Annotated in this window: 51 protein-coding genes (1 of these 51 running past the window's edge); 36 read left to right on the plus strand and 15 right to left on the minus strand. The window is 50.8% G+C overall.

Annotation, left to right across the window (positions count from 1 at the left end):
• The 9 genes from IQ268_RS22850 to IQ268_RS22885 form a co-directional block, all read left to right on the plus strand.
• The coding region (locus tag IQ268_RS22850; protein ID WP_228035646.1) for a hypothetical protein at positions 1-203 on the plus strand (203 nt) is incomplete at its 5' end.
• Positions 204-297: 94 nt separating this feature from the next.
• Positions 298-558: a hypothetical protein gene (locus tag IQ268_RS22855; RefSeq protein WP_193884077.1), complete on the plus strand. Its 261-nt coding sequence runs from the start codon at positions 298-300 to the stop codon at positions 556-558.
• A gap of 35 nt (positions 559-593) precedes the next feature.
• Positions 594-869, plus strand: a complete 276-nt coding sequence (locus tag IQ268_RS22860) for a BrnT family toxin (RefSeq protein ID WP_193884079.1) — start codon at positions 594-596, stop codon at positions 867-869.
• Positions 853-1,140 carry a hypothetical protein gene (locus IQ268_RS22865; protein WP_193884081.1) on the plus strand — a complete coding sequence of 96 codons (288 nt, stop codon included), beginning with the start codon at positions 853-855 and terminating at the stop codon, positions 1,138-1,140. The genes IQ268_RS22860 and IQ268_RS22865 overlap by 17 nt, the downstream gene beginning before the upstream one ends.
• 115 nt (positions 1,141-1,255) lie before the next feature.
• Positions 1,256-1,378 carry a hypothetical protein gene (locus IQ268_RS33045; RefSeq protein WP_255527251.1) on the plus strand — a complete coding sequence of 41 codons (123 nt, stop codon included), beginning with the start codon at positions 1,256-1,258 and terminating at the stop codon, positions 1,376-1,378.
• 103 nt (positions 1,379-1,481) lie between these two features.
• The gene (locus tag IQ268_RS22870; RefSeq protein WP_193884082.1) at positions 1,482-2,330 is read left to right on the plus strand and encodes an AraC family transcriptional regulator; all 849 of its coding nucleotides are present in this window, start codon (positions 1,482-1,484) and stop codon (positions 2,328-2,330) included.
• 68 nt (positions 2,331-2,398) lie between these two features.
• Complete coding sequence (locus IQ268_RS22875) at positions 2,399-3,292, plus strand: SDR family NAD(P)-dependent oxidoreductase (protein WP_193884083.1); 894 nt, start codon at positions 2,399-2,401, stop codon at positions 3,290-3,292.
• Positions 3,293-3,427: 135 nt separating this feature from the next.
• A complete protein-coding gene (locus tag IQ268_RS22880; protein WP_193884084.1) occupies positions 3,428-4,471 on the plus strand; it encodes an aldo/keto reductase in 1,044 nt (347 codons plus the stop codon).
• A gap of 194 nt (positions 4,472-4,665) precedes the next feature.
• Positions 4,666-5,265, plus strand: a complete 600-nt coding sequence (locus tag IQ268_RS22885; protein ID WP_193884085.1) for a class I SAM-dependent methyltransferase — start codon at positions 4,666-4,668, stop codon at positions 5,263-5,265.
• Between the two features lie 170 nt (positions 5,266-5,435).
• On the opposite strand, the gene IQ268_RS22890 is transcribed toward IQ268_RS22885, so the two are convergent.
• Both IQ268_RS22890 and IQ268_RS22895 read right to left on the minus strand, forming a co-directional pair.
• Entirely contained in the window at positions 5,436-6,947 is a 1,512-nt protein-coding gene (locus tag IQ268_RS22890) for an amidohydrolase family protein (RefSeq protein ID WP_339383507.1), read from the minus strand.
• A gap of 192 nt (positions 6,948-7,139) precedes the next feature.
• Positions 7,140-10,292, minus strand: a complete 3,153-nt coding sequence (locus tag IQ268_RS22895) for an MFS transporter (protein ID WP_193884088.1) — start codon at positions 10,290-10,292, stop codon at positions 7,140-7,142.
• Positions 10,293-10,826: 534 nt separating this feature from the next.
• On the opposite strand from IQ268_RS22895, the gene IQ268_RS22900 reads away from it, so the two are divergent.
• From IQ268_RS22900 to IQ268_RS22920, 5 genes are all read left to right on the plus strand, one after another.
• Positions 10,827-11,771: a DUF5996 family protein gene (locus IQ268_RS22900; RefSeq protein ID WP_193884090.1), complete on the plus strand. Its 945-nt coding sequence runs from the start codon at positions 10,827-10,829 to the stop codon at positions 11,769-11,771.
• Positions 11,772-12,126: 355 nt separating this feature from the next.
• Entirely contained in the window at positions 12,127-12,897 is a 771-nt protein-coding gene (locus IQ268_RS22905; RefSeq protein WP_193884092.1) for a lipase family protein, read from the plus strand.
• Between the two features lie 169 nt (positions 12,898-13,066).
• Entirely contained in the window at positions 13,067-13,912 is an 846-nt protein-coding gene (locus IQ268_RS22910) for an ABC transporter permease (protein ID WP_193884151.1), read from the plus strand.
• A 1-nt stretch (position 13,913) separates the two neighbouring features.
• The gene (locus tag IQ268_RS22915; protein ID WP_193884094.1) at positions 13,914-15,281 is read left to right on the plus strand and encodes a cytosine deaminase; all 1,368 of its coding nucleotides are present in this window, start codon (positions 13,914-13,916) and stop codon (positions 15,279-15,281) included.
• Positions 15,282-15,569: 288 nt separating this feature from the next.
• Positions 15,570-16,310, plus strand: coding sequence for a tetratricopeptide repeat protein (locus tag IQ268_RS22920; protein WP_193884096.1), 741 nt, complete (start codon positions 15,570-15,572; stop codon positions 16,308-16,310).
• Positions 16,311-16,910: 600 nt separating this feature from the next.
• Here IQ268_RS22920 and IQ268_RS22925 read toward each other — a convergent pair.
• A complete protein-coding gene (locus IQ268_RS22925; RefSeq protein WP_193884097.1) occupies positions 16,911-17,192 on the minus strand; it encodes a hypothetical protein in 282 nt (93 codons plus the stop codon).
• Positions 17,193-17,461: 269 nt separating this feature from the next.
• Here IQ268_RS22925 and hpxO point away from each other — a divergent pair, with 269 nt between their 5' ends.
• The 8 genes from hpxO to IQ268_RS22965 all read left to right on the plus strand — a co-directional run bounded on the left by hpxO (position 17,462) and on the right by IQ268_RS22965 (position 26,073).
• Entirely contained in the window at positions 17,462-18,622 is a 1,161-nt protein-coding gene (gene hpxO / locus IQ268_RS22930) for an FAD-dependent urate hydroxylase HpxO (protein WP_193884098.1), read from the plus strand.
• 44 nt (positions 18,623-18,666) lie between these two features.
• Positions 18,667-20,097 (plus strand): uracil-xanthine permease family protein, encoded by a 1,431-nt coding sequence (locus IQ268_RS22935; protein WP_193884099.1) that lies wholly within the window; start codon positions 18,667-18,669, stop codon positions 20,095-20,097.
• A gap of 18 nt (positions 20,098-20,115) precedes the next feature.
• Complete coding sequence (gene uraH / locus IQ268_RS22940) at positions 20,116-20,478, plus strand: hydroxyisourate hydrolase (protein WP_193884100.1); 363 nt, start codon at positions 20,116-20,118, stop codon at positions 20,476-20,478.
• Positions 20,479-20,607: 129 nt separating this feature from the next.
• On the plus strand, positions 20,608-22,443 hold the full coding sequence (locus IQ268_RS22945; RefSeq protein ID WP_339383510.1) for an iron uptake porin: 1,836 nt from the start codon (positions 20,608-20,610) through the stop codon (positions 22,441-22,443).
• A gap of 237 nt (positions 22,444-22,680) precedes the next feature.
• On the plus strand, positions 22,681-23,184 hold the full coding sequence (uraD, locus tag IQ268_RS22950) for a 2-oxo-4-hydroxy-4-carboxy-5-ureidoimidazoline decarboxylase (protein ID WP_193884101.1): 504 nt from the start codon (positions 22,681-22,683) through the stop codon (positions 23,182-23,184).
• Between the two features lie 414 nt (positions 23,185-23,598).
• A complete protein-coding gene (locus IQ268_RS22955; RefSeq protein WP_193884102.1) occupies positions 23,599-24,273 on the plus strand; it encodes an amino acid ABC transporter permease in 675 nt (224 codons plus the stop codon).
• Between the two features lie 30 nt (positions 24,274-24,303).
• On the plus strand, positions 24,304-24,957 hold the full coding sequence (locus IQ268_RS22960; RefSeq protein WP_193884103.1) for an amino acid ABC transporter permease: 654 nt from the start codon (positions 24,304-24,306) through the stop codon (positions 24,955-24,957).
• 189 nt (positions 24,958-25,146) lie between these two features.
• Complete coding sequence (locus IQ268_RS22965; RefSeq protein ID WP_193884105.1) at positions 25,147-26,073, plus strand: transporter substrate-binding domain-containing protein; 927 nt, start codon at positions 25,147-25,149, stop codon at positions 26,071-26,073.
• A gap of 120 nt (positions 26,074-26,193) precedes the next feature.
• Here the strand turns inward: IQ268_RS22965 and ribH are convergent, their stop codons facing one another.
• On the minus strand, positions 26,194-26,781 hold the full coding sequence (gene ribH, locus IQ268_RS22970; protein WP_193884107.1) for a 6,7-dimethyl-8-ribityllumazine synthase: 588 nt from the start codon (positions 26,779-26,781) through the stop codon (positions 26,194-26,196).
• A 33-nt stretch (positions 26,782-26,814) separates the two neighbouring features.
• Positions 26,815-27,006: a photosystem II reaction center protein PsbZ gene (gene psbZ / locus IQ268_RS22975; RefSeq protein ID WP_193884109.1), complete on the minus strand. Its 192-nt coding sequence runs from the start codon at positions 27,004-27,006 to the stop codon at positions 26,815-26,817.
• Between the two features lie 156 nt (positions 27,007-27,162).
• Here psbZ and IQ268_RS22980 point away from each other — a divergent pair, with 156 nt between their 5' ends.
• The 3 genes from IQ268_RS22980 to IQ268_RS22990 all read left to right on the plus strand — a co-directional run bounded on the left by IQ268_RS22980 (position 27,163) and on the right by IQ268_RS22990 (position 31,919).
• A complete protein-coding gene (locus tag IQ268_RS22980) occupies positions 27,163-29,898 on the plus strand; it encodes a CBS domain-containing protein (RefSeq protein WP_193884111.1) in 2,736 nt (911 codons plus the stop codon).
• A gap of 111 nt (positions 29,899-30,009) precedes the next feature.
• Positions 30,010-31,347, plus strand: coding sequence for a hypothetical protein (locus tag IQ268_RS22985; protein ID WP_193884113.1), 1,338 nt, complete (start codon positions 30,010-30,012; stop codon positions 31,345-31,347).
• Positions 31,348-31,505: 158 nt separating this feature from the next.
• Complete coding sequence (locus IQ268_RS22990; RefSeq protein WP_193884115.1) at positions 31,506-31,919, plus strand: hypothetical protein; 414 nt, start codon at positions 31,506-31,508, stop codon at positions 31,917-31,919.
• 7 nt (positions 31,920-31,926) lie between these two features.
• Here IQ268_RS22990 and IQ268_RS22995 read toward each other — a convergent pair whose 3' ends face one another.
• Entirely contained in the window at positions 31,927-32,442 is a 516-nt protein-coding gene (locus IQ268_RS22995; protein ID WP_193884116.1) for a GNAT family N-acetyltransferase, read from the minus strand.
• Between the two features lie 12 nt (positions 32,443-32,454).
• On the minus strand, positions 32,455-32,925 hold the full coding sequence (locus IQ268_RS23000) for a tetratricopeptide repeat protein (protein WP_193884118.1): 471 nt from the start codon (positions 32,923-32,925) through the stop codon (positions 32,455-32,457).
• 109 nt (positions 32,926-33,034) lie between these two features.
• Here IQ268_RS23000 and cobW point away from each other — a divergent pair, with 109 nt between their 5' ends.
• Complete coding sequence (cobW, locus tag IQ268_RS23005; protein WP_193884120.1) at positions 33,035-34,102, plus strand: cobalamin biosynthesis protein CobW; 1,068 nt, start codon at positions 33,035-33,037, stop codon at positions 34,100-34,102.
• A 67-nt stretch (positions 34,103-34,169) separates the two neighbouring features.
• A complete protein-coding gene (locus IQ268_RS23010) occupies positions 34,170-35,330 on the plus strand; it encodes a carbonate dehydratase (RefSeq protein ID WP_193884122.1) in 1,161 nt (386 codons plus the stop codon).
• A gap of 54 nt (positions 35,331-35,384) precedes the next feature.
• On the opposite strand, the gene IQ268_RS23015 is transcribed toward IQ268_RS23010, so the two are convergent.
• From IQ268_RS23015 to mfd, 3 genes are all read right to left on the minus strand, one after another.
• Entirely contained in the window at positions 35,385-35,684 is a 300-nt protein-coding gene (locus IQ268_RS23015) for a Mo-dependent nitrogenase C-terminal domain-containing protein (protein WP_193884124.1), read from the minus strand.
• A 146-nt stretch (positions 35,685-35,830) separates the two neighbouring features.
• A complete protein-coding gene (locus IQ268_RS23020; protein ID WP_193884155.1) occupies positions 35,831-36,469 on the minus strand; it encodes an S-layer homology domain-containing protein in 639 nt (212 codons plus the stop codon).
• A gap of 330 nt (positions 36,470-36,799) precedes the next feature.
• Positions 36,800-40,375 carry a transcription-repair coupling factor gene (gene mfd, locus IQ268_RS23025; protein ID WP_193884126.1) on the minus strand — a complete coding sequence of 1,192 codons (3,576 nt, stop codon included), beginning with the start codon at positions 40,373-40,375 and terminating at the stop codon, positions 36,800-36,802.
• A 382-nt stretch (positions 40,376-40,757) separates the two neighbouring features.
• Here mfd and IQ268_RS23030 point away from each other — a divergent pair, with 382 nt between their 5' ends.
• Positions 40,758-42,077 (plus strand): hemolysin family protein, encoded by a 1,320-nt coding sequence (locus IQ268_RS23030; RefSeq protein WP_193884128.1) that lies wholly within the window; start codon positions 40,758-40,760, stop codon positions 42,075-42,077.
• Positions 42,074-42,310, plus strand: coding sequence for a hypothetical protein (locus IQ268_RS23035; RefSeq protein ID WP_193884130.1), 237 nt, complete (start codon positions 42,074-42,076; stop codon positions 42,308-42,310). Before IQ268_RS23030 ends, IQ268_RS23035 begins: the two co-directional genes overlap by 4 nt.
• A gap of 113 nt (positions 42,311-42,423) precedes the next feature.
• Here IQ268_RS23035 and IQ268_RS23040 read toward each other — a convergent pair whose 3' ends face one another.
• Both IQ268_RS23040 and IQ268_RS23045 read right to left on the minus strand, forming a co-directional pair.
• A complete protein-coding gene (locus IQ268_RS23040) occupies positions 42,424-43,638 on the minus strand; it encodes a hypothetical protein (protein ID WP_193884132.1) in 1,215 nt (404 codons plus the stop codon).
• A gap of 128 nt (positions 43,639-43,766) precedes the next feature.
• Positions 43,767-44,876 carry an SPFH domain-containing protein gene (locus tag IQ268_RS23045; protein ID WP_193884134.1) on the minus strand — a complete coding sequence of 370 codons (1,110 nt, stop codon included), beginning with the start codon at positions 44,874-44,876 and terminating at the stop codon, positions 43,767-43,769.
• A 221-nt stretch (positions 44,877-45,097) separates the two neighbouring features.
• Between IQ268_RS23045 and IQ268_RS23050 the strand changes: the two genes are divergently transcribed.
• The 5 genes from IQ268_RS23050 (at position 45,098) to IQ268_RS23070 (ending at position 53,217) form a co-directional block, all read left to right on the plus strand.
• Complete coding sequence (locus IQ268_RS23050) at positions 45,098-45,265, plus strand: hypothetical protein (protein WP_193884136.1); 168 nt, start codon at positions 45,098-45,100, stop codon at positions 45,263-45,265.
• A 149-nt stretch (positions 45,266-45,414) separates the two neighbouring features.
• A complete protein-coding gene (gene uvrA / locus IQ268_RS23055) occupies positions 45,415-48,501 on the plus strand; it encodes an excinuclease ABC subunit UvrA (RefSeq protein ID WP_193884138.1) in 3,087 nt (1,028 codons plus the stop codon).
• 310 nt (positions 48,502-48,811) lie between these two features.
• A complete protein-coding gene (locus IQ268_RS23060) occupies positions 48,812-49,432 on the plus strand; it encodes a cysteine hydrolase family protein (RefSeq protein WP_193884140.1) in 621 nt (206 codons plus the stop codon).
• Between the two features lie 83 nt (positions 49,433-49,515).
• Positions 49,516-50,568, plus strand: coding sequence for an aliphatic sulfonate ABC transporter substrate-binding protein (locus tag IQ268_RS23065; protein WP_339383511.1), 1,053 nt, complete (start codon positions 49,516-49,518; stop codon positions 50,566-50,568).
• A gap of 423 nt (positions 50,569-50,991) precedes the next feature.
• The gene (locus tag IQ268_RS23070) at positions 50,992-53,217 is read left to right on the plus strand and encodes a PhoX family phosphatase (protein ID WP_228035647.1); all 2,226 of its coding nucleotides are present in this window, start codon (positions 50,992-50,994) and stop codon (positions 53,215-53,217) included.
• A 181-nt stretch (positions 53,218-53,398) separates the two neighbouring features.
• Here the strand turns inward: IQ268_RS23070 and IQ268_RS23075 are convergent, their stop codons facing one another.
• The 3 genes from IQ268_RS23075 to IQ268_RS23085 all read right to left on the minus strand — a co-directional run bounded on the left by IQ268_RS23075 (position 53,399) and on the right by IQ268_RS23085 (position 56,088).
• Positions 53,399-54,385 (minus strand): aldo/keto reductase, encoded by a 987-nt coding sequence (locus IQ268_RS23075; RefSeq protein WP_193884144.1) that lies wholly within the window; start codon positions 54,383-54,385, stop codon positions 53,399-53,401.
• A gap of 240 nt (positions 54,386-54,625) precedes the next feature.
• Positions 54,626-54,997, minus strand: a complete 372-nt coding sequence (locus tag IQ268_RS23080) for a MerR family transcriptional regulator (protein ID WP_193884146.1) — start codon at positions 54,995-54,997, stop codon at positions 54,626-54,628.
• A gap of 440 nt (positions 54,998-55,437) precedes the next feature.
• Positions 55,438-56,088, minus strand: a complete 651-nt coding sequence (locus IQ268_RS23085; RefSeq protein ID WP_193884147.1) for a TVP38/TMEM64 family protein — start codon at positions 56,086-56,088, stop codon at positions 55,438-55,440.
• Between the two features lie 394 nt (positions 56,089-56,482).
• On the opposite strand from IQ268_RS23085, the gene IQ268_RS23090 reads away from it, so the two are divergent.
• A complete protein-coding gene (locus IQ268_RS23090) occupies positions 56,483-57,391 on the plus strand; it encodes an EboA family metabolite traffic protein (RefSeq protein ID WP_193884148.1) in 909 nt (302 codons plus the stop codon).
• A gap of 23 nt (positions 57,392-57,414) precedes the next feature.
• Positions 57,415-57,671 carry the 5' end (the start) of a TatD family hydrolase gene (locus tag IQ268_RS23095; protein WP_193884149.1) on the plus strand. The gene runs 667 nt beyond the window's last position, so 257 of the gene's 924 nt are visible here — the first part of the coding sequence; the start codon lies at positions 57,415-57,417; its stop codon lies off the right edge, out of view.

Here is a 57,671-nt window from a genome sequence, read left to right on the forward strand (position 1 = left end):
CACAGGGTGGGGCGAGGCGATATGTTAGTAGACATCAAATGTCACCCAATGCATGGTCGTCTCCCACCCTGCGTCCCAGTGCTGAAGCTGAGTTTATATCCTCCGCTTCAGTCCTGTCCCCCCATAACGCCCATGCACCCGACCGCCAAGAGGTTATCTGTGAGCATTTGACCTTATCTGCGGCGGGTGATGGGCAACGTTAGCTGGCTTTGTTTGTAAGTTATGGCGGTAATTTTGCAGGTTACCTGTTGGACTCAATGATTATTTCGTCGTTCATGTATCAATTTGCTGGTGAAAATGTCTAAATACTGGCGCTATCCAGCAAGAGTTCTGGGTTGTTTACGGAACGGAGAAATTACAATCATTCCTTGTGCTGGTATTGGACTGGCAGATGGTAGAGATCAGGAAACACCTCCCGCTCAAATGATTCCGATCGATTTGAGAATGCTAAACAGCGAGTTTGATGTGTTGTTCGATCGCGCTTCAGGTTACTTTGTCAAAACCCTGCGTAAAGATAAATATTGCCCTGAGGCAGATTGGGAGCAAATTAGCTACTAGACTTTGCAAACTATGGTTGATAGCGAGTGGTTTGGATGGAATTTGAGTGGAACCCAGATAAAGCAAGGTCAAACTACGAAAAGCACAATGTTTCTTTCGAGGAAGCTGCTACTGTGTTTGGCGATTCGCTGTCCGTCACTTTTCCCGATCCAGATCATTCAATTGGAGAAAGTCGCTACGTTATCATTGGCTTATCGAGATTCGGTCAGCTCTTAATCGTTGCTCACACTGACCGAGGAGAGAAAATACGAATTATTAGTGCCCGTAAAGCTACTCGTCAGGAAAGGAGATTTTATGAACAAGAAAGCTGATAGCGAAATGGAAGATGAATTACGTCCTGAGTACGACTTCTCTCAACTCGAAGGGGGTGTAAGAGGTAAGTATGTTGAGCGTTATCGAGCAGGGACGAATCTAGTTCTTCTTGATCCTGATGTCGCTCAAGCGTTTCCGACTAAGGATGCTGTAAATGAAGCGTTACGGTTATTGATGCAGGTTGCTCAGCGCCAGCCAGCTAACAATCCCGTTGCACCCAACCGTTCAGAGATGGGTGGTCAAGTTCGAGAAGATGTTAGCGGTGGGTGAACAGGGTCGTTAGCTGGCTCCGCACCAAGGTCTTGCACTTGTCATTAAAGGCGATCGCTCATATCCAAAACGTCCCCGTAGCGATCGGGGTAGACCGTGTTTTGAGGCGATCGGTTTGGTAGCAACCGTTCCGGAAGGTAATGGTGGAAACAGGTTAGTGAAAGCGATCGATGAAACGCTTCAAGTTAAGAGGTTGGGGGCGATCGATGCAGCGGATTGCCCCATTCCCTTGTGTTAAGTTGAACATCATCTGCGATCGCTGATTTTAGTCGTTAGCTGGCTAAGTTATCGGTAGGAACGTGACCGAGATAATCTGTGGGACACAACATTAAATTGCTTTTATGGAAAACAAAGCAGCACAGATTTCTGTTCATGCATGGGAATCGGATGGGATTTTGCTAGAGCAATATGCTTATACATCAGGCTTTGTGGAGCCGCTTGCTAAACATTCTCATGAAGAATATCAGTTTGGTTTAAGTTTTGACTGCAACGGTGAATATTATTATCGCGGTAAGTACCATTCCATTCCAACTGGAAGCTTGAGTGTGATCCATTCCGGTGAAGTTCATGCACCCAGCGATCGCACTCATCTCACTGCACCTGCCCATTTTGAAATGATGCATATCAATCCAACATGGTTACAAACGGTTGCGGCTGAAATGGCTGAAAAGACTGTCAGTCTTCCCTTCTTCTCAGCAGCATTTCTCACTGATTCAATGTTGAATCAGTTGTTTTTAACATTGCAGACAGCGGCAAAGCAGAGGAATTCTAAGTTGGAGTACGATGTAGCCCTTTGGGATTTTCTCTCCTGTCTGATTAGTCGCTACGGCTCAAATAGCCCTTCTGTTCGTTATTTAAAGTCAAGCCGTACAGATGTCATGCTTGCTTGTGACTATCTTCAAGCTCACTATACCAGTGATATTTCTTTAGACACGTTGGCCGCGATCGCCGGATTAAGTCGATTTCATTTCTGCCGTGTCTTTCGCAAAGAAGTCGGCGTGTCTTCTAGTGTTTACCAAACTCAGCTCCGAATTGCTCAAGCAAAGAAGCTGTTGGCTCAGGGATACTCGATCACCGAGGTTGCCACCACAACAGGGTTCTACGATCAGAGTCATTTTGGCTGGCACTTCAAACGTCAAGTTGGGGTGTCACCAGGAGCGTATGTCAGCAAAACAGCAATATTTTCCTAGACCTGTCAAAAGTATCCGGCATAGTATTCTGTCATTTATCGATCTTTGAGGAAATCAGGTCAGAAATTATGTCAGAGATCAGCCGTCGTCAAATTCTCACAACTGGAGCGATCGGAATCACTGGATTTGCAACCGTAATGGCGGTTCAATCGGCTCAAGCAAATACCCAAACTCCACCTGAACCTCAAGCTAGCGTAAATACTGACGGTCGATTTACAGGTAAAGTGGTGCTGATTACTGGAGCCACCTCGGGGATTGGAGAAGCGACTGCGCGGGCATTTGCTGCCGAGGGAGCTACTGTTCACTTTTGCGGTCGGCGGGAAATGTTAGGGGAGCAGATTGCTCAAAGTATTTGTGATATAGGCGGAAAAGCGACGTATCAACGAGCCGATGTCCGAATTGAGGAGGATGTAAAAGCGTTTGTGGATGGCTGCGTAGAGCAGTATGGGCGCATCGATATTGCTTTTAACAATGCTGGAATTGAAAGTTCTCCTAGCACCATAGCCGATCGCTCTCTAAACGATTGGATGGATGTCATGACGACAAATGCAACTGGCGTTTTTTTATCAATGAAGTATGAGATTCCGCATATGTTGCGTCAGGGCAACGGTGTGATTGTCAACAACGCATCGGTTTCTAGTCATGTTGGTTTTGCGACTATTGCACCCTACAGTGCCAGCAAACATGCCGTTGTTTCACTGACAAAAGTTGCTGCGCTGGAATATGCAGACAAAAATATCCGTGTCAATGCGATCGCTCCGGGTGCAGTCGATACGCCCATGTTGCGCCGTGCTCTAGCAGCCTGGAATACAAACTTTGAAACCGTTTCACAGGATTATCCGATTAAGCGGATCGTTAGACCCGAAGAGATCGCTAGAAGCGTGATGTTCCTCTGTTCTGATGATGCAAGCTGCATTACAGGTATGGATTTAGACGCAACAGGCGGCTATCTCACAAAGTAGGTTAGCGGTAATTGAACATGGCAAGATTGTAGAAGCCCAAAACGTTTGAGCGATCAACATCAAGCAGATCAGTTTTTCTGGAGAGTCTATCCTCTAAACCCCTTACCCGATCGACTGGCACAGTAGAGAAAAATTATGCAATACACAACCCTTGGCAGAACTGGCTTAGTGATATCGCGGCTCTCTTTTGGGGCAATGACCTTTGGTGAAGGTCAGCTTGTTCCTGGAGTCACCAACAGCATTGATCAGTCGATGGCGGATCAAATGGTTGGTCGCGTCATGGATGCTGGAATTAACCTATTTGATACTGCCGATGCCTACACCAATGGACAATCGGAAGTTATGCTAGGCAAAGCCCTTGCAAATCGTCGAGATGAGGTGATCATCGCCACAAAAGCAGGCTTTCGATTGGGGAACGCCATTACCGATGCCGGGTCATCTTATCGTCACATCATGATGGCGGCAGAAGCCAGTCTGAAGCGACTCAACACTGACTATATCGATCTTTATCAGCTTCATATCCCTGATCCAATCACGCCTCTAGAAGAAACCTTACGCGCTTTAGATGATCTGGTGCGGCAGGGCAAAGTGCGCTACATCGGCTATTCCAATTTTCCGGCGTGGAAAGCGGCAAAAATGGTGGGCATTCAAAAACACCACAACTATGCTCAATTTATTGCGGCGCAAATGTATTACTCGTTGCTGGGTCGAGATTTGGAACATGAAGTCGTTCCGTTTGTCGAAGATGCAGGCATTGGGGTATTGGTATGGAGTCCTTTAGCGGGTGGCTTTTTGAGCGGCAAATATACCCGCAAAAACCCAACGCCAGCAGGAGCCAGATTGAACGAGTTCAAGCTGCCGCCAATCGATGTAGAGCAGGGCTATGACGTAGTGGATGCTATTACGCCAATTGCTCAAGCCCATGATGCATCTCCTGCTCAAGTGGCGATCGCCTGGATTCTCACCAAACCCTTTATTTCTTCTGTCATCGTTGGAGCCAATAAAATGCACCAGCTTGAAGACAACTTGAAAGCGGCAGATCTCACGCTCTCTACAGCCGAGATTGAGCAACTGGATATCCTCACTGTCCCACCCTCGCTTTACCCGGGTTGGATGCAAGGCTTGGGTTGGGATGCCAAAGTCAAAGCAGCCTTCGATACAGATTCCAAGAGTCAGTGAAAGAGCTAGGTGAAGCATAGGAGTGATAGGCAGTCCCCCCACAAGCAGCCCCCATAAAGCCTGGCGCAGCGGATTGTTCAAAATTACCAGTACGTTGCAGAAGATACTTACAACCGCCGACCAGGATCGTTGGGAGCTTGCGCGCGGCGTGATAGTGAGCGAGACTTGCAAGAGAAAAAGGATGGCGACACAAGATGAGACCGGAGGAAATTGCAAAAAGCTACGATCAAATCGCCGACGTTTGGAACAGCGACGCATTTCCTCGCACGGATGGAGTTAAGCAGCACGAACGAGCTATCGCTTTTGTGAAAGAAAAGCAATACGCCCTGGATATTGGTTGCGGGTGCAACGGCAGAATCATCGACCTTCTGAGGCGTTACGGATTCTCCGTCGAAGGAGTTGATATTTCAGGCCAGATGGTCGAACTAGCAAAGCAACGTCACCCTGACATTACTTTTCATCAGGCAGACATTTGCAGTTGGCCGTTCCCCAGACGATACAACTTCATTTCAGCATGGGACAGCATTTGGCATCTGCCTTTGCAGGAGCATGAAATGGTGTTGAAACGGATTTTGGAAGTCCTGATGCCCGGAGGAATTTGTATATTTACCACAGGCGGACTGGATGCGCCTACTGAAAAAGTAGACGGCGCAATGGGGCATCAGATGTATTACAGCGTGCTTGGCATTCCTAAAATGCTCGAAGTGTTATCGGAAGCAGGATGTATATGTAGGCACCTGGAGTACGATCAGTATCCAGAGCAACATCTTTATGTCATCGCACAAAAGGTTTGAGCCAATGAGCGTACAAACAATCAACAGGCTTTAAAAAATCTGAGCGTTAACTCGTCCTTTTCTGAAATAAAACAGGACACAATGGCATCAATGGTGCAAACCGTTGCAACGACTCCATTAGAGGCTATCACCACCTTTTGCACTAATGAATTTAGTTCAACAGGCCAGATTCACGCGGTACTGCCGCTGGGGTGATTGTCCCAGGTTACAATGTCTGGATCAACGGGCACGGTTCGGCAGCGATCGCAAATCCGACGATAGTAGGGCAACAGTTGAGAAACTGCCGCTTCCGAGGCTTCTAGCGATCGCAACAAAGATTGATGGGTCGAGAGAATTTCTGCAATTAAAGCGGATTCATTGATTTGGGTTAACTGTCCGTGTTGCATCACGGCAATCCCATCACTCACTACCAAATCAACCGCACATCCCGTTTCTGCATACACTAACTGCCGCAGAGGATGGTTGAGCGGGATAAAGGCAGGAGTTGATAGCCGATATCCAACAATATCAGCCAGGTATCCTGGTTCAATCCGACCGAGGCGATCGGCATACCCAAACGCCCGTGCGCCACCCTCTGTCCCCAGGCGAAACGCCTCTTCTGCCGATAGCCATTGTGCGGGTAGCGTTTGCGGAGACTTATTGAGTAGCGCAGTAGCCTGCACCACCGACAGCATATTAACGCTGTCTCTAGAGCCACATCCATCGCTGGCCAGAGCCACATTAACCCCTGCCTGTATGAAATGCCGTAGCGGCATCTGGCCGCTACCCAATTTCAAATTAGACAGCGGATTGTACACGGCACTGCTTCCCGCATTAGCCAGATGTTCAATATCGTTGGCTGTTGACCAAACACAGTGCTGTAAAGCCAAACGAGGCGATAGAATACCCAGTTCGGCTAAGTGAGCGACCATTGACCGCTGGTAAAGTAAGCCTGCTGTCACCGCTTGTAGCCGAGTTTCCAACACGTGCATCATCATCGGCAGGTTTTGCTGTTCTGCTAACTGATGCAATTGCAGCAAAAAGGTATCACTACAGCGCTGTGGAGCCGATGGCGCAACGATATAACCAACGCGATGCCGCTGCGGGTGATGCTGATGAGCTAGATGTTTAGCTAGATCCAGAAGGCGATCGCGATCGGGAGGGGGTTGGGTATCCAGCGGTTGACGGATCACTGCTGGCATCTCCTCATCAAAAAACGGCACCGAGCGATGAAACGGTAAATCAAACAGACTCACGCTTACCAACGCTCGTAATCCAATATCCTGATAGGCTCGAAACACCGCATCAATACAGTCCTGGGAAAACCAGGGAGCATGGTTGACATCATCAACAACAAAGGTAGTTCCAGTTCGCAATGCCTCGATCGCACCAATCATGGTGCGTAGATACACTTGCTCAGGAGTCAGCGGTTCTGCGCCAACCGGAGGTCGAACAAAATGCATCCATAGCTCCAGCGGCAGGTTATCATACCGTCCTTTATGAAAATGTTCGTGAGAATGAAAATGCCCGTTAATTAAGCCAGGAGCCAGCAGCAAGCCAGATGCGTCTATAACATGATCTGAATTTGAAGCAGTAGTTTGCCCGACTTCAACAATTTGATTGCCCTCAATTTTAATATCAGCAATTTGGGGCACAGCATCAGCGGACGACAAAACCAATCCATTTTTAATGAATAAACTCACGTCCACTCCTCATTTAACCCAAATTAACCCTGTAGCAGACTCAGGGTACGCATAGAACTAGATTGTGTCCGTTTGTTGTGTACCAAATTTCGGTAAATGAGAGAAAAAGATAGGGGCAGTGTTTCTCACTGCCCCTGTATTGATGTCAGATTATGAGCGTTTGAGCCATATCTTTGATGGCTTAAACCGCAATTAACTGAAGACGGTCAAGCCGCCTGCGGCAAGAACTCCAGCGATCGCAGCCGTTGCCACAGAAGTTAAAGCCGCACCAAACAGCCACCAAGCTGCTGTAGCCACCGTTTTTTGAGCCTCTCTAGCCTGCTCCTTAGCTTTACCTTGCAGCTCTTTGATACGTTTTTCGGCTTCTGCTTGCAGCCATTTTGCCCGACCCAGCACGCTATCTCGTGCCGCTTCAACTTGATCAATGATGCGGTCAGCCTGTGCTTCAGACATATCAGAACGAGAGCTGAGCAACGCAACCAGAGTATCTCGATCAAACTGGGAGAGGCGATCGCCCAAGGCATCAAACCCAGCTTCCGGGTCATCGAACAGCTTTCTTAGATCCCGTTTAATTCCCTCGTAGTTGAGTTCCTCCCGATCGAGTGAATTCAGATACTCTCGAACCTGAGCAAAAACACCATCCACCACCGATTGCAGCCGACGTTGCAGTTTTTGACCCTGTTCAATCAATTGGTTACCCACCGATTCAACTTGATCCACAATCCGGTTAGCTTCATCTTCAGAGATATCGTCTCGCTCTGACAGGAGCGCCACCAGCGTGGAGCGATCGAACTGGGAGAAGCGATCGCCGAGTTGCTCCAATCCTGCCCCCGGCTGTTTGAGCAACCGTTGCAAGTCACGACGAATCCCTTCTGGATTCAGCTCGTCTTTGTGCGTGTTCCGCAAATACTCGCTCAGGTTGGTTGGGAAATCGCGGACTTGCTTTGCGGTACGCTTTGCCAATTGTCGGGGCGCTCGTACAACGTTGCCAATGGTTTCTTGTACCTGATCGATCAACTGGTTGATCTGATCTTCATTCAAATCGTCCCGCTGGTTGAGCAACGCCACCAACGTATCTCGATCAACCTGAGAGAGGCGATCGCGTAAGGCCAACGCCCCGGTTCTGGGTTGATTGAGTAGGGTCGTCAGATCGTGGCGAATCCCCTCTGGATTAAGTTCGTCTAGATTGGTATTTCGCAAATAGTCGGCTATTTGGCTCATCACCTGGTCGTATTGCTCCTGCGCTTGACTGGCGACCTGTTGCGGCACCTGCAAAACCGTATCTCGAACGGACTCAACCTGATCGATCACCCGGTTGATCTGCTCCTCGTTCAGGTCTTGACGCTGGGATAACCACTGAACGAGCGTGTCGCGATCGAACTGAGACAGTCTCTCACGCAGCGCTAGCGCCCCTGCTTGTGGATCGTCCAGCAATGCTCGCAGTTCGCGCTGAATGCCTTCTGGCTGAAGGTCTTCCAGGTTCGTATGCCGCAGATACTCTTCCACTCGTTGCTGCAATCCGATAGCCTCTGCTTGCACCTGCTCCCATTCCTCCCGAGAGCGATTGAGAAACATATCGCGAGCGCTTTCAAGCTGGCTTAAAACTTGCTCTGCTTCATCCTGGCTCAGGTCTTGCCGTCCGGCCAGCAGCATTTGCATCAGCGTGTTGCGGTCAAACTGAAGTATTCGATTACCTAACACTTCATAGCTAACCTCTGAATCGGCTAAGACCCCGATAAAGTTTGGCTGAACGTCCTCTGAAGTCAACGTTTCTTTAGGCGCAGATTTCAGGTAATCTTCAACCCGATTGCGTAAGTCCTGCGATCGCTCCTGTTCTTCTGCGATCTGCACTTGATCAAGAACTTCACGACGAATCACTTCTAACTCATCGGCAATGTCGTTGATCTGTTGGGGAAGCGTTCCCTCTCGTTGGTTTAAGATATCTACAAAATAGGTTCGGTTTAAACGTTCTAGCTGCTGCCGCACTAATCCTGGATCGGCCTCTGGATCGTAAATGACCTCTCGAAAGCCCTGATCGAGACTATCCGGTTTCAAATACCACGATGGAGAATCGAGCAGGTAATGTTCAACATCGGTTTGCAGCCCCTGAACGCTTGAACGGGCACCATCGCTCACCGCATGGCTAACCTTGCCAGCTTGCTCCTTAGCTTGCTGAACCAGCGTATTCAACTGTTCAGTGATGTTTTGGGTGTTTGGATCGGCTGGATTGGTTTGTTGCAACACGGTAGAAACAAGGGTGTTAATACCCATCTGCAAGACCTGATCTCTCGTACTCGATCCTTGCGACTTCTGATTCTGCTGCGGTTGAAGGAGCTGCTGAAGGCGATCGCGCAATTGCTCCACGGATTGTCCGTTTTCTGGCATTGCCGATGCTAGCGTCTCGACCAATGCTGTTTGCACCTGATTCGGCGCTCCTTGACCGTTTTGCTGCGATCGAGAGCCAACAACTTGCTTCCATGCCGCTTCTAGCTGGTCGGTTATCTGCTCAATTTCCTGCTGGGATAGGTCAGTGCGACTGCTCACCAAGTTGAGCAGCGTTTCACGGTTCACTGTATTGAGCAGGTCACCCTCTGCAATGGATTCCAGATCGGCATTCTGCAACAGCTTAACGAACTGATTGCCTACTCCAGCGAGATTAAGCTGAGGGACTTGCACGTTGGACAAGTAATCTTCAACCGTTTCTCGCATTTGATCAGGGGCGATCGCCGAGCGCAACTGCTGGGTAACAGCCTCTATCGACGCTTCCACCGTATTAACCACCTGGCTATTAACAGCAGTGCCGCTCAATGCGGTGGCAACGGTAGAGGTTATGCCCTGTGCGCCAGCGCCAGCGGCATTGGTAACCGAACCGACCAGAGAACCCACTGCTTGAGAACCCGACCAGAGCAGCAGCAAGAAGTAAACTGACCAAATCACAATGCTGACGATGGCAGCAAGCCACGCATTATTAATCAGGGTTAGCTTCACCGCCAGAAAACAGGCAATAAACAGGGCGACATTCACGATGAAGACAGTCCACCCGCCGACGCGCAATTCAATGGTGCGGATTTTTTTACCCCAACCGTCTACATCCGTCTCTAAGGGATTGGTTCCCCCAGACAAACCGACTGCTACGGAAAAGTTAGTTAACAAGAACTGAAACGCAAACGCCATGACGACGCCAGCGATTAAAGCAATAAAAAACTGTGGGCCATACAGAAAGGCTAAGGCTGATTCGTGGGAAGTTGGAGCGATCGCCGTTTGAGCTAACAAACGAGCGTCAGAATGTGTCAATCTACTGAGATGGCCAGACCATCCCAGCATTGCTGTGAGTTGAAGCATCATATTGTCCTTTCCTAAACCTGAGATCGGCGATCGCGCAACAGAGCTTATCTACCGTCTGCTGCTTCGCATCGCCAGTACATCTATAAACAACGCCATCGGTTGAGACCAAGAAGAGCATTCGTTCAACTGGCTAGTTTCCACTTCAATTTAGTGGTTCCTTTCTGCCTCACCCTCCCCTAGAGAACAGGAGAGGACTCTGCCCAAAGAGTGAGTCTGTTGCTAAGCCAGTTGGTAAAGTAGACTACTTTTTTTGACGAGGAACGACGCATACCCCTCCCCCATCCCATGCCCTGAACCTCGTTGCGCCATCGCTCACCCGACTGATGCGATCGCAGTTTACCAATCAGTGCTTTGCAACCCTATACCCGGACGTTTAGTTGCAAGCTGGAGGTTGAAGTTGCTGAATCAAAGTATAAACCTTTCAGTGGAAATGAAAGGCTAAACCTCTATCGGTTTACCGTATTTATAATCCTGGATCATAAATCCAGGAATTGCACTGATTTCTGCACCAGTTTCTGCACAGAGGTTCACACTATGGTTGGTTCCGCGCCTCATTCGTTGACCAATATGATTTGGCCTCCATTGCCCATTGCCGCATGGCAAGACACTCGCGAAACGCTGCACCTGTGGACACAAGTGGTTGGCAAAATTCGGTTGGCATTAGCTCCCAAAATTAACCATTGGTGGCACTCGACCCTGTATGTTACAACCCGTGGGCTAACGACTTCGACGATTCACTATGGCACTGGTACCTTTCAAATTACCTTTGATTTTCTCAATCATCAACTTTTAATCGAAACCAGCGATGGTATCACCAGAACCATTGAACTCACACCTCGCTCCGTTGCCGATTTCTATCAAGCGGTAATGAGTACGTTGAAGGACATTGGAATCGATGTGCAGATTTGGACCATGCCGCAAGAGGTGACTGATCCCATCCCGTTTGAGCAAGATACTCAACATGTGGCTTACGACCCAGAGTCGGCTCAACGCTTCTGGCGAATTTTGGTGCAAGCCGATCGCCTCATGACGGTATTTCGCTCCCGTTATGCCGGAAAGTGTAGCCCGGTGCATTTCTTTTGGGGCAGCTTTGATTTGGCGGTAACTCGCTTCTCAGGGCGGCAGGCTCCAGACCATCCCGGTGGAGTGCCCAACATGGCAGATTGGGTAACGCGAGAAGCCTACTCGCATGAGGTGAGCAGTTGTGGCTTTTGGTTTGGAGGTGGCTCAATCGAAGCCCTGTTTTATGCCTATGCTTACCCGACTCCGGATGGATTTAAGGAGTATTCCATTCAACCTGAAACAGCCTTTTATAGCGCGGATATGCAAGAATTTGTCCTGCCCTATGAAGCCGTGCGGCAAGCTGATGATCCAGATACAGCCGTGCTGGAATTTCTCCAAACTACGTACGAAGCAGCCGCTAATTTAGGAGGGTGGGATCGAGCCACATTAGAATACAAGCCAGTGGTTAAGGGTTAAGTTGTCTGCGAAACCATCATTGGATTACATGTTGAGGCTGCTGCGGCTACCAGCACCAATGTCTTGAGTGTAATAACACCGTTGCGTTCATAATCAGGGCGATCGCTTCATTGACTGCGCGATCGCCCTGATTACATTCTCCAGAGAACATTGAACAACATCCCATCATGAGTTTGAGAAAGTTAGGAACATGTAAGCGTTAGCCAACAGACTGGTCAGTACAGAACGGCCTGACTCCAGTGAAAATAAATATTTCATTTATCAGAGGCTAGAGGGGTGACGAGATAAAATTCGGTTGATCTGGTAACGACTGACACCTATCTGGTATCCACTTCATCAATGCAAGGAACATCCGATGCTGGACTACTCTAAAGCCGTCACATGTGCGCTGCTATCACAAGAGGTCTACCGAGATTTTTCTAGCCTGCGATTTAGTGGCTATCCTAACATCGCTCCCAATTTCATCGAGCAGTCTAGAACCGATACTCAATGCGCCATTGTTTCAGATGTTGATGGAGCCTGTAACTACATTGTGTTTCGGGGCAGTGAAAAACGCATCGACTGGAACACCAACTTCAACATTCAGCAAAAAGTGGTAGAGTTTCGGCGGGAAGTGGTTGAAGCGCAAATTGTACAGGAGCGAGAGCAGGTATACCCCTATGCAGGAGAAAGCCGATCGGGTGCAAAAATGCATCAGGGATTTGCCGATGCTTACCTGTCTGTTCGGGACACGATTCACACCTACTTAAACAACCATGCAGCCGCCAAGGTTACGGTCACAGGTCATAGTTTGGGTGGCGCTTTGGCAACCCTGTGTGCGGTGGATATTCAATATAACTTCTCGGATGTGGCGATCGACATTTACACCTTCGGAACGCCCAGAGTAGGAAACGATGGATTCAGAGAATCGTTCAATCGTCGTGTTCCCAATAGCTATCGGTTCGTTTATGGCATGGATATGGTGGCCGCGTTGCCACGACCCTGGCAGGGCTATAGCCATGTGGATACCGAACAGCGGTTAGGGTCTCGCTTTAGCCTCAACTTTTTAACCCGACGCTTTAAAGATCATGACATCGAACTCTACATCACGGCGCTGAAAGAATTGGCAGCTAATCAACGGGGATGATTGCAGCGAGCGTGGAAGCGATCGAGCATCGCAAGCGGTTAGATGATAGGATGCAGCTCAATTGCTCAATTGCGACAAATTCCCAGAGCCAGAGAGGTAGCATGTAATGTGATGTCTTTGTTTTTCTGGCGTGAATGGTTCTAATCGCTCCTCTCCTACCCCGCCTGTTTTGACTGGCGATCGCAACGGCAAGGCCACCGCTTTAGCCAAACCTTTTCTCTCGGCAGATGTTATTGCCCCGCTGGTGGTTGGTATTGTCGTCCTGGTGGTTTGGGAAGTAACCGTACGGGTTAGCGGCATCCCTCCCTATCTTTTACCTGGCCCTATTCTGGTCTTGCAAACGCTGATTCAAGACTGGAATACCCTGTTTCCCTCGTTGCTGGTCACCCTCAAGATTACGATCGTGGCCTTTATAGCGGCGATCGCCACTGGTCTGTTAATTGCCGTTATCTTCACCCAAAGTAAGTGGATCGAGCGCAGCTTCTTTCCCTACGCCGTGATTTTGCAAACCACTCCGATTGTGGCGATCGCACCGCTAATTATTCTATGGGTGCGGCAACTCGTTCCGGGTGAACAATCCACCTTTGTCTCGCTGGTGATTTGCGCCTGGATTGTGGCCTTCTTCCCCATTTTGTCCAACACCACGTTAGGACTCAACAGCGCCGACCACAACCTGGTCAACCTGTTTCAACTGTACAAAGCATCGCGCTGGCAAACCCTATTGTATTTGCGGCTACCAAGCGCCATGCCCTACTTTTTGGGTGGCTTACGCATCAGCGGTGGGCTGGCGTTGATTGGGGCCGTCGTAGCCGAGTTTGTGGCAGGAACGGGGGGAACGCAGTCTGGCATTGCTTACCAGATTTTGATGTCTAGCTTCAATTTACAAATTCCGCGTATGTTTGCCGCCTTATTGATGACCACTGTGCTGGGAGTCCTTATTTTTGTGGCACTGACGCTGTTATCAGATATGCTGCTGCGGCAATGGCACGAAAGCGCGATTAAACGGGAGAATTAGCGTGATTCCAGATACAAACCACTATTGGTTAATTAATGCCCATCTGCCCATCCCTTTGCTGGTTGGCACCGACACCGTTACCCATGATACGAAAACATCTGAGTTTGTTTTTGTCGATTTAGAAATCAAAGATGGCTTGATTACTCAAATTGTCTCTGCCGGGTTGCCCCATCCCGACCCAGTGGCTACTGTTGATTTGAAGCGGGGTCTGGTCTGGCCTTGCTTTGTGGATATGCATACCCATCTGGATAAAGGGCACAGTTGGGGGCGATCGCCCAACCGGGATGGCAGTTTCGAGACGGCTCTGAACCTGGTCACCCACGATCGCCAGAAGTATTGGGATGCAGAAGACCTGTATCGCCGTATGGAGTTTGGGCTAAAGTGCAGCTATGCCCACGGTACCCAGGCCGTTCGCACCCATCTGGATGCGATCGATGACCAGGCCACCATTAGCCTCGGCGTGTTTAAGGCATTAAAAGAGCAATGGGCAGACCGGATAACGCTGCAAGCCGTTTCTCTTGTGCCGCTTGATTATTTTCTCACCCCTGAAGGAGAAGTCCTGGCTGACCAGGTTGCTAAGGTGAGCGGCGTGTTAGGCGGGTTTCCCATCATGAGCGATGACCTCGATCGCCAGCTCGATCGCGTGTTTGACCTGGCGACCGAACGGGGACTTGATCTGGACTTTCACACCGACGAAAGCGGCAACCCAGCCGATATTGTTCTGCGACGGGTTGCTGAAGCGGCGATTCGCCATAACTTCAGCGGACAAGTTATCTGCGGCCATTGCTGTAGCCTGGCGGTGCAATCGGCTGAGGAGGTATTCAAAACAATGGATGTGGTTAAGCAGGCTGGCATTGGCATTGTCAGCTTACCAATGTGCAACCTCTATTTGCAGGATCGGCAGCAAACCGCCTCGCAACACTTCTCTCAGGCTAAAACTGCCCATCCGCTGGCTCATGCTGCTAATCTGCCAACCTATACCCCACGCTGGCGCGGAGTAACCTTACTGCACGAGTTGAAGCATTATGGGATTCCGGTGGCGGTCGCCAGCGACAATTGCCGCGATCCGTTTCATGGGTTTGGCGATCATGACGGTTTAGAAGTATTTACCCAATCGACTCGCATTGCCCACCTGGATGCTCCCTATGGCGATTGGTGCAAAGCCGTGACGATGACTCCTGCCGATTTATTGAAGCTGCCCACGGCTGGCCGTGTGGGGGTAGGGTTACCCGCCAATTTAGTGGTGTTCAAAGCTCGCTATTACAGTGAATTGTTGTCTCGCCCCCAGAGCGATCGCATTGTCTTACGAAACGGAAAGGCGATCGATACCACCCTGCCAGACTATGCAGAACTAGATGATTTGCTGTAGCGATGGTTTTGAGGTTGTACTCGTTCCCAGGGTTTACCGGGACGGCCTTTAAAGTGGCTCTGCCTCCAGGCAACAAGGGGCAGAGCTTTTAACGTTCCACGTTAGAGCGTTGCATATTGCTTGTCTGTGCCTTGCTATAGCTCTTGCTATAACTATGGGTTGATAGCCGATCGCCTCAGTCTCTCTCTTCAGCTTGGTGTAAACCTCAACTGACATCGTTACATTGGCAGACAAACAATCGATAAATTCAGCCGATATCATCCCATTGTGACGACGCAGGAGAGAGCCATGACTGCTAATAGTATTCCATCTTCAAATCAACCTATTGATAACCCTGATAACACCGATTTGAGCGTATCTTCATCCCCTGCCATAAAAACCGAGGTGGCAACCGATTCGCAGGAGTCAGGCTCGATCGCCCAAACGATTTCGGCGGCTGTTAGTGGGGGGGTCGCTGGAGCCGCCTTTGGCCGTCTAGTGGGCGGGCGGTTTGGTGCAACGGTTGGGGCGGTGGTCGGTGGTGTTGCTGGAGCCGCTTTCGGTTCGGATGCGGGTAAAGCAACTGCTCAACATGCCACTGAAGCCGTTCAGGACGCAGTGCAATCGGCTTCTCGCCACAGCCACGACTCATCACTAATTCAAAACGCTACCGAAGGTGTTCACAATGCGGTGCAATCCACCCGGTCAACCCTGAACCAAGCCTCATCCCCGTCTCAGCCAGCGAGCTTTGAACTACCAGCAGAAACCCATTTTGAGTTGGGTGTGCAGTTGGGCAAACAGGGACAACTAGATGAGGCGATCGCCGAATTTGAGCAAGCCTTAGCAATTGCTCCAGACTCGGCAGAGACTCATTACAACCTGGGTATTGCTCTCAGCAAGCAGAACAATATAAACCTGGCGTTGACCCATCTACAGCGTGCCAAAGAGTTGTGCCTGGAACAAGGTAACCTGGAAGGGGCTGAGGCCGTTGAAAGGGCGATCGAAACGGTTGAGCAGGCCATGAGTTTAGGCATTACCTCCGAGAGCTAGGTCTAGGGCGTGTTTTAAATCCCTGAAGTTCCAACCTATAGACTTTTGAGCGATTCAAAGTCCCCCAATTTTGGGGGATTTAGGGGGCAAAAAGCACAATGTAACCGAGCAATCAGGAGTTTTAAAACACGCCCTAGGATCTAGAGCCGATTTCTTTATAAAACGAATAATCGGACAGTTCGACTGCTTAGCGAGTCTTCGTCTCCCGGCTTCCAGGCTGGGAGACGTGTTGTTTGTATAGATGTGTATAGATGGGCTAAACACAAGTAACCGGTCCCATCCCGGCAGCGGATGCAGCGATCGCGGCGTCGGGCGATCGGCTGCGTCCACGCCAAAATTAATCACATTTTTTATTCCATTTGGGGTTGCACAACATAAAGATGCACCGAAACGGCGCAGCAAGGCTAGAGTCTGGCTCGTTGCGAGTTGTTGCACCCTTCACTACCATGACTTTGCTGTGCAGCCACAGCATTACCCCTCCTCAACTTAGGCGGAACGGTAAGCAAAGTGTTAGCCCAAATACAAAAGCACTCTATTAGTCGCTGTATACCAATTAAGTTAGTTCAGGTTTTGCGGCTGATCCCACAGAGGGAGTTGTGCTTACTCCATCAATGTCCAGAGGCGTTGCAATGTGCCAACAGGAGAATCGTTCTCCTCTATGGTTTCATTCAGTGCCCAACACCGCTCCAGGTAATCCACTTGCTGCTCGTCTATTAACTCATACGTCAGTACGATGAGCAGCCATCGCCAGGTTTGACGCAAGCCAAACGTAAAGTTCCACATAGCGTTATGTGGTATTTGAACCGACTCAGGAATGAGTTCCAGTTGCTTGTAGAGATGCCATTGAGATGGGGTTGTTGCAGTGTGATGCCGAAATTTCATTGTCTTCACGTATTGCGTTATCGATGTAGCAGGTCGAAGCGTACTACTACTCGCCTCTTTATTGTTTTTGCTGTAGCGACAACAACAATGAACAGAGTACGACTTCGAATTGCCGGATTCAAAATCGTTGCCTTGCTGCACCTGTACTTAGCCAGCGAAGCAACTCAAATGAACAACTATTTCTAATTTCTGTATTGTAAGGCACATATGTCGATCTTTTTTTGAATGTCATGAAGCCTTGAAGAAAGTCAGGTTGGGAGCCAGTCAGCATGGATGGATTAAAAATTGTAGTCATTGGTGCCGGAATTGGAGGGTTAAGTGCTGGTATCGCGCTGAAGCAAGCCGGATTTGACGTAGAAATTTACGATCGCGTCAAAGAACTGCGTCCAGTAGGAGCGGGGATCTCGCTCTGGTCGAACGGGGTTAAGGTGCTCAATCGCCTCGGTTTGGGCGCAGAGATGGCGAAGATTGGCGGTCAAATGAACCGCATGGAGTACCGTACCCAAACCGGAGAGTTGCTTAATGATATTGATTTAATGCCGTTGATTCATGATGTGGGTCAGCGTCCTTATCCGGTGGCGCGGCGAGACTTGCAGCACATGCTGATGCAGGCGTTTCCGGGAGATGTAAAGCTGGGGCACAAATGTGTTGGGGTTGAAGAAGATGAAACGGGAGTGACAGCCTTCTTCGAAAACGGACACCAGGCCAGGGGTGATTTGCTCATTGCAGCGGATGGGATTCGCTCAATTTTGCGAACGCATGTGCTGGGTCAAGAAGTAGAACCTCAGTATGGCGGGTACATCAACTGGAATGGGTTAGTTCCGGCGGATGAATCGCTGGCCCCCAGGGACTGCTGGATCATTTATGTGGGAGAGCATAAACGGGTATCAATGATGCCTGTGGCGGGCGATCGCTTCTACTTCTTTTTTGATGTGCCGTTGCCTAAAGGTACGCCTGCAAATCCGGACACTTATAAAGCTGAATTGAAGCAGCATTTTCAAGGATGGGCAGATCCAGTGCAAACCCTGATTGAACGCCTTGATCCCTATGCGGTAGCTCGTCCTGAAATTCATGATGTTGGTCCAATCGATCGCTTTGTTAAGGGTCGAGTGGCGTTACTCGGTGATTCAGCCCATGCCACCTGCCCGGATCTGGGGCAGGGTGGGTGTCAGGCAATGGAAGACTCGCTGGTACTAACCAACTACCTGATGACCACCAACTTAGGAGTAGAGTATGCCCTCAAACGGTATGAAATGGAGCGCAAAGCGCGTGCCAATGCGGTTGTACAAAAGGCGCGGCAGCGAGCCGAGCAGATTCATGGCAAAGAACCAGACGTGACGCAGCGGTGGTACAGCCAGTTGGCAACTGAATCACCTACCGATGTTACAGGTGCCATTACAAAAGTGATCATGGCAGGCCCGCTTCGTTAATACCGCCGTGATGAGTGTTTAAGCGATCAGTCGTTGGAGGATATATGGCTCAATCCAATCAAGAATTTGTGCTAGACGAGGTGCAACCGTCTGGCGAAGTCTCCGTTAACTCCGAGTTGATCTATGGTTTAGATGACAGACCTCCCGTTATAGAAGCCTTTTTTGTAGCGCTTCAGCATGTGCTGGCCGCCTTCGTTGGCATCATTACTCCACCGTTAATTATTTGCACCGCCTTAGGGCTAGACCCGGCAAATACCAGTTATGTCATCAGCATGTCGCTGTTTGTGTCGGGGGTGGCTACCTTTATCCAGTGCAAGCGGATTGGCCCGGTGGGGTCTGGATTACTGAGTTTGCAAGGCACTAGCTTTTCGTTTCTAGGGCCAATCATTGGGGTGGGTACTGCTGCTGTGCAGGGAGGGCAATCGCCCGAGGGTGCCCTGTCTCTCATTTTTGGCGTGTGTTTCTTTGGCGCATTCATTGAAGTCTTTTTAAGCCGTTTTTTACATCTGGCTCAAAAAATCATTACGCCTGTTGTTTCCGGTACGGTTGTAATGGTGATTGGGTTGAGCTTAATCAAAACAGGTATTACCAGCATGGCAGGTGGCGTAGCCGCACAGCAAAACGGTACCTTTGGCAGCTATCAAAACCTGGGACTGGGAGGGTTAGTGCTGGGTATTATTGTGTTGCTGAACATGACCGGAAACCGTTACCTGAGAATGGGAGCGATCGCCATTGGGTTGGCCGTGGGCTACATCATCTCCATCGGATTAGGACTGGTCGATTTCAGCTTATTAGCAAGGCTACCCCTGGTTAGCATCCCAATCCCGTTTCGCTATGGCATGAGCTTTAACTTTGCGGCATTTGTACCGTTTATTTTGCTGTATTTGATTACGGCCATTGAAACGATTGGCGATTTAACTGCAACCTCGGCGGTTTCAAAGCAACCGATCAAAGGAAAAGTGTATTTCCGTCGCATTAAGGGAGGTGTCTTAGGTGACGGGGTAAACTCCCTGATAGCAGCAGTGTTCAACACCTTTCCCAACACCACGTTTAGCCAAAACAATGGGGTCATCCAGATGACCGGAGTGGGCAGCCGCTATGTGGGTTTTTATGTGGCCGGTATCTTTACGGTGATTGGATTACTGCCAATTATTGGCGGTCTATTTCAGGCCATTCCTCAACCGGTGTTGGGCGGTGCCACCATTGTGATGTTCGGTTCTATTGCAGTAGCGGGTATCAATATTGTGGCATCTACCACGATCGATCGCCGTGCCCTGATCATCATTGCGGTGTCTCTTGCTTTGGGGTTAGGGGTCGTATATGTACCCGAAATATTGGTTGATAAACCAGCGCTGCTGAAGAACATTTTCTCATCCGGCATTTCAACGGGAGGGTTAACGGCGATCGTGCTGAACTGGCTCTTGCCACAGAACTTTGGGGCAGAGGAAACACCACCCGCCGAGCCAGAAGCCTAACCCAGCAGGAGCAAATTAATGGCAGGGAAACTAACGACGCATGTTCTGGATACCGTTCGAGGTGGCCCTGCCGCTGGGATGACCATTGAACTTTGGTCAGTTGATGGTCAGACGGGTGAGAAAACGTTGCTCAAAACTATCATTACTAACGCCGATGGACGCACGGACGCGCCGCTGTTAGTTGAGCAGGAATTCACATCAGGGATCTACGAACTTGTGTTTGTAGTGGGTCGTTACTTTTCCCACTATCTGGATACATTGCCCAAACCAGCCTTTCTCGATCGCGTCCCCATTCAGTTTGGGATTGCCGATCCAACGACTCATTATCATGTACCGTTGCTGGTTTCACCCTGGGCATACAGCACCTATCGCGGCAGTTAATCTGCTGCTGGATTGGTTTCTACGAGGTGGTTTGAAGCGATGGTAATGGGGCAATTAGTTCTGCTGATTGCCCCCATTGCTTACAACAGACGTTCAGCAATTTTAATTCAGTGTGAGGAGCATCATATCGTGACCGTTCAGTCATGGAAATTTCTGTTGGGCATTTTGATGTTGGGGATTCCTTTAAGCGTGGCTGATGAGGCGATCGCCACTCATCAATCTGTTTCAGGTGGATTAGAGTTAGCACAACCTGCAAAGGTCGATCTGACCAAGGACACTATTCCAATCGTTTTAGAACCTCATCAATTGCCTGTGCCTGTTGCGCCTGATCGGGAGGCGATTTATGAACCGGATCAGGCTCAGGCGTTAGGACAATTAACCTCTGTTTCTCAATTGGCCGATGTTCAGGCAACGGATTGGGCGTATCAAGCCTTGCAATCCCTGGTAGAACGATATGGTTGTATCGTAGGTTATCCTGACCAAACTTTTCGGGGTAATCGAAGCTTGACCCGTTACGAATTTGCGGCCGGACTCAATGCTTGTCTCGATCGCATCAATGAGTTGATTGGGACAGCCAGCAACGATTTGGCAACTGAAGCCGATTTAGCAACGCTACAACGGTTGCAGGCAGAGTTTGCCTCCGAGTTAGCCACCTTCCAAGACCAGGTGGAGGGACTGGAAGCGCGAACGACGGCACTGGAAGGGCAGCAATTTTCAACAACAACGGTGCTGACGGGTAACGTGTGGTTCAACTTAACCCAGGCATTTTCGTCAGGGGATGTCCTGGCAGAACGAAGTCTTACGGTGCCAGATAGCGCGTTTGCTCCGCCCACCCGCGACGCAAACAACCGTCCCACCAGGGTGGAACGGGATCAGCCGCAAGCCACCTTTGGCTATTACTCTTTCTTAACGCTTACCACCTCGTTTACGGGGGAAGATGCTCTTGTGACTCAACTGGCCGTTGGTAACAGTAGTTCCCCTGCCAATCAATTAGTGTCTGCTGGGTTCTTCAATTCCTGGGGAACGCCCTTTCTGGATCAAACTGGAACACCAACCACCGGAACGTTTGTCTTGCGTGAGCTGTTTTACTCTGTTCCCATTGGCGATAATGTTCAACTGGCGGTAGGGCCACGGCTCAATTACTACCGATACTTTGATGGCAATCGCTTTACCTTTTTTCTCAATGGCGCAACCAGTTTTAACTCTAACGGCAGTACCTTACTCAACGCGATCGACCGGGGTTCGGGGGCTGTAGTCAGTTGGGCGATCGCTGAACCGCTAGATTTGACCCTGGGATATCTGGCCGAAAATACCGAGTTTTTAAACCCTGCTGTATTTAACACAGCCAGTAATCCAGCCGATGGGTTGTTTAACAGTTCTAATACCATTAGCGCTCAGTTGGCCTATTCTCCCAGTGCGGCGTTCAATCTGCGGCTCATTTATGCTCGCTCTAGCCTCAAGCCCTACAACGGTTTCATTGGTGGAGCGGTAGGCGAACCCCTGCCCTACGGATATGCTGATGATGGCTTTGGCGGCACGGTTCGAGATTCAGGTGCGGATACCTTTGTCGCTAACTTTGATTGGCTGATTACAGATGGAATTGGACTCTTTGGTCGCTATTCCTATGGCCGACTTGATATCAACCCAACCAATCCAAACCGTTCTGGTGGAGATATTCGCGTTCAGTCCTTCCAGGTAGGTCTGGGATTTCCAGATTTAGGCAGGGAAGGGGCATTAGGAGTGATTTCGTTCCTCGTTCCCCATGATTACCTGGAAGGACGGCGATTCTTGCTGTCGGGCGGCGGAGATGGCGGCACGCAGTATGAGCTAGAAGTGTCTTACCGCTACCCTATTAGCAATAACATTGCCATTGTTCCAGCCTTTTACACGATCTGGAATCCCAACAATTTTGACAGCAATCCAACGGTGTTTGTGGGTAATCTCCGAACTCAATTCAGCTTTTAAAGACTATTTGAAACGGGCTGAACGTCAGTCGAACGGTTCTCTTTTTTAACCGCGATCGTTCCATCAAACGGTGTCCAAGCCGTACGGAATGGGAGATTTAGGGAACAAATGCAGAACATTTCATTCGTTTCAAACCATCTTTTCCGTTGAATGGTCGGCTGAACTTAGCGAAACGAGTAATGGGCCGTCGTAGAAAGTTCGGCTCATTACCGATTCAACCTCTTACCTGTCACTACCATGCCTTACAGCATTACTGAATTAAACCAGATGGATCGAGAGACATTCGTTAAAGCGTTTGGGGCTGTGTTTGAAGACACCCCGGCGATCGCAGCTCAAGCCTGGTTAGCCCGTCCTTTTCGTGACATAGATGATCTGCATCAAAAAATGATAGAAGTGGTGAACCAAATGACACCAGACGATCAGCTAGCCCTGATTCGTGCCCACCCTGATTTGGGGAGTCAGGCAAAAATGGCAGAGGCATCTGTCAAGGAACAGGAAGGCATTGGCCTGAATCGGTTAGATGCTCAAGAATATGAACGCTTTCAACGGTTGAACCAAACCTACAAAGACAAATTTCAATTTCCGTTCATTGTTGCTGTCAAGCATCACACCAAGGCCAGCGTTCTAGAAGCATTTGAACAGCGCTTGAACAATACTATTCTTACAGAAATCAAACAGGCGTTGCTGGAAATTAATCAAATTGCTCGATTTCGATTGTCTAATTTGGTGGAGCGATCGTAACCTCTGGCACGCTCAAATATAAATTAATTGATGTTAAGAGTTGTTGATATTATTGGCTCATTAGTTTGGATGATTTTGAGACAAGACAAAACGAACATTGCACAGAATCAAAACGATGAAAGCTATCAGTATTAAGTGAGCCGAATCGTCACAGCCAAGAGCATAAGCGCAATGGTTAGGTGATGTTCAAGTCAAATAACATCCCATCAGCGTGCAGACTCAAACAGGTTGAAAAGCGGTTCGGCAATGATTACAAATAAAGTGTAAGCCCTAATACAAAAGAGCCTCATTTATTCTTGTATACCGTTTACATTCGTTGAACTAATTTTGCTGCCGGGGACAACTATTCAAAGCGTCCCAACGTTTTACATTGAGGTGATTTGATTTTGGTTAACCTTGAGTGTTTGAAATTCTATGGATTATACTCTTCAGTTTTCGGTAGTTTGGAACAACATTGGTCTTTTTATTCAGGGCGTTTTGCTGACGTTGCAACTCGCAATCACATCCATCAGCTTTGGATTAATTCTTGGCATCCTTGGCGCATTGGGTAGAACTTCAGATAATCGTCTTTTTAACGGAATTTCAATTGCATATGTAGAATTTATCCGCAACACGCCATTTCTCATTCAACTGTTTTTCTTCTTCTTTGGGTTGCCAAGTATTGGGCTGCGTTTATCCCCGTGGCAGGCGGCTGTGATTGCCTTGGCCATCAACTTTGGTGCCTATTCGACGGAAATTGTCCGAGCTGGAATTGAAGGAATTCGTAAAGGACAAATTGAAGCCGGATTGGCGCTCGGATTCAAAAAACTACAAATTTTTCGTCATATTGTCTTAATTCCGGCACTGGGTAATATTTATCCGGCATTGGTTAGCCAAATTGTGATCGCTATTTTGTTTACCAGCGTCGTGTCTCAAATCTCTGCTGAAGAATTAACGTTTGTAGGAAATTATTTGCAGTCCCGCACGTTTCGCAGTTTTGAGGTGTATCTCGCGATCGCACTCATTTATGTCGGCATTGTTTGGTTGATTAAAGCGATCGCCTTTTTAATTCAAAAGCGCTTCTTTGCGTTTATGCAATACACCCGCTAATCGTTTTAACGCTACTCACCTGAGCCGACCATGCAAGATTTTACACTGCCGCAAATTTTTACCAACTTATTGCTGGCCACGAGGTGGACTATTGTACTGTCTGCGATCGCCTTCGTTGGCGGTGGCTTCGTTGGGTTTCTGGTCATGCTGATGCGAATCTCACCCAACAAATTTATTCGCTACCCCAGTATGCTCTACGTCGAGTTCTTTCAAGGCACACCGCTCCTGATGCAACTGTTCCTCACCTTCTTTGGGTTATCGGTCATCCTGGATTGGAATTTGTCTCCCTGGACGGCGGCGGCGATCGCATTAACCACCTACAGCAGCGCTTTTTTGTCTGATATCTGGCGCGGGTCAGTGGAGGCGATTCCTAAAGGACAGTGGGAAGCGTCAACAGCTCTGGGGTTGAACTATGTCAGACAGCTTCAGCGCGTTATCCTGCCGCAGGCGGTCAAAATGTCGATTCCGCCGACCGTTGGCTTTGCGGTGCAGGTGATTAAGGGAACCTCTCTCGCCTCTGTTATTGGGTTTGTTGAGCTAACTCGCTCGGCAACCGCTATCAGCAATGTCACCTTTCAACCCTTCCTGATATTTACGATCGCAGCCATTATCTACTTCTGCCTGTGTTTTCCGCTTTCCTTGCTCAGCAAGCGGTTAGAACACCAATTTGCCTATAGAACCTAATTGAACCATTTAGAGGACGCTTTAAAAGTATAATTTGTAGCCCGACACCCGTAGGGGCGTAGCATACGGGCAATACGTCTGGGTCTATTTCAAGGGTTATCTGCCGCATGCTACGCCCTTACAGAAGAGATTTGATACTTTTCAAACATCTTTTTACATCATTCAAGATCAGTCAGGAGATCGAAAGTAATGTCGAATAGAAGAACCACGCGCACCCCATCCCGTTTCTCTCTGCGCCCGTCGTGGTTGAGTAGCTTAACAGTGATCGCTGTCGGTTTGGTGATGATGGTCAGCGTGATTGCCTGCTCTAGCGGTTCTGTCACCTCCCAGGCAGTGGTTGGAGATGTTGCCACCAGTCAGGCGGCCTCCGGTGCGGCTCCTCAAAGCGCATCCCAAGCCGGATCAACCCTCGATCAAATCATTAGCACTGGCAAGGTTAGAATTGCCGTCCCTCAAGATTCGCCTCCCTTTGGTTCAATGGGTACTGATATGCAACCCCAGGGGTATGACGTTGACGTTGCCAAACTGGTGGCAGAATCATTAGAAGTAGAGCTAGAACTGGTGCCAGTTACCAGTACAAACCGCGTTCCTTACCTGCAAACCAATCGAGCCGATATGGTCATCTCCAGCTTAGGAGCCACACCCGAACGAGCCAAGTCCATCTACTTCTCAATTCCTTACGCTCCCTTTTATTCCGGGCTGTACGGGGCACAGAACGTTGCCGTCTCCTCCTATGAAGAGTTGGCTGGTAAAAGTGTTGGGGTAACGCAAGGATCATTAGAGGATCTGGAACTGACCAAACAGGCTCCAGAAGGGCTTGAGGTCAAGCGGTTCGAGGACAACAGCACCACCGCATCCGCGCTATTGGCTGGTCAAGTTGATTTAATTGCCACGGGTAATACGATCGCCAATAAACTCATGCAAGACAACCCAACCAGGACGATTGAAAACAAATTTGTGATGAAAAATTCTCCCTGTTACGTTGGCGTTCGTCGTGGCGACTTAGACCTGTTGCAATGGGTGAATGTCTTTGTAGCCAGTAAGCGACTGTCGGGTGAATTGGATGCACTATCGCAACAGTGGTTTGGTGAACCGTTGGAGCTACCTGCTTTTTAAGTTACCAACCATTGCAGGCATCCGTCGATTCATCACGAATGGTGCAGGGCGTTGTCTGGCAATACCCCTATCGCGTCAAGGCGGTTATCAAGGTTAATGAAACGCGCCCTCGCCAACGGCTTACTCGTCGGGTGAGTGGCTCACGTTGGCACTTTTTAACGCCGCAGGCAACGATTGAGAATCAGTTGCACCGGCCAAACTGCTGTTGAGATGGGAATCAGCCGGGGAAATCGCTTTGATTTGCCGCATTAAGCTTGCCATCTCGATCGCGTTCATTGCGTAATTCCAGCCATGATTGCTCTTAATTCCAGCCCGTTCCAGGGCTTGCTGCATCGTATCGGTGGTTAAGATGCCAAACACGACCGGAACTCCGGTTTGAAAGCTGGCTGCGGCTACCCCCTTAGATACCTCTGCTGCAACGTAGTCAAAGTGAGGCGTAGATCCCCGAATGACTGCACCCAGGCAAATAATTGCATCGTAGCGATGCGTCAGGGCTAACTGACGCGCTAGCAGAGGAACCTCAAAACTTCCTGGTACCCAGGCATAATCAACCTGAGTTCCATGGGGGTCGGGGTCAATGCCATGTCGTCTGAGGCAATCTTGGCAGCCCTCTAGAAGCTTACCTGTGACCAGGTCGTTAAACCGACCAATAACAATCGCAAACCGTAGAGGATCTGCTTGGGTGAATGTGCCCTCGAAAACTGCCATGACAATTGATTTAAGGTGTGTTCTACCTCTAGATTAAACCACTAAGTAGTTTAACCCGCCCACCAATAAGACCAGCGCAACCCAAACGCCCGATCCTAAAAGGATGAATCGCTTGGACTGATCCCAATTTTGCGGTGACGCATAAGCGACTGGAACGCCGACTACCATTGCAAACGACAGCAGTACGAGAGCCGCCAAAGCTACTTGAAACAAAATAGAAAACATGGTTTCCTCCCAAATAGAAGCAAAAACTAGATAGTTATCAGGAAAGCTGCGATCGCCAGCACTTCGATCCGCTCTGAGTAGTAAGCTATCAGAAATTGAACCCCGTCGGTACGGTTGTCTGTCAAGATTGGGAAAGAGGAACAGAATTTAGGTCAAATGGATTTAATCCTCTGCCATACCACAGCCGATTTTGACACGCTAGGGGCAGCGGTGGGTTTGACGCGCCTGCATCCGGGAGCCAGAGTGGTGCTAACGGGCGGCAGTCATCCCACCGTGCGCGATTTTTTGGCACTGCATCGCGATGAGTATGCGTTGATTGAGCGGCGATCGGTCAATCCAGATACGATTCGTACAATCACGGTGGTGGATACGCAATGGCGCGATCGCCTCGGCAAAGCGGCAGAGTGGCTAGATTTACCGAATGTCACCATCCGCCTGTATGACCACCATGTTGATGCTAAGGGCGATATCGCGGCAACGCAAACCCAGGTTGAGGCCGTTGGCTCAACGTCAACCCTGATTGCAGAACAGCTCCAGGCACAGCAGATTCAACTGACTCCTACCGAAGCAACGGTGATGGCGTTGGGCATTCATGTGGATACCGGGTCGCTTACCTTCGACCATGTCACCGTGCGCGATGCCGCTGCCCTCACCTGGCTGATGCAACAGGGAGCCAGCATTAGCGCGATCGCCGATTACGTTGAACCCGGACTCTCTCCCCATCTGCAAGACTGGCTGGCAACAGCTTTAGACTATCTGCATACCGAAACGGTACAAGGACTGGCGATCGCCTGGGTGCTGTTGCCAATGGATAGCTTTGTTCCGGGGTTGTCTAACCTGGCCTCTCGCATCCTCAGCCTCACCGATAGCGACGTGCTGCTGTTGGCGGCTAGCTACCCCACCACCGACGCGAACGAAAAGCGGCTCACGGTGATTGGTCGCTCGCGCAGCAGAGCAAGCACCACTGGCGCAGAAGGCATCAATCTGGGTGACCTCTTTCAACCGTGGGGCGGTGGTGGCCATGCCAGGGCAGCCTCCCTCAATGCGCGCGGCGTTGACCCCGACGAAACCCTCTCCCAGCTCGTAACCCAACTGAAAGCGCAGGTGCCCCATCCACCCGTGGCGCGCGAGCTAATGTCGTCTCCAGTGCGAACGATTCGACCCGACACCACGATCGCCGAAGCCCAACGAACTTTATTGCGGTACGGCCACTCTGGCCTCTCGGTAGTCAACGAACAGGGACAGCTAACGGGTGTGATCTCGCGGCGCGATTTAGACATTGCGCTGCATCATGGCTTTAGCCATGCCCCGGTCAAGGGCTACATGACGACCAACCTTAAAACGATCGCGCCCGACACCACTCTGCCTGAAATTGAATCGCTGATGGTGACGTATGATATTGGTCGCCTTCCGGTTTTAGACGCGGAAAATTTGGTGGGAATTGTGACCCGCACCGACGTACTGCGTCAGATCCATCAGGCTCAAGCCATGAGCGACGGGCAACGAGCGGGCGATCGCCCGTCGGGGCTGTGTCCTCTGCCGCATGTGGTGCGCGATCTGGTGCGCGATCGCATGACCTCTCCGCTGTGGACGTTGCTGATGCAAGCCGCCGCCGCCGCAGAACAGCGCGGTTGGCAGCTTTATCTGGTGGGTGGTGCCGTGCGAGACTTGCTGCTGGCGAATCCCGATGAAGCGCTGCTGCTCAAGGATGTCGATCTGGTGGTCGATGGGTTTCATCGCGCTGCGGATCAGGCGGCAGGAGTCGAGCTTGCCCGTGCCCTGCAACAGCAATATCCGTCCGTGCGGCTTCAGGTTCACGGACGGTTTCAGACGGCTGCTCTGCTCTGGCACAACGACCCGGAGTTTGACTCACTGTGGATTGATATTGCCACTGCTCGCACAGAGTTCTATCCTTACCCAGCCGCCAATCCAGTGGTGGAAGCGAGTTCGATTCGCCAGGATCTCTACCGCCGCGATTTCACCATTAACGCCCTGGCTCTACGGCTCACCCCACCCCGCACGGGCGAACTGCTGGATTTTTTTGGCGGCTTGCTCGACTTGCAGGCTCGTCACATCCGGGTGCTGCACGCCAATAGCCTGATCGAAGACCCAACCCGAATTTATCGTGCCGTGCGGTTTGCCGTACGGTTGGGATTTCAAATTGACCCACAGACCGAAGGGTACATTCGCCACGCGATCGCCAGCGGCATTTACCACCGGATTCAAGCCGAGATGGATAAAACCCCGGCACTGCAAACCCGTCTGCGACGAGAACTGAAGCTCATTTTAGAAGCGTCTTACTGGAAAGCAGCCATTCAACTGTTAGACAATCTGGGAGCGTTGCGCTGCATTCACCCAACGCTAGAACTGGATGATGTGCTGTGGAAACAGCTTCGCCAGGTAGACCGTTGCCTCATCCGTTTTGACCAACCCGCCAGCTTAGAGCATTGGCAAGTGCTGTTAGAGGTACTGTTAACCCATCTCAGCAAAGACGATCGCGTTAAAGTGGCAGAAAACTTGCAGCTTCCAGCAGACAGCATCCATCGACTACAACAGTTGGAAGGGGTGCAAGCGGAGTTAAAACACAAGTGGCCTGATTGCCAGCGTCCCAGCCAGGTGGCGGCACTTCTAAGCCAGTATGATCTGCAAACCCTAATCCTGTTAGCCGTTCGCGCCGATCGCCCCACCCGCAAACAGATCTGGCGCTACCTTACCGACTGGGCCACTGTCAAAGCGCCGCTGGATGGCAACGATCTCAAACGGTTGGGCTACAAACCGGGCAAGCCGTTCAAGCAGATATTAGACGCAGTGATGGCGGCAACCCTGGACGGCACCATCAGCGATCGTGCCGATGCTGAGGTGTTTGTGCAGACCCATTTTCCCAAACCCTGAGGCAACCGGAACAGCCGATTTTCTATCCCTGTCCCTCTTTTCAGCCAATAGTCTCCCGAAGGCGGTAGGATTAAGCTGAAGAAAATGATGTAACTATCAGCCCAGACTTCTATGAACTTAACGGCTGGAACCGCCCTACAAGACGGAAAATATATTGTTCAGGCGACGTTGGGTTTAACTGATCTGGGTGTTACGCTTCAGGCAACTCATGCCTATCTCGATCAGACGGTGATTCTACATACGCTGAATCCCAGTTTGCGCGATCGCCCTCAGTTTGCCAACCTGCATCAGCAGTTTATGGTTGCCATGAAGCAAATTGGGAAACGGCAACCCGCTCTGCCGTCCAAGGTGGTGGACTGTTTTGAAGAAGGCGGACTGCCGTTTTTAGTGTTAGAACGCTTGTCTGGACAACCAGCACTCCTGGTAGAAGACTGGTTCACCCCTACCGCCGCAACCAACGCAAAATCAGCGGTGAACCCAACTCCCGCTGCTGAAAAACCACCTACTGTCGCCAAACCCGTTGTTTTGCCTCCGTTTGCAACCAATGGGGCAGGTCATGCATCACTGGCAAACACCACGTCTGCCAGTCCCAACGGCACGATTATTCAGACGCAAACGATACTGCAACACAACACTCAGCCAGTGCAAAGGCAGGATATGCACCCCCTGGCGCAGTTGCAGGCGGCGGCGGCCACTTCGCCACCTCCATCAAATCCTTCCCGATCGCAGTTTTCCTGGCAGGTGCCAACGCGATCGCAGGTCAAACGGCGCAGATCCAAGCGCTGGCTTCCGTTTGCGCTTATGGTCACGGCGGCCGTTGCCACATTGGGTGGTGTCAGTTTTGGTTTATCGTTGCGGTTTGGGCAAGCGGTATCCAGTCCGTCTCCCTCGGTTCCAGAGGCCAATCCGACAGGTTCCTCTGCTCCGTCTGCATCCCCTACAGCCCCATCCCCTATGCCGCCCGGAGCAGATGGCTTGTTTGGCAGCAGTCAAGAGTTTCTCCCCAGCGATAACTGGCCTGGAACCAGCATTGTTGACACCGATCAGATTACGCCACCATCAGATATGCCCATTGAGCGATCGCCTGCCCATGAGCCGATCCGCCGCAGAAGTTCTGTGGGTAGCTATGAACCGCCCCCAGAAGAGCGTTTGCCGCAATCATTTCCATCGGATGGCCCCAGCATTCAGGAACCACCGTCTGAAGAACCAGCCTTGGCAGAAGAAGTGCCGCCGTTTGAGTCCATTCCAGATCCCAATGTGGCACCTGTGCCTGAACCCATTCCATCGAACTCCGATGCCCCCACGTTCGATTTTGAGCAGTTAAAGCCGATTCCGCCATCGTCGGAGCCAAGCCTCCCCACCGAGAGCAGCAGTTCGCCCAAGGCTCCTGCCCCGGCATCCAATCCAGCGACGATCGCCCCGTTGCCCGATGCCGGTGCCGTCAATTGAGCCTTGCCATGTGGCCAACAGCCGCATAAATTGAACATCGGGCGTTGCTGAATCATGGGCTGAATTCGCCCTACAACCGTCAACGTTTCCCAAACTCCGTTTATTCAGCAACACCAAACATCGGTCTTCATCCCTACCGTCAGTCAGGAGAGTGGTTCATGCTCAGGCTCGTAATGGCGATCGTGCTTGCGGTGATGTTGGCGGCTTGTAGCGTTGCAGGTAGCCCCAGTCAGGCGTTGGTGAAGAAGGCGATCGAGCTGCAACTAGAGCAAACCCAGGCCGAACTCAGCCAACAGATTTATCGCACCCCGACAGCATCACCGTCGTTTAAACTCAACCACGTCACCGTTACGCAGCAAGAACCGCTGGTCATTGAAGACCTGACCGCTTATCGGGTGCGCGGCACCTATGACGTGACCCAGAAGCTAAACGATCGCCGCATAACGCAACATCAAAACCCGTTTGAAATTTACCTGCAACGCCAGATTGAAGGCAAAACCTGGCGACTGGCGCATCTGCAACGCGGCACGGGCGAAACGAGCGATCGATGGATCACCCAGCTCATTCAATAGCCTGCCGTTAAGGGTGAGGCAAGGTAACCTGCCACCGCCATACTTTGCCTTCCATTGCATCATTGCTATCTGCAACTCTTACCATGCCCACCTTTCGCAACACGCTGGCAGAAGGCGTTTCGGTGGCCAGCGTGTGCGCTCTAACTAAGGTGACGCTTTGATCGGCAAAGGCGCGTTCTATCATTGTCCTGGCTGCCTGAGTTGCTAACCCCTGACCTTGATAAGACGGGGCGATCGAATAGCCAATTTCAACGACTCCATTTGCATCCGGATTGCCTTTATACCCGCCGATGCCCACCGCTACTCGGGAATGGTGGAGCATAAACAAATGAGTCCACCAGCGGGGCAGGACGTTCGTTTCAAGTAATCCTTTTAATGAAAACTCCAGCATGTGAGGCAGAAGTTCGTAGTCATCTGCAATGGTCACTCCAAAGGTTTCAAAGAACGGCAGTTTGCCAGCTAACAGCACCTCAATATGCTGAACTGAGCAAGGTTCAACCAGCAATATCTCCTGACTACCCATGCCTGAACCTCCTTAGCTCAATCTTGCCGTACATTCCAGGATGAGGCGTTGATTGACGATCGCATAGGGCTGAATTTCCAAAGCACGCCGAAACGAATGGATTGCCGATCGATAGTTTCCTAACGCCGCATGACACAATCCCATACCGTGCCATGCGCCAAAGTGGTCGGGGTTTAACGCAACCACTTCCTCACAATCGGCCAGGGAGCGACGATACTGCCCCAGGGCATAATATAAAACGGCTCGCTGGTTCCAGGCTTCAGCAAAATCAGGTTGGTTTTCAATCAACTCAGCCAGTAAGGCTTCTCCTTCTTCAATGCGTCCAGCCTGTGCCAACGCCTGACTGCGGCACAATAAATCCAGCCCATGCACTCCTTTCTGTTGAAACCAAATTTGCCAGAGTTGCTGTGTGGCCTGGTTGCGAACTGTTTCATCAGGATTTTTCAAATCCTCTAGAAGCAATTCAATTGAGGCATTATCCATAAACAGAATCTCCATTACAGCGTTATCTTAGCCATCCCTTTCTTCATTGTGTAACCCCTAACAAGATTCTGCGACAATAGAAAAGCTCGATTGCTGGTTACACAAACGCATGGCTGCAAAAATTCCCGTCACAATTATCACTGGCTTCTTGGGCAGTGGTAAAACAACGCTGATCCGGCATCTGCTGCAAAACAATCAGGGTCGCCGGATTGCGGTTCTCGTCAATGAATTTGGTGAACTGGGCATTGATGGCGAACTGCTGCGATCGTGTCAGGTTTGCCCTGAGGATGAGGCAGAAACAGCGTCCAGTCCAGCCGACGGCAGCAATATTGTTGAACTCACGAATGGCTGTCTCTGCTGCACTGTGCAGGAAGAATTTCTGCCCACGATGCTAGAACTGCTCAAACGACGCGATCGCCTCGACTGCATCTTAATCGAAACCTCCGGGCTGGCCTTACCCAAACCCTTAATTCGCGCCTTCCGCTGGCCTGATATTCGCAACGCTGCTACGGTAGATGGCGTTATTACCGTGGTGGATTGTGAAGCGGTTGCTAACGGCACCTTAGCCCCCGACCCAGACGCGATAACGGCTCAGCGGCAGGCCGATCCAAACCTGGATCATGACACACCGCTGCAAGAGCTATTCGAAGACCAATTAGCCTGTGCCGATTTAGTGACGCTCAACAAAACGGATTTAGTTGATGAGCTGGCGGTCACTAATGTGCTGGGTCTGGTTCAGCAAGAGCTACCACGAGCCGTGAAGATTGTGCGTAGCGATCGCGGCCAGCTTGACCCTAGCCTGGTGTTGGGCTTCAATGCAGCCGTTGAAGATGATTTGGACGATCGCCCTAGCCACCACGATGATGAGACCGAGCATGAGCATGACGATGACATTTCATCGACCCATCTGGTGTTCGATCGCAGCTTCAACCCCGATCATCTGCAAACCCAACTGCAAGCGCTGGTACAGCAGCAGGAGATTTACCGCATCAAGGGGTTTGTCTCCGTTCCCAACAAGCCAATGCGGCTGGTGCTGCAAGGTGTTGGCGAACGATTTGAACGCTTTTACGATCGCCCCTGGCAACCAGAAGAACCCAAGCAAACGCGCTTAGTCTTCATTGGCCGTGCCCTGGATGCCGACAAAATCGAGTCTGAGTTAGCAGGCTTAACAAACTAAGTTTTTAATTTCAAACCCAATCCCACCTGAGTTTCAATTAAGACAAAACGTCTGAAAAAAGGAACCTATGTTCAGTCGATTTTTTCATCAAAAACGCTCACTTTCGCTGGCTCTTGGCTTCGCAATTGGACTATCACTTTTGGGAACCCATGCGATCGCCAATGAGCCGGGGCAATTTATCAGCCGTTACGACCCAGCCCAAACCACAACCAATTCCAGCTTTATCAGCCCGCTGGTAGAGCTGTTTGGGGATGTGACTGTGGGCGAAAACGTTTTTGTATCTGGCAATACTATTGTGCGAGCCGAACCAGAGACGCGCATCTGTATTGGCGATGAAACCAATTTGCAAGACAATATTATTTTTGCAGTGGCACGCGATCAGCCTGCCCCAGAAGCACCCTGTGCCGAGATCTCTAGCAGCGCCGGAGAACGAGTGAGCATTGCCCATCAAGCAGTGGTCAGAAACTCCCGCATTGGTGATTTCACCTTCATTGGCTTTCATGCCAAGCTCAACAACGTGGTGCTAGAAGACGGAGCATTTGTGTTACACGGAGCCAACGTTGCGAATGTGACGATCGGCGAAAACCGTCTCGTTCCCATTGGAGCGGTCATCACCAGTCAGGCTGAGGCCGATGCCCTGCCGCTCAAAACTGAAGACAATGCTGAGTTTCAAAACGACGTGCTGGAGGTGAACGAAGAATTTGCCGAGCATTACGGAGAGCTGTTCGAAGCCGATGGGTTTGCTAGCGTTACGGGTGTGAGTCCCGCTCCGACAACCTCCTGGAATACCGATCCTGTTGCCCCAGCGCTCGGTGATGCGGTTCAGCTCGATGAGTTTGTGCGAATAGTAGGGGATGTGCGGCTTGGAGCCAACAGCATTGTCGGTCAACGGACATCTATTCGGGCAGATGAAGGAGCGCCGATTATCATTGGCGACAATGCCGAAATTGAAGATCGGGTCACATTCCATGCCCTTAAAGGCACCAACATCCGCATTGGCAATAATCTCAACACCGATGACAATGTGGTGTTTCATGGCCCCTTAGAAGTCGGGGATGGTTTGACGATCGCAGATGATGCGATTCTGTTTCGCTCAACGGTTGGCAACCATGTCACCATTGGCGCAGAGGCAATCGTGGTGGGGGTAACGCTCCCCGACGGGGCACAGGTGCCAGAACGAGCGGTGATTACAACACAGGAAGATGCCGATCGGCTGATGGTTAGCTGAAGGTAGTGAGAAACGGTTGTAGGGGCGCTATCAGAGCGTCTCTACAGCAGTGGGTTAACAATAGGACTGAATATCTTCACCGCAGACATCGACCAGGAAGCAGAGCGATCGAAAGCGCAAGCCAACAAACTGCTCATAAAAGGGATTCAGTTTGCAGAGCGGCGGAATGTGAGCCACAGTGCGGCCAAACAGGTTAATGTCCCGTTCGAAGGGGCACTGGGACGGAATTAAACGAGACAGACAACGCGCCAGCCTCGCATCTCGAATTTCAATGTCGTCTAGCCACTGACGCACGAGATTGAGAACGCTGGATTGGGGTTTCATGGCTCGAGAATCAAGAGAAGAAGGACGCATGATGAATCAAGGGGTGATGGTGAACACCAAGCAACGTTGGGTTACGCCTCCCACCATAGGCAGGGGATCGCAGAATTAGTTAAAGGAACTAATAAACTCACGGAGGATTTGCTGAAGTTCCAATGAAGCTCATCGAACCCTTCGGGCTAATTACCGATCGCCCAGGGAAAGCCTGATGGGGTTTCCTGACGAGACAGGTAAACGCCTAAGGCATGTGCCATATCGCCACGAGTCATTGGGCCAAGCGGATCAATTTGGCTGTTAGGATCGGTGTTGACAAACCCTTCGTAGAGCGCAGTCGCCATTGATTTACGCGCCCATGCTGGAATTGACCCGGCATCCGGATAGCGAGACAAGATATCGTTGACGGTCGCGTCTGGAAACTGGAACACGCCGTAGGCTTGAGCAAAGATGGAAAAGGCTTCTGCCCGCGTCACTCGCTGGTCAGGAAAGAAGCGGCCTTCACGGTAGCCCGTCATCACCCCGCTGCGAAGAACGGTTTGGATGTCGTCGTAGGCCCAGTGCGATCGCGGCACGTCTTGAATGGCTACGGCAGCGGTCTGGTTGGGCGTACGCTGATTGAGTTGAAAGGTTTTAACCAGGATGCTTGCCAGTTCGGCCCGGCTGAGGATGGTGTCTGCCTGAAAGTCGCCGTTAGAAGTAGGACTCATTAGCCCAGCTTCAATCACGCGGTCAACCGGATTCTGAGCAGGCTGAACTTGGGCAAGAGCAGACACACCTGAAAGCAACACGGTTAAGGAAAGGGCACTCAAAAATCGTTGCATCACTCGAACACTCCTACATCCACAATCGAAGAGGCGGCAATCAAGACTAACGTTGTGTTGATCCTGCCCGCCTGCTGGAAACCGACAAATCTTTCCTTAGCTCTGTTATGCCCTGCATTCTCAGAGATGCGCCAGGGGATGTGACAGTATCTCATCTGTAATGCGATGGATGGGCATAACCCTGCCAGCTAATGTTTTAGCCGGTGGTGGGTTGACACCAAAATGAAGCTGACGTGAGATTGGCGCTGTTGGGTTCCCAATTCAGTTGGAGTTTATGCAGAGTTTACGATCGCTGTACTTGGCGTTGACTCAAACGATTCACTTAACGCATTAAACCAACGCAACTTCTGGCAATGCGCCCTGCATACGGTTGAGCCAATCAATCAGGTTTTCAAGCTGCTGCTCGGCGTTTAAGATCGCCAACCCGCGCACGGTCACTTTGCCGGGAGTGTAGACAAACCGCGAGTGTAAATGAGTGGGCAGATTTTCTTTGAGCAGGTTCCAGGCGGGTTCTTCCATCGGTGTTTCCAGGACAACGTGCTGTTTTCCTTCGGGTTTAATGCGAGAGAACCCTACTTTTTTGGCGATTTGTTTTAATTCCATGACACGAATCAGTTGCAGGGCGGCGGTTGGAATTGAGCCGTAGCGATCGCTCCAATCGGCGGCAATTTGGGTCAGTTCTTGTTTGGACTGCGCTGAGGCAACGGCGCGATAAGCGCTCATTTTCTGATCCAGGTCAGGAATGTAATCGGCTGGAATGAAGGCCGTCAGGTTGAGATCAATCTGGGTATCGTCCACCTGCGGAATTTCTTGACCGCGAATCTCACGAATTGCTTCTTCCAACATTTCCATGTAAAGGTCAAAGCCGATCGCGTCCATTTGACCCGATTGTTCCGCGCCCAACAAATTACCAACGCCGCGAATTTCCATATCGCGCATCGCTAATTGATAGCCTGACCCAAGCTGTGTAAATTCTTGAATCGCCCGTAAGCGCTGACGAGCCGCATCAGAAAGCTGGCTTTGTTTGGGATAAAACATCCAGGCATGGGCTTGAACGCCCGATCGCCCCACCCGACCGCGCAACTGGTAAAGCTGGGACAGGCCAAATCGCTGTACGTCCTCCAGCAAAATGGTGTTGACACGCGGGATATCCAGACCCGATTCAATGATCGTGGTACAGACTAGAATGTCGGCTTCACCGTTGCTAAAGGTGAGCATCGTTGATTCTAGTTCGCCTTCTTGCATCTGACCGTGGGCGATCGCCAGCCGCACACCAGGAATCATCTCCCGAATGCGGGTAGCAATCTCCTCAATCCCTTCCACACGGGGCACCACGTAAAACACTTGACCGCCGCGATCGAGTTCCTGCCGAATTGCCGTTCGTACCATCTCTGGATCGTAGGGCGACAGATGGGTTTTGATTGGACGACGAGAGGGAGGAGGTGTAGTAATCAGGCTCATTTCGCGTACCCCCGACAGCGACATATACAGCGTTCGGGGAATCGGCGTAGCGCTCAGCGTTAAAACATCTACCTGTGTTTTCAGCGCCTTGATCTTCTCCTTTTGGTTCACTCCAAACCGCTGTTCTTCGTCTACCACCAGCAGTCCCAGATCCTTGAACTGAACTCCTTTGCCCAAAAGCTGATGAGTTCCTACAACAATGTCGAGTTCGCCAGTTTGGAGCCGTTGCTGAATGTCTTTGCGTTCTTCGGTCGTGCGGAAGCGGTTCAATAGGCCAATCTGAATCGGGTAAGGAGCAAATCGCTCTTTCAGGGTGTGGTAATGTTGCTGCGTCAAAATTGTGGTAGGAGCCAGCATGGCAACTTGCTTACCAGAAGTCACCGCCTTGAAGATGGCGCGAATTGCTACTTCTGTTTTGCCAAACCCCACATCACCACACACTAGCCGATCCATGGGTCGCAGGCTTTCCATATCCCGCTTCACGTCCTGCACCGCTTTAAGTTGATCGATCGTGGGTTGGTAGGGAAACGAATCCTCCATTTCCTGCTGCCAGGGCATATCCAACGGAAAAGAAAAACCCTCTTGCTGCGATCGCTGGGCATAGAGTTGCAGCAAATCGACCGCCACTTTTTTGACGGCCTTGCGAACCTTGCTCTTGGTTTTCTCCCATGCTTTGCTCGACATTTTGTTGAGCTGGGGAGGGCGATCGCCTACGCCTCGAAAGCGAGACAGGGCATTGAGCTGATCGGCAGCCACCCGCAGCAACCCGTCGGCGTATTGCAGCACCAGATACTCACGGGTTTCGCGGTTGATAGTCAGGCTTTCCAGCTTAAGAAATCGCCCCACCCCATGACTTTTGTGAGCAACATAATCCCCCGGCTGTAGCTTATTGGGATCAACCTGTTTAGAGGTTGCCCGTCGCCGTTTGCGAACGTAACCCGGTGTTGCCAGGGTATGCTGACCAAAAAATTCGCGATCGGTCACCACCACCAGGCGAAAGGTGGGCAGGATAAACCCTTCCAGTTCGGCCAGCCCCGAATACTTGACCGCAACCGGAATGTGCTGGGTTTGCAGCTTGTCGATCGCCAGATAGTCGCGCGGATTGGGTACAAACTGCGCCGGACAGTCGTGTTCTTGCAGCAGGGATACCGATCGCGACGGTTGAGCCGATACCAACCACACCGCAAAGCCACGATCGCGCTCTTGCCGCAAGACTTCGGCCAGTTTGCCAAACTGGTGCGGCGTAGCCGGAACGGGACGGCTGGCCAGGTTCAGTCCTCGGCCTTCCTCGGCCAGTTCGGAGAGGTAGAGCCGCTGAAAGCGATCGAGTTCAGCCAGTACGTCGCCAAAGGGGCGATGAATCTTGGGCAGGGGAAACCTGGCTTTTACTGCACCATTCGCCTGATGCTGGCTGGTAACTTCCTGCCATTGCTCTTCGGCATGTTCTATCCAGCGATCGCTGTGCGCCTGACACTGGTCGGGTTCGTCGATCGCAATCAGCGTGTTGGCTGGTAAGTAATCCAGCAGCGAGGCCGGACGCTCAAACGCCAGTCCCAGAAATCGCCGTGTACCCTCTAGCGGTTCGCCGTTTTCAAACCGTTCAATTTCTTCATCCGAGAGATAGGCGGTAATCGCGGCTGGAATCGGGGGGGCATCTGCGGAGTCCGCTGTGCCCGGTGTCGTCTGTCGCAGGCCAGCCATTACCATGGGTCGAAAGTCGGTGGCGGTTAACACCAGACGGGTTGTGCTATCGAGCGATCGCTGCGTTGCCGGGTCAAACTCCCGCAGTTGGTCGAGTTCGTCGCCAAACAGCTCTAACCGCACAGGCAACTCAGACGCAACAGGGAATACGTCGATGATGTCCCCCCGACGGCTCCATTGCCCTTCTGTTTCAACCAGCGGCACCCGTTCGTAGCCTAGTTGTGCTAGCTGCCGGCTGAAGTCTTCTAAGTTGAGTTCCCGACCGCGTTGCAGCGTCAAACAATAGGAATGAAACGCTGCGACGGGCGGCAGGTGGGGTTGCAGCGCCCGTTCGGTCGTAATCACAGCCAGGGAAGTGGGTTGAGATGTCCCAGTTCTGTCTGCCTGGTCGTCTTGGGGATCGTTGATGCGAATTAGATCGGCTAATACCTGCAACTGCCCCCAGGTCATTTCCGATTCTGGATCGAAGGGTTCGTAGGGAGCGGCTTCAGACGTGGGATAAAAGTGAACCGTCTGCCAGCCCATCGCCTCCAGTTGGGCACTCCAGCGTCCGGCTTCTTCCAGTGTGGCGGCAACCACTAACAGGTTGCGTTGCTGGACTTGAGCCAGGCTAGAGGCAACCAGCCCTTTTGGAATGCGAGCAATGCCGTTGAGGGCTAGAGATTTCTGCTGATCCAGCTTGGTGATCAGCTCAGTAGTGAGGGGCGATCGCCCCAGGGCACGAATAATGGAAGAAAAAGCCATATACGCTGAAGAACGACGAAAACAGGAGTGGGGCGCTGCGAATTTACCTATCTTTACTATTCTAAAAGCCAGACTCAAGAAGGCGGCACTTTAAGTGAGGAGTTAATCGCAATGTGTGACGGCTCAAGCTACTGAGATTCGACCCACCATAGACTTTGGACGGATGCATTGGGCAATGGAATAGCACAGCTTGAGGTTTGAGCGGCGTTGGGGTGAGAAACCGGGGAAGTATTCTGGCGATCGCGTCCCATACATTCAGGAGCAGAATTGCTGTCTGTTGAGTCCAGGAATGCTACTTTTTCTATATCTAGGTTCTTTTAGCACGGTTAGGCGCAGCTATTTTCAGCCAGCGCTATCCGTCTCGGCATAGGCACCGCTAAGCATGTCTTCTATTACTGTTGAAATTCTAATTATTTTGCTCTTAGTGTTTGCCAATGGCATTTTCGCTATGTCAGAAATGGCGATTGTCTCAGCGCGCAAAGTTCGGCTACAGGAGATGGCGAGCCGGGGTAATGCTAAAGCACAGGCGGCACTTGAGTTAGCCAACTCGCCCAATCGGTTTCTGTCAACGGTTCAAGTCGGCATTACGCTGATTGGAGTTTTGGCTGGAGCCTTTGGTGGGGCAACCCTGTCTAGAACGATCGCGGCCTATCTTGAGGAGGTGCCTCTGTTGGCACATTCCAGTCAGGCGATCGCGCTGGGTGTGGTAGTGGTCGGTACTACTTACCTGTCGCTGATCATTGGTGAACTCGTACCCAAACGGTTGGCCTTAAGCAATCCGGAGCGCATTTCAGCAATGGTGGCACAACCGATGCGGTGGTTATCGGCGATCGGTAGCCCAATTGTGCATTTACTGAGTGCGTCAACGGAACTGGTGCTGCGGCTACTGCGGGTGGATCTGTCTACCACCGAACCGTTGGTAACGGAAGAAGAAATCAAAGTCCTGATTCGTCAAGGAACAGAAGCAGGCATGTTTGAAGTTGTTGAACAGGACATGGTGGAACGTGTATTTCGCCTGGGCGATCAGTATGTAGGTGCATTGATGACCCCTCGCCCCGACATCGTGTGGCTGGATATCAATGATTCCCTTGAGGTGAATTGCCGAAAGATGATCGATAGCCATCACAGCCGTTTTCCCATTTGCAACGATACCCTTGATGATGTGCTGGGCGTTGTTTATGCCACGGATGTTCTTTCTTGCAGCCTTGCGAACCAACCCATTGATTTGACGGCAATGTTACGGCAACCGCTATTCATTCCCGAAAGTACTCGGGCAATGAAGGTGCTGGAAATGTTTAAGCAGTCAGGCACCCATGTAGCACTCATTATCGATGAATATGGAGTAGTTCAGGGGGTTGTAACGCTAAATGATGTCATGGAGGTGATCATTGGTGATGTTCCCTTTGCCGACCAACCCCATGAGGCAGACATGATTCAACGGGAAGATGGATCGTGGCTGGTGGATGGTATGATACCCATCGATAAGTTTAAGGAAGCGTTTAAAGTGGCGGAATTACCGGGCGAACGACGCGGTAATTATCAAACATTGGGCGGATTTTTGATTACACAGTTGGGGCACATTCCCAGGTCATCTGACCACCTTGTTTGGGATGACTATCGGTTTGAAGTGGTAGATATGGATGGTAATCGGGTTGATAAAATTTTGGTTGTTCCCCCTCAATCGATCCCCAAGAGTGAATGAAGCTGGAATATCTGATTGTTCGAGTATTGATGACCTACACCAAAGAGGGCGATCGCCATGTTTACTCGGTGAGAGGCAATGAAGTAAAGCTGGGATCTCTCAAATTTTGGCAAGGCTCATTAGAAGAGTTTTTGGATGCGCTCGGCACTCAGGATTGGGAATTGACAGCAGGAACGACCGCTCTTTCCCCCACCATTGTGGATGCTCATTTGGTGTTTAAGCGCCCCAAATAAATAGCGGCGATCGCTCCAATAACGAAACGGATGAATATCACTCACCATCTGCTTGCTAGGGCATCATGTGCTTGATATCAAAGGGCTGGGAACCGATAATGAGCAGGATAGAGCTATGGTGATTCTATCGAACTGGCCGGATCTGGATAGGGCTGTGATGATTCTTCTGGAATGGACGGTAATTCTTCTGGAGTCGATGGATCGGGAATCTGCGGTTCCTCTGCGAAATGCCCTATGACAAACAAAAGGCCAACCGTTACTACTGCTGTTAGCACAATCACTTTTGTGATTTTCCAAACGCTGAAGGGGCGATCGCCCAACACTTCACCTGTTTGGGCATTCACCATCACCTGATATTGCTTATTGTGATAGCGATAGGATGACAACCACACGGGCAGCAACACATGTTTGAAGGTTGGATCATAATAATCCGTTGACACGCTGCTAACTCGCTGCTCGTCACCGCCAATGTCACGCACCACATTCTGATGAATCGTAGAAGCCATCTTTTCCTTGGCGAGTTCAAATCCTTCCTTAAGCTGAATTTGATACCGTTGCACCTTAAACCCCGCCAGATAAGACGAGTTATAGGGCATTAGCTTAGACAAGTCCCACGGTTCTAACGCCTCTAGTCGCTTGGTCTTAATTGTCTCTACGGCTGGAACTAAAACATCGTCAAAATAGCAACTGACATTTCCGGACACCGAACACCAGCGGGTATGCTGCACCTCCCGCGTTTTAGTCTCCGTTTTACCTTCTGAATTGGTTTCGGTATAGGTTTCAGTAACGTAATAATGCGTTCCCCTTTCTCCCCTGTAAGTGCTGTGGGTTTGCGCGTCATACGTCCAAAACGGCAAATAGACCCCCTGCATTCCTTCGTGCTGCGCCAACTTTTTTAACCCGGTTGGTGCAAACCAGCGGCTGTGCAACCACTTTTGAATTCTTTCTTGTGCCGCTTTTTTTCCCAAGCCAAAGGGCAACACGGCCTCTGGCATCAGCACCGGATTGGGCGCGTGGGGTTGGGTGACAATGCTAGTGGCACAAAACGGACACTTGCCTGCAACATCGGGAGGTTGAAACGTAATCTGTGCCCGGCATCCCGGACACTCCACCTCTAGCGCGGTTGTAGAGAGCGCTGCTATTTGGGTGCGGTTAGCGTTAACAAATTCCTCAAGCGATCGCTCCACCACCTGCCCCATTGCCGTGGGCAACTCATCCTCTCGACCGCAATAGGGGCACTTCAACTGAGCGCTTTTAGGGTCAAACTCCAATGTAGACCCACAACCTGAACAAGGAAATTGCTGCGTTAACGGCTGAGTGTTAGTCATGGCGGATGGGAAAAAATGAAACAAGGACTTGGGCGATCGCCGCTCAGTCACCCCATGAAGGGCGATTGGGTCATTTAGAAGTGAACTTTAGGGGCTTTAGTCTTGCAAAGCCCCTACCAACGCTTGTTCTAGCTTGCAGGGGGAGGCGGTGGCACAGAGGCTAACACAGAGGCCAATTCTGGAACTTCTGCGGCGCGTAACCAGTTGTCCATTCCGGCGTGCCAAACATAGGTTTGCGCTGTCAACCCGTTTGGGGTGAGTTGATTGGCTGCAAACGGCCCCAAATTTTGACCATCGCGCGAAATGTACCACTGCACTGCGACTGGTGGCGGCGGGGGAGTTGCAGGGGCAGACGCTTGTGGCATGGTTTGAACATTCGGCGGCTGGTGTTGTAGGGAATTAGTGAGCTGTTGCCCCATCGCAATTCCAACCCCAAAATCGAGTGCCATGTTGCCACCATTTGGATTACGAGCCGATTCTTCGACCGCATTCGCCGCTTGGAACTGAGCGTATTGCTGCATGTTGCCCAAAATGCCCATAGAAGCCCGTTTATCGAGAGCAGCTTCAACCTCAGGCGGCAGAGACACATTTTCAATCAGCAGTTGGGTCAGCTCTAAACCAAACCGCTGGATTTCTGGCTGCATCCCTGTCCGAATCGTTTCCCCCATTTCGGAATAGTGGGAGGCAAAATCGTAGAGCGAGATCCCAGCCCGCGCAAACCAGGTGGCATAGGCGGTCACAATCATGTTGCGAATGTGATCGCTGACCTCATCCACCTGAAACAGGCCATCGGTGCTGACCAACTGTTGCAGCATAACGGAGGGATTGGCAACACAAATGTTATATGAGCCAAACGCCCGGAGCCGAACAGGTCCCAGTTCAGAATCGCGAATGGTAATGGGATTGGAGGTGCCCCATTTAAGGTTGGTAAAAACTTTGGTATTGAAAAAGTAAACTTCTGCTTTAAAGGGAGAGTTGAAGCCGTAGGGCCAGCCTTTGAGCGTACTCAGGACGGGCAAATTTTGTGTAGAAAGCGAGTACATTCCTGGCCCAAAGGCATCACCAATTTGACCTTCGTTGACGAAAATGGCTTGCTGTCCGGGACGCACCGTTAGCTTAGCGCCCATCTTAATTTCATTGTTGTGGCGTTGAAACCGATACACGATCGTGTCGTTGGTTTGATCCAACCACTCGATAATATCGACAAACTCACCCATGATTTTGTCGAAAATGCCCATTGACTCACCTCCTAAGTAGGTCTAAGCCTGAAAAGCTCTATGCGGCTCCAGAAGGCTATAACGATTATCTTCAAGAGTTCCCAGTAAATCTTCCGCAGGCATCATGCGAGATGTTACAGTTCGCGCCAGTTCCTGAGATCTACAGCGAGGGGTAAGGGCGAGGAGACTGGCTACTTTGGGGGAGGGTAGAGAGTGGGAGAGCGAGAGAAGGCGGATTACCCTTGCCCATCCTGCTCTCTCCATCACATTTAGCGACGCTCCCAACCGTTAGATGCACCCAAACGGTAACCAAAGCAGACTCGGTCTTTCTGACTCTTTCTGAAGTAGATGCTGGTGGACGGGGGCTTGCAGCCGTTCCATTTAACTCCCGCTTGCACGATCGCTCTTAGAACGTATGTACTGAGGTGTCAACAATACGTTACTATAGGCGTTTGGATAAATGCTCGTCATCTTTCGACCGGGTTCCCTCAACCTGGGAAAGTTAGCGATAAGATCATTAAGAACTGTTTCTTGCTGCTGCCGCTAGAGTCCTGCCCCCATGCCCAAACGTGCCAAAGTAACCGATCGCCAAGTTACCGAATCGCCCAACGGGCACCATTCTCATTCGGTTGCCAACCCTCAGAACACGATTCGGATTCGTGGCGCACGACAGCACAACCTCAAAGATATTGACCTGGAACTGCCGCGCGATCGCCTTATTGTCTTTACTGGAGTATCGGGTTCAGGAAAATCGTCGCTGGCGTTTGACACGATCTTTGCTGAGGGGCAGCGCCGCTATGTTGAATCGCTGAGTGCCTATGCACGGCAGTTTTTAGGGCAGGTCGATAAACCCGATGTGGATGCGATCGAAGGGTTGAGTCCGGCCATTTCGATTGACCAGAAATCGACTTCGCACAACCCGCGATCGACCGTCGGCACCGTTACCGAAATTTACGACTATTTGCGATTGCTTTACGGGCGAGCAGGAGAGCCGCATTGCCCTATTTGCGATCGCTCGATTGTGCCGCAAACGATTGATCAGATGACCGATCGAATTCTGGAATTGCCCGATCGCGCCCGGTTTCAGATCCTGGCTCCGGTGATCCGGGGCAAGAAGGGAACGCATAAGAAACTGCTGTCGGGGTTAGCCTCGGAAGGGTTCGTGCGCGTGCGCGTGGATGGCGAAGTGCGCGAGCTGAGCGACAACATCGACCTCGACAAAAACCACTTCCACAATATTGAGATTGTGGTCGATCGGCTGGTTAAGCGCGACAACATTCAGGAACGTTTGGTAGATTCCCTCTCAACCTGCCTCAAGCGGTCTGGCGGCATTGCCATCATCGAAGTGCTGGGCGGTTCTGACAACAATGCCCGTCGCGCTAAGAGCCACTCGGACGAGGAGAGCGATCGACCTCCTATTTCCATTGCACCGGGACAGTTACCCATTGCCGCAGAACTCGCTGCCCAATATGGTCAGGCTAAAGGCGGTTCTGATGCGTCTGGCGAAGACGAGGCAGATCATGCTTCGTATGAACTGGTTTTTTCAGAGAACTTTGCCTGCCCTGAGCATGGAGCAGTGATGGAGGAGCTATCGCCCCGGCTGTTCTCCTTCAACTCTCCCTATGGAGCTTGCCCGCATTGTCATGGGTTGGGCACCCTGCGAACGTTCTCGCCAGAATTGGTGATTCCTGATCCGGCCTTACCCGTGTATGCGGCGATCGCGCCCTGGTCAGAGAAAGACAACACCTACTATTTCTCGTTGCTTTACAGCGTGGGGCAAGCCTTTGGGTTTGAAATTCAAACGCCGTGGAACCAATTGACACCGGATCAGCAACAGGTGATTTTGCATGGCTCCGATGAGAAGATTTACATTGAATCGGACTCTCGCTACCGCGAAAATAAGGGATATCAGCGTCGTTATGATGGCGTGTTGCCGATGCTGGATCGGCAGTATCGAGACAGCACCTCTGAACTGCACAAACAGAAATTAGAGCAATATTTGGTCGATCAGGCGTGTGATGTATGTAAGGGCGATCGCCTCAAGCCTGAAGCCCTCGCGGTTCGGATTGGACAATACCGAATCAAAGATCTAACCAATGTTTCTATCCGCGATGTCCTGCCTCGCTTGAACGGATTACAGCTTTCGTCTCGTCAGGCGCAAATTGGCGACCTCGTGCTGCGAGAAATTAAAGCGCGACTGCAATTTTTGCTGGATGTGGGTCTGGATTATTTAACGCTCGATCGCACAGCCATGACTCTTTCGGGAGGAGAGGCACAGCGCATTCGGTTGGCAACCCAAATTGGCTCTGGCCTGACGGGAGTTCTCTACGTTTTAGACGAACCCAGCATTGGCTTACACCAGCGGGATAATGCCCGGTTGCTTCGCACGCTAACACGACTGCGTGACCTGGGTAATACTCTAATTGTGGTAGAACACGATGAGGACACCATTCGAGCGGCAGATTACCTGGTTGATATTGGCCCCGGTGCCGGGGTACATGGCGGCAGCATTACGGCTCAAGGCTCGTTAGAGAACTTGCTAAAAGCAGAAGACTCATTAACAGGGGCTTACTTGTCAGGGCGACGCGTGATTACAACTCCAGTGGAACGGCGGGCGGGAAATGGGCGATCGCTCCGGATTCGCAACGCGTGTCGCAACAATCTGCAACGGGTAGATGTCGATATTCCTTTGGGCAAGTTGGTGAGCATTACGGGCGTTTCTGGGTCGGGAAAATCAACCCTGGTGAATGAGCTACTCTACCCGGCATTGCAGCATCACTTTGGCCGCAAGATTCCGCAACCAAAAGAGATGGAGGAAATGGGTGGATTAAGTGCCCTGGATAAGGCGATCGTGATTGATCAATCTCCCATTGGACGCACACCCCGTTCAAATCCTGCCACTTATACAGGAGTCTTTGATATCATTCGAGACCTCTTTGCCGAAACCATTGAAGCAAAGGCACGAGGATATAAACCTGGACAATTTTCATTTAATGTGAAAGGAGGACGGTGCGAAGCCTGCGGTGGTCAGGGTGTTAACGTCATTGAAATGAACTTCTTGCCGGACGTTTATGTGCAATGTGAAGTTTGCAAAGGGGCACGATACAACCGTGAAACGCTTCAGGTAAAGTACAAAGGTAAATCAATTGCTGATGTGCTGAGTATGACCGCAGAAGAAGCCCTGGAGTTCTTTGAAAACATTCCCAAAGCAGCGGCACGGCTACAAACAATGGTGGATGTGGGGCTGGGGTACGTGCGTTTGGGTCAAACGGCTCCAACTCTGTCGGGTGGCGAAGCGCAGCGGTTAAAGCTAGCCACAGAACTCTCGCGGCGTGCTACTGGCAAAACGCTGTATCTCATTGATGAACCCACCACTGGCCTTTCTTTCTATGATGTTCATAAGTTGCTAGATGTGTTGCAACGATTGGCCGATATGGGTAATTCAATTTTAGTCATTGAACACAATCTGGATGTAATTCGCTGTGCAGATTGGGTAATTGATTTGGGGCCAGAAGGGGGCGATCGCGGCGGCGAAATCATTGCTCAGGGCACTCCAGAGGAAGTGGCTCAAAATGAGCGATCCTATACGGGGCAATACCTTAAGCAGGTACTAGCCCAACATCCGGCTGCGGTTAGCAATGCTTGATTGCAGATCGCAACTTCAAACCCCAGTTCGTACCTGTGATGGCTGTTTGATTCGAGCTGTTCTACAGAATAGGGGCAATTGACTTCAGGTATTTCAATCGGTTAGGCTCTACCAACTCTTACTCAATTGAAGCTCATGATGTTTTAACCACCATGACCTGACCCCTTGTATTCTCGCAACTATCTCCTGAGATGAGGCAGGCCAAACCTTCTGGTTGACAGTCTTTCACAGATGCTTGAGAATTCTGGGTGTGTTTAAAACGTCCGGGTGTGTTTGAGTACAAGCAAATCCCTTCTTGAGTCTTTGTAAAATGGAACCACTGATTCGACCGTTGCCCGACCAGATCCATCCGTCTAATACGGCTCTGCTGGTGATTGATATGGAACGGGATTTTGTCGATGCTGGAGCGGTGCAAGAAACTCCGGGGGGGCGTGACCTGGTGCCCATCATCAATCGGTTAATTGCCTGGGCACGACCACATTCCATTCCTGTGATCTTCACCCACGAAATGCACCGTGCCGACAAAAGCGATTACGGGATTGAGTTGGAATACGATCCGGTTCATTGTCTTGAAGGGACTTCAGGGTGTGAACTAACCGACGGCTTAGATGTGCAGCCTCACGATTATCGGATTCTTAATAAGCGCCGTTACGATTGTTTTCTTGGCACCGACCTTGACCTGTTGCTGCGATCGCAACGCATCGAAAATCTGGTCTGCTGTGGCGTGACGGCTCACGTCTGCGTTATGAGTACCGTTTTTACGGCACGTAACCTCGATTACCGGGTGATTGTGCCCCGAGAGGCGATCGCCGGAGTCACCCCCGACCACTATGCAGCCGCACTGCTTTGCATGAGCGATGTCTTCGCCTATATTTCAACGGTGGATGAAGTGTGTGCGATCGGAACCGTAAGTTCAACCAAATCAAAGTAATTATTGACACCGCTTTCAGGTTGAGTTACGCTTTTGGCGCATCTTAACAGCTATCTACCAAAGAGAGCGTGAATATGAAACCAGTGAAAGAGCTCGCCCCCCTGTTTCAACCCTGGACACGCCGTCAAGCCATTTACTTTTTAGCTGGAGCAATAGGTACCGTTACGCTGAATGCCTGCACGCAGTCCACTAGAAACGACAACGCAGTTTCATCTGATTCATCAAGCCTTACGCCTGCTGCTATGGGCGTTAATCCCTGGATTGGTCAAGCGCCTCTTCACATTGCTCAGGAAAAAGGCTTTTTTCGTGAAGCCGGACTGGATTTAGAGGTCAGAACATTCGGTGCCAACCTGGAGATGATTCCTGCTTTCTCGGCGGGACAACTTCAAGGCTGTACGGCCATGCCATCCTCAGAGGCCGTCCTCATGGCGGCAAAAGGAACAGACTACCGTGTCATTGGAGTGATGGATCTCTCATCCGGTGGCGATGCTATCCTGGCGCGAAACAGTATTGGCGATATTCAAGCCTTTAAGGGTAAGCAAGTGGCTGTACAAGAAGGGGGACTGGGGCATTTCTTTCTGCTGCAAGTGTTACAGGAGGCAGGGCTAAGCGGGGATGACATCAAGATTGTGAATATCAGCCCCGATGCAGCGGCAGCGGCGTATCAGGCTGGCAATGTTGAAATAGCCTATACCTACTCGCCGTTCCTGGAAAAGGCAAATGACGCGCAGCCCGATGGACGGATTATTTACGACACGTCCAAGATGCCGTCGGCAATCATTGATTTGAACATAGTTAGCCCTGAATTTGCTCAAAATCATGCTGATGCAGTACAAGCCTTTCTCAAGGGCATTTTTAAGGCGCAAGAGTTCCTGGAAACCAATCCAGACGAAGCTTATGCGATCGTTGCTAAGCCGTTAGGCATTCAACCAGAAGAGGTAGGAGAGCAACTGAAGGGAGTACGCTTACCCGATCTACAAACTCACTCCGAGATGTTGACTAACCCCCAAAGTGACCTCTACTTGCTCAATTCCCTGTCAGCGATGGCCGAATTCCTCCAGGCTCAAGGTCAAATTGACACCATTCCCGATTTGTCTGGCTTTATTGATCCTCAATTCCTTTCAACCCTAAGCTAATTATGGTACCTAACGTGGGTTAGGGCTATCCAACTAACGATGTCGGGCGTTGCTGAATAAAGGTATGAGTCGTTGAAAAATTATGGCTCTGCTCGCTCCTCAAGTTCCCCAATTCTGGGAAATTTGGGGAGCGAATTTCTGCGATTCGGCAATGCCCGTTACTCCTGGGCACTCATTGATCTTGAGCATTACCGTTTTACTGGTAGTCAATCTTCATCAAAAGAATTGAGGGAATAGGCTGGTCATGATGCTGGCGATCGCTTCCCCATATAGCTTACAAAGCTCACAAAGTCCGCCGTTGAGGAGGATAGTATCTGAGACGCTGCCGTTTCTTAAAGACTAGCTAAACAAGCGTTAAGCCTTTCCTTACCTGAACCCTATACAATTGCTGCGTCCTTTGCCCCGATTTCCAACTGCTCTGCTATGGCGAAAAAAAACAGCATTCAACGTGTCATCAAAAAAATGGCAGCGTCTGAGGATGCCATCCACAACACCTCTGCAAACGACTCATTCGATCAGGTCTTGACCCGTGCGCGTATGGGGCGGCGGGGTTTCCTCAAAGGTAGCTCATCTCTGGCAGCAGCCTCCATGCTAGGCATGGGGTTGGCATTCCTGGCTGATGCAGTCAATCACAAAGGGCAAGTTGCTAAAGCGGCGGATCTTAGCCTCAACTTTAATCCGGTTGCTAAAAGCATCGCTGACACCCTAATTGTTCCCGAAGGCTATACCGCCAGGGTGCTCCTGGCTACAGGCGATCCAATCAAAAGCAACGTTACGGCCTACAAGAACAACGGTACAGACAACGACTTCAATGTTCGAGCGGGCGATCACCATGATGCCATGCAATACTTTGGTCTCAGCCGGGACGGCAATGGCTGGGATTCTAATAACAGCGATCGCGCTTTACTGTGCATCAACCACGAAGTTTGTGAAGATCTGGGTTTTGTACACCCCAACGGCCCCACTGATTACGGCTCAGAGAGTACGGCTGCCCGTCCACCCATCGAGATTGACAAAGAAGTTGCGGCTCATGGCATCACCATTGTGGAGATTGCCAAACAGGGTTCTACCTATCAGATAAACCAAGATTCGCGATACAACCGCCGCATTACAGGTGCAACGGTTTTTGAGATTTCTGGGCCTGCTCGTCGCAGCCCAATGTTGGCTACGGCCTTCTCCCCCAACGGAGAACAAACGCGCGGGACCCTGAACAACTGCGGTCATGGCTATACCCCCTGGGGCACGTTCCTCAGTGGTGAGGAAAACTGGGCCGGGTATTTCCATCGTCGGGAAGAAGATACCGCCCTCACAGAGAAAGAATTAGCATCCTTCAAACGCTACGGCATCAGCAATGCTACATCGGGTCGCTACAACTGGTCACGGGCGGGCGCATCGGATAACACCGACCTCTACCGTCGCTGGGATGCTAGCAAGACGGGCAGCAGTGCCGATCAGGATTTTCGCAATGTCGCTAATACTTTTGGCTGGGTTGTGGAAATTGATCCATTTAACGCAAATGCGACACCTAAAAAGCGCACTGCTCTGGGTCGCATGGCTCACGAAGGAGCCTGGCCTGCTAAAGTTGTTGCCGGTCAACCGCTGGTGTTCTACACCGGCGATGATGCTCGTAACGAATACGTCTACAAGTTTGTCTCCGCTGAGGCTTGGGACCCCAGAGATGCAACGGGCGGACTGGCTGTAGGGGATAAGTACCTGGATAATGGCACCCTGTATGCCGCAAAGTTTAATGATGATGGCACAGGAGAATGGTTGCCCCTAACTCTGAGCAATCCCACCATTGCCAACTACTCTGACTATGCCTTTGCCGATGAAGCCGATGTCTTGATCAATGCCCGTATCGCCGCCGATGTAGCCGGAGCCACGAAAATGGATCGCCCCGAATGGGGTGGGGTCAATCCGGTGAATGGAGAGGTTTACTTTACTCTGACCAATAACGTGTCGGGCAGCAATGGGCGAGGTGTAACAACACCGTTAGATGCTGCGAACCCCCGATATTACGCCGATGTCAAGGATGACACAACTAAGGGAAATGTCAATGGTCACGTTATCCGCTGGCGCGAGTCCGGTAACGATCCGGCGGCTACTACATTTAGCTGGGATGTGTACCTTTTTGGTTCCCAAGCCGATGCCGAGGCTGACGTTAACCTCTCCGGTCTGACCGATGAGAATGACTTCTCCAGTCCAGATGGTATCTGGTTTAGCGAGGCCATGCCTGGTTTGCTGTGGATTCAAACCGATGATGGTTACTACACCGATACAACGAACTGTATGATGCTGGCAGCATTACCAGGATCAGTTGGGGACGGAGAGGCCAAAATGGTGACCAACAAGGCAGTGCCCACTAATGCCGATGGTGATCAAATGGTTAAAACCTATGTGGGTCAGGCTGCTAGCCCAACGGTGTTGCGTCGGTTCCTGGTTGGCCCACGCGACTGCGAAATCACCGGCATCACGGAATCACCCGATGGTAAAGCCATTTTCGTCAATATCCAGCATCCGGGCGAAAATAGTGAGTCGGCCACCGACCCGACGCAGTTCACCAGTCACTGGCCGGATGGCGGCAATGCTCGTCCTCGTTCAGCCACAGTGATCATTACACGGAATGATGGTGGCACCATTGCCATTTAAGTTGCGTTAAGCCAACGTTGATGGACAAAAGAGCCTGACTTACAGTCAGGCTCTTTTCAGTGGTCAGCCTTTTTCAACAATCGCTAGCGGCACCACAATCGGCACACTCACCAACTAGGCACCTGGCAGCACCAGCGCCAAGGGCATTACTGATTGAAGCGATCGATTGCCCGATGGCACTTTAGCGATTGACAACACTCATGTGCTGAGGCGCATAGCGATCGCCAGCCGCAACTCCTTTAGGAGCCACGGACTCAATCTGCTGTAAATCCTCTGGCGTTAAAGTGATCTCGGTTGCTGCTACATTTTCCTCCAGGTAGGTGCGGCGCTTAGTACCGGGAATGGGCACAATATCGTCTCCCTGTGCCAGTAACCACGCCAGAGCCAGTTGACCGGGAGTTACCCCTTTTGCGGTAGCGATCGCCTTCACCTGTTCCACCACTTGCAGATTTTTGCTAAAGTTTTCACCCTGAAATCGCGGTGAATTGCGGCGATAATCATCCTCTGCCAGATCTTCTGGACGAGTGATTGCGCCAGATAAAAAGCCTCGTCCTAACGGGCTGTAAGGAACAAAGCCAATACCCAATTCGCGCACCGTCCCTAGCAGTTCATCCTCCGGATCGCGGCTCCAGAGTGAGTACTCGGTCTGCAAGGCTGTAATGGGATGAACAGCGTGTGCCCGTCGAATTGTGGCGGGTGCGGCCTCAGACATGCCCAAATAGCGCACCTTACCTTGCTGCACCAGTTCCGCCATTGCACCAATCGTCTCTTCAATGGGCACAGTCGGATCAACTCGATGCTGGTAGTAAAGGTCAATTACATCGACCCCTAGCCGCTTGAGCGACGCCTCACACGCTTGCCGTACATACTCCGGCTTACCGCTAATGCCTGCCCATCCGCCATCCTCTGTGCGAACATTGCCAAACTTGGTAGCCAGCACAACTCGATCGCGGCGATCGCTAATGGCTCGTCCCACTAATTTCTCATTGATAAACGGGCCATACATATCAGCAGTGTCAAGGAAGTTGACACCCAGTTCCAGGGCACGGTGAATCGTGGCGATCGATTCTTGCTCATCTCGCCCTGCATAGAACTCAGACATGCCCATGCAGCCCAAGCCCAACTCCGAAACAATGAGTCCTTGATTCCCTAATTTGCGTGTTTTCATGATCCAATTCCTGAGTAATGTGTGGTGTATGCGATCGCAACGTGGCGTTTTCAACAGATATATTCTGCGGGCTCAGAGGGCAGGGATGGTGCCGTTTCAATTTCCAACCCTGCCCTTGCACAACGGATGGGTACCGTTTGCAGCAACGCACTCCTCTTCCAAAAACCGGACAAATTGGGTGGCATTGGCTATTCTATCCTTAACGTAAACGTCAGATTTGAGACAAAAAAATGAGTTGAACTAGGCATGTTCATCGATCCATTGCTGGATGCGATCGATGTTCGTTTTTAGATCGGAACGGAATTGGTTGAGTGACTCCAGCTTCTCTTCGGTTTCTTGAAGATGAGCGTTGAGGATTTCTAAGACTTTGCGTTTGCCCCGTAACCCGGTCGAATCTTCAAAGTAAAGGGGAATGACTACGGCAATCTCATCCAGGCTCAAACCCAATCCCTTAAGGACATTAATTTTTTGCAATCTGGCGAGTTCCACTTCGGTATAGTAACGAAATCCACCGCCCTCACGCTCGTTGGGGCCAAGCAACCCCAAGCTTTCGTAATAGCGAACCGTTCGGGGCGTTACCCCTGCCCGTTGTGCAAATTGTCCTATCCGCATTTTGTCATCCACGCTTGTAGTTGTATCACAACCTTGACGTTAACGTCAACCACTGATTAAGCTGATGTTCGCGGTATATCCCCTGTGCTTGCATCTACAGCAGTTCTCAATCGAGTCAGCCACAGTCTCGCCAAGATGGGTGTGGGGTGTAGGGTTTGGAGTATGGTGAATGCAGATGAAAGTGGCTGTAAGAGGATGTTTGAACCGGAGCCGAGGGGGGTTTCGTTCATCCCCTTTTCTGACAGGCTCAAAGGGCTTTAAGCCCCCATCCTGAGCATAGAAGGGAAAGCAGTTCAACACCGACGATAAACGCCAGACGTGGATCTCAAATGCTAGTGGCGATCGTTTTATCGTTTTATTTAAATTCGTACTTTTCAGGTCTATTGCTTTTGTGCCCGCACTTTTTGTATCGGTATTTTCTATGCCTGTACTTTTCGCGTCTACTTGTTCGCTGTTCGCTGCAATAGTACTCGGTTAAAGTAGCGGTTAAGCCCCCAAAACAACCCTGCTATAAGCAAAACTAAGCCAAACGACAGGCTAGTTTGGTTCAAGTTAGCGGCAGTTGAGCCAGTTATCGCATAAATGAATGCGGCTGGAATTGAGCCAGCCAGAGCCGCCAGAGCAACGCTGCTCCATTTCAAGCTGGATGTCCCGGCAACAACGGCTGTTGTTTCTGCCAGTAACGGCAGCGGACGGGTCAAAATAATGGCTAGCAATCCCCATTTTTTCAGTAATGCATCCGCTTGCTGTTGTTGCTGTAAAGACACAACGCGAGCAAGCCAGGATTTACCGTATCGACCCAGCCAAAATCCGCTTAAGGCTGCGCCTAAACTGCCAATTAGCGACAGCAGCGTACCGATCGCAATGCCAAATAACGCGCCATTTGCAATCATGATGAAGCTCGATGGAATCGGCAAAATCACATCAATTGTTAGCAGCAGAATTCCGATGAGGGCGGCACTAAGGTTGCCAGTCTGCATCCACTCAAGAGATTCACTCATGATGGGTAGATGGAGCTGCTCAGCGACCCCAAAAATTATCAAAAATAGGAGCAGCAATAGCCCGATGAACGTCCAATAGTTCTTCATCATTTCCCAATTCCTATTCGCTGCACCAAGCCATGTAACTTAACATTCCTGAGGTGACATCGTTGCATGTTTAATTACTTTTTACACGAATACGATCTTTTGTTTAAAGAAACATACCCAGCCCAATCATCCTGGTACTATACAAAGCTATTCAAATCGTTGGTTTAGCCTTTGCTTCAGCAACAATTTGTAGCATGAAGCCCCTCTTTATCGGTTGCGATCGCTCCGTCAGAAGCAGTTTGAACAGTAGCCCCTGTCTCTGTAAGAGCATAGTATTCAGCAAATAGCGCTTGAAACAAACTCAGGATTCTTGCCCGACTGCAATATCTCTACAAGCTGTCGGGATACAAATTGGACTTTTCAACTATCCTTTAACCAACGATTCAAAATAACCAGTATGTCTGCTGCTATTAATCGTTCTGTCTCTTTGTCCAGTGCTGTTGAACTGTTGCAGCACTGGCTTTCTTCGCATTTAAGTCCAAGCCAATGGGTTTGGTTCCAGGAGCAACAAACTCAAATCGCTCAAGGCGCTCCATTACGCCGGTTTTTTGCTGCTTTTAGTGCGGTGCCTCGCTTCACAGGGAAAGCAACGGTGGAGATGCCAGCACACGAGCAGCAACAGGCCAGCGTCGTTTGTGAAGGTTGGGAGCCGCAGTGGTGGAGTCTGGATCAAATGGGGCGCACGCTCTTGCTGTTGTCGTTGCCGCATGATAACCCAGCAACCTATGGGCGATCGCTTGACCCTCTTTTCACCGCCGCTGATGTCAGAGAACTGGTGGCGCTTTATCAAGCTTTGCCGCTCTTGCCATATCCAGAGCAGCATCGTGCCCGTGCAGCAGAAGGGATACGGAGTAACATGACTCCTGTTTTCAATGCGATCGCTCTGCATAACCCGTATCCAGCTCGCTACTTTGATGAGGGAGCCTGGAATCAACTGGTGTTGAAAGCCATGTTTGTGGGCAGTCCACTCCATTTAATTTGGGGACTTGACCACCGTGCTAACCCTACCCTGGCTCAGATGTCTATTGATTATGTTCATGAACGGTGGGCAGCTCACCGCACGATCACACCAGAGATTTGGCGACTGGTAGGTCGCTTTGCCGGAGCTGACCTTCGGGCCGACCTGGACAGAGCCTTACACGATGCCGATCCGGTTCAGCGCAGTGCCGCCGCGATCGCCTGTTCTCAGTCTCCAGCGGCTGAGATTCGATCGCTGTTGAATCATGATCCAGACCTACAGCGTGCCCTTCAGGAGGGTCGCCTGACGTGGCATCACCTTACTCACGATCAACACCATGTGGAATAAATACTCACGCTCAGGGAGCCATCATGCCACTTTCTAATGTAACGGTTATTGATCCCCATATTCACATGAGTTCCCGCACCACCTACGATTACCTGATTATGCGGGAATGGGGCATTGTCGCTGTAATTGAACCGTCTTTTTGGTTAGGACAACCGCGCACCAATGCAGGGTCTTTTCAAGATTATTTCAGCAGCCTGGTCGGCTGGGAGCGCTTTCGCGCCAGTCAGTTTGGCATTCAGCATTACTGCACCATTGGTTTAAACCCAAAGGAAGCCAACAA

This window comes from Oculatella sp. LEGE 06141 (genome assembly GCF_015207605.1).
GTDB lineage: Bacteria > Cyanobacteriota > Cyanobacteriia > Elainellales > Elainellaceae > Oculatella.

Bases quoted from the DNA above. Each gene is read 5' to 3' on its own strand.
- IQ268_RS22855 (WP_193884077.1), top strand. From the start codon at position 298: ATGTCTAAATACTGGCGCTATCCAGCAAGAGTTCTGGGTTGTTTACGG.
- IQ268_RS22860 (WP_193884079.1), top strand. From the start codon at position 594: ATGGAATTTGAGTGGAACCCAGATAAAGCAAGGTCAAACTACGAAAAG.
- IQ268_RS22865 (WP_193884081.1), top strand. From the start codon at position 853: ATGAACAAGAAAGCTGATAGCGAAATGGAAGATGAATTACGTCCTGAG.
- IQ268_RS22870 (WP_193884082.1), top strand. From the start codon at position 1,482: ATGGAAAACAAAGCAGCACAGATTTCTGTTCATGCATGGGAATCGGAT.
- IQ268_RS22875 (WP_193884083.1), top strand. From the start codon at position 2,399: ATGTCAGAGATCAGCCGTCGTCAAATTCTCACAACTGGAGCGATCGGA.
- IQ268_RS22880 (WP_193884084.1), top strand. From the start codon at position 3,428: ATGCAATACACAACCCTTGGCAGAACTGGCTTAGTGATATCGCGGCTC.
- IQ268_RS22885 (WP_193884085.1), top strand. From the start codon at position 4,666: ATGAGACCGGAGGAAATTGCAAAAAGCTACGATCAAATCGCCGACGTT.
- IQ268_RS22895 (WP_193884088.1), bottom strand. From the start codon at position 10,292: ATGATGCTTCAACTCACAGCAATGCTGGGATGGTCTGGCCATCTCAGT.
- IQ268_RS22900 (WP_193884090.1), top strand. From the start codon at position 10,827: ATGGTTGGTTCCGCGCCTCATTCGTTGACCAATATGATTTGGCCTCCA.
- IQ268_RS22905 (WP_193884092.1), top strand. From the start codon at position 12,127: ATGCTGGACTACTCTAAAGCCGTCACATGTGCGCTGCTATCACAAGAG.
- IQ268_RS22920 (WP_193884096.1), top strand. From the start codon at position 15,570: ATGACTGCTAATAGTATTCCATCTTCAAATCAACCTATTGATAACCCT.
- IQ268_RS22925 (WP_193884097.1), bottom strand. From the start codon at position 17,192: ATGAAATTTCGGCATCACACTGCAACAACCCCATCTCAATGGCATCTC.
- hpxO (WP_193884098.1), top strand. From the start codon at position 17,462: ATGGATGGATTAAAAATTGTAGTCATTGGTGCCGGAATTGGAGGGTTA.
- IQ268_RS22935 (WP_193884099.1), top strand. From the start codon at position 18,667: ATGGCTCAATCCAATCAAGAATTTGTGCTAGACGAGGTGCAACCGTCT.
- uraH (WP_193884100.1), top strand. From the start codon at position 20,116: ATGGCAGGGAAACTAACGACGCATGTTCTGGATACCGTTCGAGGTGGC.
- uraD (WP_193884101.1), top strand. From the start codon at position 22,681: ATGCCTTACAGCATTACTGAATTAAACCAGATGGATCGAGAGACATTC.
- IQ268_RS22955 (WP_193884102.1), top strand. From the start codon at position 23,599: ATGGATTATACTCTTCAGTTTTCGGTAGTTTGGAACAACATTGGTCTT.
- IQ268_RS22960 (WP_193884103.1), top strand. From the start codon at position 24,304: ATGCAAGATTTTACACTGCCGCAAATTTTTACCAACTTATTGCTGGCC.
- IQ268_RS22965 (WP_193884105.1), top strand. From the start codon at position 25,147: ATGTCGAATAGAAGAACCACGCGCACCCCATCCCGTTTCTCTCTGCGC.
- ribH (WP_193884107.1), bottom strand. From the start codon at position 26,781: ATGGCAGTTTTCGAGGGCACATTCACCCAAGCAGATCCTCTACGGTTT.
- psbZ (WP_193884109.1), bottom strand. From the start codon at position 27,006: ATGTTTTCTATTTTGTTTCAAGTAGCTTTGGCGGCTCTCGTACTGCTG.
- IQ268_RS22980 (WP_193884111.1), top strand. From the start codon at position 27,163: ATGGATTTAATCCTCTGCCATACCACAGCCGATTTTGACACGCTAGGG.
- IQ268_RS22985 (WP_193884113.1), top strand. From the start codon at position 30,010: ATGAACTTAACGGCTGGAACCGCCCTACAAGACGGAAAATATATTGTT.
- IQ268_RS22990 (WP_193884115.1), top strand. From the start codon at position 31,506: ATGCTCAGGCTCGTAATGGCGATCGTGCTTGCGGTGATGTTGGCGGCT.
- IQ268_RS22995 (WP_193884116.1), bottom strand. From the start codon at position 32,442: ATGGGTAGTCAGGAGATATTGCTGGTTGAACCTTGCTCAGTTCAGCAT.
- IQ268_RS23000 (WP_193884118.1), bottom strand. From the start codon at position 32,925: ATGGATAATGCCTCAATTGAATTGCTTCTAGAGGATTTGAAAAATCCT.
- cobW (WP_193884120.1), top strand. From the start codon at position 33,035: ATGGCTGCAAAAATTCCCGTCACAATTATCACTGGCTTCTTGGGCAGT.
- IQ268_RS23010 (WP_193884122.1), top strand. From the start codon at position 34,170: ATGTTCAGTCGATTTTTTCATCAAAAACGCTCACTTTCGCTGGCTCTT.
- IQ268_RS23015 (WP_193884124.1), bottom strand. From the start codon at position 35,684: ATGCGTCCTTCTTCTCTTGATTCTCGAGCCATGAAACCCCAATCCAGC.
- IQ268_RS23020 (WP_193884155.1), bottom strand. From the start codon at position 36,469: ATGCAACGATTTTTGAGTGCCCTTTCCTTAACCGTGTTGCTTTCAGGT.
- mfd (WP_193884126.1), bottom strand. From the start codon at position 40,375: ATGGCTTTTTCTTCCATTATTCGTGCCCTGGGGCGATCGCCCCTCACT.
- IQ268_RS23030 (WP_193884128.1), top strand. From the start codon at position 40,758: ATGTCTTCTATTACTGTTGAAATTCTAATTATTTTGCTCTTAGTGTTT.
- IQ268_RS23035 (WP_193884130.1), top strand. From the start codon at position 42,074: ATGAAGCTGGAATATCTGATTGTTCGAGTATTGATGACCTACACCAAA.
- IQ268_RS23040 (WP_193884132.1), bottom strand. From the start codon at position 43,638: ATGACTAACACTCAGCCGTTAACGCAGCAATTTCCTTGTTCAGGTTGT.
- IQ268_RS23045 (WP_193884134.1), bottom strand. From the start codon at position 44,876: ATGGGCATTTTCGACAAAATCATGGGTGAGTTTGTCGATATTATCGAG.
- uvrA (WP_193884138.1), top strand. From the start codon at position 45,415: ATGCCCAAACGTGCCAAAGTAACCGATCGCCAAGTTACCGAATCGCCC.
- IQ268_RS23060 (WP_193884140.1), top strand. From the start codon at position 48,812: ATGGAACCACTGATTCGACCGTTGCCCGACCAGATCCATCCGTCTAAT.
- IQ268_RS23070 (WP_228035647.1), top strand. From the start codon at position 50,992: ATGGCGAAAAAAAACAGCATTCAACGTGTCATCAAAAAAATGGCAGCG.
- IQ268_RS23075 (WP_193884144.1), bottom strand. From the start codon at position 54,385: ATGAAAACACGCAAATTAGGGAATCAAGGACTCATTGTTTCGGAGTTG.
- IQ268_RS23080 (WP_193884146.1), bottom strand. From the start codon at position 54,997: ATGCGGATAGGACAATTTGCACAACGGGCAGGGGTAACGCCCCGAACG.
- IQ268_RS23085 (WP_193884147.1), bottom strand. From the start codon at position 56,088: ATGATGAAGAACTATTGGACGTTCATCGGGCTATTGCTGCTCCTATTT.
- IQ268_RS23090 (WP_193884148.1), top strand. From the start codon at position 56,483: ATGTCTGCTGCTATTAATCGTTCTGTCTCTTTGTCCAGTGCTGTTGAA.